The following is a 56603-nucleotide window of genomic DNA, read 5'->3' as shown; positions in this document are numbered from 1 at the left end:
GGGAGAGTTCTCCCGTAAATACTTTTTGTTGAATCTGCGTGCCACGCTCAATAATGGCAATCGGAGTCGACGCTGAACGACCATGCTTAATGAGTTGATTCTGAATATAGTGTGATTTCATCAGCCCCATGTAGATCACTAAAGTCTGATTCCCACGCGCCAACGTGGACCAATCCATCTCATCACTTTCTTCTTTCAAGTGGCCAGTCACAAAGATGGCCGATTGCGCATAATCACGATGAGTCAGTGGAATACCAGCATAAGCGGTTGCGCCAGCTGCTGCGGTAATGCCAGGGACAACTTGAAAACGAACGCCGGCATCAGCAAGCACTTCTAACTCTTCACCACCACGACCGAATACAAACGGATCCCCACCTTTAATGCGCACTACTTTGTAGCCCTGCTTGGCAAAATCCACCAAAAGCTGATTCGTCTTCTCCTGCGGCACACTGTGATGCCCAGCTCGCTTCCCAACGCACACCAAAATCGTATCGCTTGGAATCAATGCCATGATTTCTTCAGACACCAAGTAGTCGTACAAAACCACATCAGCTTGCTGCAAGCAGTTCAGTGCTTTCACCGTCAGAAGTTCAGGATCGCCTGGTCCTGCACCTACTAAGGCGACTTCACCAGGCTGTAGCGATTGCTTTGCAAAACGAGTAACACCAGCGACTGGGTTGTCAGAAACTAACCGGGGCTTTGGTTTAGGAAAAGAAGTGACTGAATCGTTCGTTGCCATGTGCTTGCTCATCGTCCATTGATATCGTTATGCAAGCATTATGGCGGGGCGTTTATATTACCTGAAATTCTAAAATTTCATTTTTTATTCAAAAATCTGCTAAGAAGTTTTTGTTTGGTCTCATTCAAAAGCGTGAAAAAGTCGGCGGTTAATATGAATAAGGTTCAGTAAACTGATTAATGTTCACAGTTTTCTGTATCTTTATCATCGAGTTGCATCTGTGTTTGATACATTACGCAGTACGATTTCCCCTTATCATTGAATTGGAGCACCAAATGAAAGTGGCAGTTCATCCTATTTCCCTCGCAGTATTAAGTGGCATGCTAACGCTTGCTGGCCCAACAATGGCCGATACCATCAAGCTTCGTATTATCGAAACCACCGACATTCACACCAACGTGATGGATTACGATTACTACAAAGACCAACCATCACAGCAAATCGGTTTAAGTCGCGCAGCGACAATAGTGAAACAAGCTAAGTCCGAGACAGAAAACACGGTACTAGTAGATAACGGTGATTTAATTCAGGGCAGCCCAATGGGCGATTACATGGCGGCAAAGGGGATTAATCCCGGCGACGTGCACCCAGTCTACAAAGCGATGAACAAGCTAGACTACGATGTGGGCAACATTGGCAATCATGAGTTCAACTATGGCTTAGATTTCCTACAAACGACGTTGAAGGGGGCAAACTTCCCTTACATCAATGCAAACGTATTTGATAAACAAACCGGTGAGCATTACTTCAAGCCTTACCTCATCAAAACTCACACATTTAAAGACACAGACGGCGAAGCGCATCAAATAAAAGTGGGTTACATCGGCTTTGTACCACCACAAATTATGGTATGGGATAAGAAGAACTTAGAAGGCAAAGTCTTTGCTAAAGACATTAAGGAAACAGCAGAGAAACTGATTCCTCAAATGAAGAAAGAAGGCGCAGACGTGATTGTGGCGATTCCACACTCGGGCATTTCTACTGATCCATACAAACTAGGCGCTGAAAACTCTGTTTACTACCTCACAGAAGTTGAAGGTATTGATGCGATTGCTTTTGGCCACTCTCACGCCGTCTTCCCAGGGAAAGACTTCGCAAACCTACCTGGTGTTGATATAGATAAAGGGACCATCAATGGTGTAACGTCCGTGATGCCGGGTCGCTGGGGAAGTCACGTAGGTGTGATGGATTTGATGCTGAAAGAGAAAGACGGCAGATGGCAAGTCATCGAAGGCCAAGCAGAAGCACGCCCTATCTTCGATAAAGTAAATAAGAAGTCATTAGCTAAAGCCGATGAAGATATTGTGAAAGCGTTAGAAGAAGATCACAAAGGCACTCGTGAATTTGTAAACCAACCAATCGGCAAAGCAAATGATGTCATGTACAGCTTCTTGGCATTAGTGCAGGACGACCCCACCATTCAAATCGTTAACCTTGCTCAGAAAGACTACGTAGAACGCTTTATTCAAGGCGACCCAGACCTTTCTGACATTCCAGTACTGAGTGCGGCAGCACCATTTAAAGTCGGCGGTCGTAAGAACGATCCGAATAACTTTACAGAAGTAGAATCCGGTCAGCTCACCTTTCGTAATGCGGCCGATCTTTACTTATACCCAAACACCTTGGTTGCGATGAAAGTGAAAGGTAAAGAAGTTCGCGAATGGCTAGAGTGCAGTGCGGGTCAATTCAACCACATCGACATCAACAATCCTAAACCGCAATCTTTGATTGATTGGGATAATTTCCGTACTTACAACTTCGATGTTATTGATGGGGTTAACTACCAAATCGACGTTACCCAACCGCCGAAGTACGATGCGGATTGTAAAGTGATTAATCCAGATTCTCAGCGTATTGTGAACCTGACGTTCAACGGTAAGCCTTTCAATCCGAAGCAAGATTTCATCATCGCAACCAATAACTACCGTGCTTATAGCAATACTTTCCCTGGTACAGGCCCAGATTTCATTGCGTTTGACGCACCAGATGAAAACCGCTCTGTCGTCGCCACTTATATTTCTCGCGTGAGTGAAGAAAAAGGAGAAGTGACACCAAGCGCTGACAACAACTGGTCTTTCGCACCGATTAAGTCCGATAACAAGCTAGATATTCGTTTCGAAACCTCCCCTAGCGATAAAGCGGCGCAGTTCATCAAAGAGAAAGGACAATACCCAATGAAACGCGTGTCAACAGACGACATTGGTTTCGCAATTTATCAAATCGATCTGAATAAATAAGGTTGATTTGACAACAACACTAAGCGGCTCTCATGAGCCGCTTTTTTGTTATCAATAAAACCCGTTAAAATAAAGAAAACCGTTTCTGAGTTATCACATGCACAGCGATCTTTTTTCAGACTTAGTCAAACATGGCTTTTTAGAGACAGAAGCAAACCAACTTATTGAAAATGGTGAGTTGCTCGAACTGCCTACACGCCACATTCTTAATCACCAAGGGGAGTTTAGCTCACACCTTTACTTCATCATTGAGGGGTTATGCCACGCAAGCTATCTTACTGAGCACGGCAAAGAATTCAGTAAAGAATTTTATTGGGAGAAGGACTGGGTTATCGGGTTTGAGAGCATAATAAAGGACCAACCTTCGCCTTACTTATTGGAAACGCTGAGCGCTTGTCAGCTATTTTGCTTGCCAATTGAAACGTTGCATCACTGGCGAGCAGAAAAGCACGCCATTTACTTAAAGCTACTCGAAAACCAACTGATTAATAAAGAGAACAAAGAACGCTTTATGTTGCTCTACTCTCCAGAAGAACGATATCAATTATTTTGCGCTCATTACCCAGATTTAAAGCAACGTATTACCGATAGTCAAATTGCGGCCTACCTCGGCATTACGCCAATCAGTTTGAGCCGAATCAAAGCGCGCTTAACCAAAGATCACACTCTCAAATAAACTCAAAAAAGAAAAAAGCTCTTCAAACGAAGAGCTTTTTCTCTGCTATTTGAGCTATTTAAGAATTCGCGCCCGGAATTGGCGCCCTTTCATCTTGCCGTTACTAATGGTCTGTAGAGCCTTTTTAGCCACAGACTTTTCGACGGCAACATAAGCGCGTACAGGGAACAGGTGAATCTTTCCGACTTGAGAGCCTGGAATACCATTTTTTCCTGTCAAACAACCTAAAATATCACCCGGTCGTACTTTCTGTTTCTTACCGCCATCAATGTTAATCGTAACCATCTTCGCTTGGTATGGCTGCTGATTTGATTTGGCAGGCAATGTTGCTGGTACCACGTCCATCTCTAGGTATTCTTCAATACGAGCTACACGTAAACCGTCTTTCTCACCAAAAAAGCTGAACGCTAAACCTTTACTACCCGCACGACCTGTACGACCAATACGGTGCACATGAACCTCAGGATCGCGCGATAGCTCAAAGTTAAAGACAGCATCAAGATTATCAACGTCCAAACCACGCGCTGCAACGTCTGTTGCAACAAGGATAGACACACTCTTGTTAGCAAACTGCACCAATGCTTGGTCGCGTTCACGCTGCTCTAAGTCCCCATGGATATCGATAACGCTGAATCCTTTGTGATGCAACTCATCTGCGACACTTTGCACTTCTTTTTTGGTATTACAAAAAACCACCGCGGACTCTGGCTGGTGAGTCAGCAGCAAATTCGCCAATGCTTCATCACGTGCTTCCGAGCCTTCAACTTTATAGAAGTACTGCGCAATGCTTGAGGTATCATGCGTCGATTCCACCTTAATCACTTCCGGTGTCTGCATTATACGCTGCGCAATTTGCTCAATTTTTTCTGGAAAAGTAGCACTGAAAAGTAGAGTTTGACGCTGCTTTGGCGCTGCATCGATGATTGCATCTAATGCGTCTTGGAACCCCATGTCCAACATGCGATCAGCTTCATCTAGCACCAAGGTATTCAGTTCGCTAAGATCAATTCGGCCTTTTTCAAGGTGATCCAAAATACGACCAGGAGTACCAACTAGGATATGCGCACCATGCTCCAGCGAACCAATTTGTGGCCCCATAGGCATCCCACCGCAGAGAGTAAGCACTTTAATATTATGAATGCCGCGACCTAAAGTACGAATTTCCTTCGCTACTTGGTCTGCAAGCTCACGCGTTGGACACAATACTAATGACTGGACACGAAAGCGTTTGACGTTGAGGTTCGATAAAACCCCTAAACCAAATGCAGCGGTTTTACCTGAGCCCGTTTTACCCTGCCCGATGACATCACGATGTTTTAGGATTGCAGGCAAGCTCAAAGCTTGAATTGGCGTCATGTGGGTATAGTTCAGGGAATCAAGTGTGGCAAGTAACGCTGGGTTAAGCCCTACTTGATCGAATGTTTGTTTGCTCACGGGGATATCCTCAGGTGAGATGGAAAGAGGGCACATTATCACCAGATTTGGTGGGAAAACCAGTGCTAATTAACCTTTGTTAATGAGTATGAGCTCAAAACAAAGTAAAGTCAGTCACTCTATTCTCATTACGGATGACAACATGCTCACTTGGATTACTTTGCCCTTTGCTCAGCTAACAACCACACAGCTGTATGAAATGATGAAATTGCGTGTGGATGTATTCGTTGTTGAACAAACCTGCCCTTATCCTGAACTTGATGGTAAGGACACACTCGAAGGCGTTTATCATCTAATAGGCTATCACGGTGATGAACTGGTTGCTTGCGCACGATTACTGCCCGCAGGCACTACGTATGACAATGTGAGTATTGGTCGAGTGGTGACAAAGCAGACCGCGCGAGGCGGTGGCTTAGGTCATAAGTTATTGGACAAGGCATTGGCACAATGCGAAACATTATGGCCAGGGCAGACAATAGATATAGGTGCTCAAGAACACCTCATCCAGTTTTATGCAAGTCATGGATTCAAGGTTATCTCAGAGTGCTACCTTGAAGATGGTATCCCTCATGTGGATATGCGGAAAGAATCCGTAGCGCTATAAGTTTCAATTCGATTGGTTACTATGAAAACTAATCGAATTAAAAAACTAACTAAAAAGACGCGATATATTCGCGTCTTTTCATTTGAAGCGTTTACTTGTTACGCCCAAAGGTCCCATCCGACAAACGGAAAAACATAACGGACCGCCCACTTTTTTCCAGCTGTAGCATATCTAACTCGCCTTCGTCACTAAGCTTAAAGCGAATCAACTGTCCCTGCTTTATTTGGCTTAGCGGCTTATCACTGCCTTCTATTTTGACCAGAGCGCTAAGATCCGCCATAGAGAGCTGATTACTTCTGAAAACCTGCGCTAATGTATCACCATTTTTAACCGTGTACTCTTTCCAGTCTTCAGATTTCGGTCCAGAGTTCTGAGAGGTTCTCTGCTGGCTTAAACTCTGCGCGTTCAGCTCAATCGCTACGCGTTGATGATCGACCTCAGTCTGCTCAACTGGTTGATCTGTTTTATTTGGCAAAGGAATAACAAGGAGTACCAGAATCAATGGCACTAAGACCATCAAAGCACGCTGATGAAATTTAGGCAGACGCAACCAAAACTGCTTAACAGGCTGTATACGCTCCAACCATTGCTCTTTGTTGAACGGCTGCTTCCAGTCGATAGCAGCGAATTTTTGTTTAACCAATTCGACATAGTCGACTTGCTGCTTTTTCTTTCTGCGACGATTCATTGTAATGAGTCCCTTAATACTTCTACGGTCAGTATAAAAATACCGACGCGGAGAGTATATGTTTTTCACCAAACTAAAATGGAATTGGGATTAAATTAGCAGAAATTTCACTTGGAGTAAGAGATAAGTCACAACCTGGCCGCCTCAATTAAGCATTCAGTCGCAATCATTTAAACCTAAGCTCGAAACTGATATCCTGTTACCTTTATCACTCCTAATAAGAGCGACATTCATGTCTGAAATTAAATTTGAAACTGCAGAACAAAAAGCAAGCTACGGCATTGGTCTGCAAATGGGTCAGCAACTTGCAGGCTCTGGTCTTGAAGGTCTTAGCGTTGATGCTATCGCAGCGGGTATTGCAACAGCACTAACTGGTGACATGCCATCAATCGAAATTGATGAAATCAACAAAGCACTACAAGAACTTCACACTCGTGCAGAAACAGCTCGCCAAGAAGCAGCAAAAATTGCGGCAGCAGAAGGCGAAGCGTTCCTAAAAGACAACGCTCTACGACCTGAAGTTAACGTTCTAGACTCTGGTCTTCAGTACGAAATCATTTCTGAAGGTACTGGTGCAGTTCCTACAGCAGAAAGCTCAGTTCGCGTTCACTACCACGGTGAGCTAACTGACGGTACTGTATTCGATAGCTCTGTATCTCGCGGTCAACCTGCTGAATTCCCTGTTACAGGTGTAATCAAAGGTTGGGTAGAGGCACTACAACTAATGCCTGTTGGCTCTAAGTGGAAGCTATACGTACCACAAGATCTTGCGTACGGTGAGCGTGGCGCTGGTGCGGCTATCCCTCCATTTGCAGCTTTAGTTTTCGAAGTAGAACTATTAGATATTATCTAATTGAAACCATTTTCAATTATGATTAAATAAAACGGCGCACTAGCGCCGTTTTTTTGTCTAAACTGAATAAACTTTCTCACCTCTGAACCTTTCACTCTGATAGCCTTTAAAAATAAAATCACTTTTAAAAAACGCTCAACCTTTGGAGGTACTATGCGTAAAACACTCCTAACTCTAGCACTCCTATCAATCAACATTGGTAGTGCGCACGCATTCTTAGATTCAGTCACTCAAAAAAGTAAAGAAAGTGGCCTGATGGACATGGTCGGCAGCAGCTTGAACACCGAGTCGTCTCCATTAACAGACATGCTAACTAGCCAATTACCAGTATCCACTGAGCAAGCAGCCGGAGGCAGTGGTGCACTACTCGCTTTGGCTCAAAGCCAGCTTTCGCAAGAAAATAGTAGTGAATTACAGTCTTTGATTCCTGGACTTTCAAACTTGCAAGGAGCACAAAGCTTACTAGGAAATATTGAGAATATCAGTGCAGTAAAAAGTGCATTCGATACGTTAGGTTTAGACCCATCTATGATCAGTCAGTTTGCTCCAGTAATCTTGGATTACTTGAACAAGCAAGGCGCTAGCGAAGGGCTTCTAAGTTCGTTGGGCGGGTTGTGGAATACTAGTAAATAAGCGTAAGTGATAATCACTTTTTAAATTGCCAGTCTGCATCGGTTGAAATAAATGCAGGCTGGATATAAAGGTTTACTGAATTACAGATACAAAAAAGCCGAGCTAATGCTCGGCTTTCTCGTTCTTACGAACTGATTACTCAGCAGCTTCTTCAGCAGCTGGGCGATCTACAAGCTCAATGTAAGCCATTGGAGCTTTATCACCAGCACGGAAGCCAGCTTTTAGGATACGAGTGTAACCGCCCTGACGAGCAGCAAAACGTGGACCTAGTTCGTTAAATAGTTTTGCAACTACTTCGTTGTCACGAGTACGTGCAAATGCTAGACGACGGTTAGCAACACTGTCAGTCTTAGCTAGTGTAATCAAAGGCTCAACTACGCGACGTAGCTCTTTTGCTTTTGGCAAAGTAGTCTTGATAACTTCATGACGTACTAGAGAGCTAGCCATGTTGCTGAACATCGCTTTGCGATGTGAGCTGTTGCGGTTGAGTTGACGACCACTCTTACGATGGCGCATGACCTAATCCTTCTAACTAGTATCGATTAATCTTCAGCGATTGATGCAGGTGGCCAGTTTTCTAGGCGCATGCCCAGAGACAGACCACGTGACGCAAGTACGTCTTTAATCTCAGTAAGAGATTTTTTACCAAGGTTAGGCGTTTTAAGTAGCTCAACCTCAGTACGTTGTACTAGATCACCGATGTAGTGAATCGCTTCTGCTTTCAGACAGTTAGCAGAGCGAACTGTTAGTTCAAGATCGTCTACAGGACGCAGTAGGATCGGATCGAATTCTGGCTTCTCTTCCTTCTCCTCAGGAACTCGTACATCACGAAGATCTACGAATGCATCCAATTGTTCAGCTAGGATTGTAGCTGCACGACGGATTGCTTCCTCAGGTTCTAGAGTACCGTTTGTTTCCATATCGATAACAAGCTTGTCTAGATCAGTACGCTGTTCTACACGAGCTGCTTCTACAGCGTAGGCAATTTTGTCTACTGGGCTGTAAGTAGCATCTACTAGTAGGCGACCGATAGGACGCTCGTCTTCTTCGTTATGGATACGCGCAGAAGCTGGAACATAACCACGACCACGTTCAACTTTGATACGCATTGCGATCTCAGCGTTGTCATCCGTTAGGTGACAAATTACGTGTTCAGGGTTAGCGATCTCTACATCACCATCATGGGTGATGTCACCTGCAACCACAGGGCCCGAGCCTGATTTGTTCAAAGTAATGAACACTTCATCTTTGCCTTCGGCAACGCGCACAGCCAAACCTTTAAGGTTTAGAAGAATTTCAAGAATATCTTCTTGAACGCCTTCTTTCGTGCTGTACTCATGAAGTACGCCTTCAATTTCTACTTCTGTTACAGCACAACCTGGCATAGAAGATAGAAGGATGCGGCGAAGTGCATTACCCAGAGTATGACCAAAGCCACGCTCTAATGGCTCAAGAGTTACTTTTGCGTGAGTCGAGCTGATTTGTTCGATGTCAACTAGACGTGGCTTAAGAAATTCTGTTACAGAACCCTGCATTGTGTCCTCTCTTTAGTTTAAACCTTACTTAGAGTAAAGCTCGACGATCAATTGTTCGTTGATGTCAGCTGATAGATCAGAACGCTCAGGCATACGCTTGAATGTACCTTCCATCTTGCCACCATCTACTTCAATCCAAGTTGGTTTTTCACGTTGTTCAGCAACTTCTAGAGCTGCTTTGATACGAGCTTGCTGTTTAGCTTTCTCGCGAATAGAAACAACGTCATTAGCCGCTACTTTGAAAGAAGGAACGTTTACAACTTTACCGTTTACTAGGATAGCTTTGTGGCTAACTAGCTGACGTGCTTCTGCGCGAGTTGCGCCAAAGCCCATGCGGTAAACTACGTTATCAAGACGACCTTCAAGAAGCTGAAGTAGGTTTTCACCAGTGTTGCCTTTTAGGCGAGCAGCTTCTTTGTAGTAGTTACGGAATTGTTTTTCTAGAACGCCGTACATACGACGTACTTTTTGCTTCTCACGAAGCTGAACGCCATACTCAGATAGACGACCGCGACGAGCGCCGTGTACACCTGGTGCGTTATCAATTTTACACTTGGTATCGATCGCGCGAACACCAGACTTAAGGAATAAGTCAGTGCCTTCACGACGGCTAAGCTTCAGCTTAGGACCCAAATATCTTGCCATGATTCTTCTCCAATTGTCCTAGAAACGCTATACGCGACGTTTCTTAGGTGGACGACAACCGTTATGAGGGATTGGTGTAGCATCAACGATGTTTGTGATGCGGAAACCAGCGGCGTTTAGTGCACGAACAGTAGATTCGCGACCTGGACCAGGACCCTTAACCATAACTTCCAAGTTCTTTAGGCCGTATTCTTTAGCCATTTCAGCACAACGCTCAGCAGCAACCTGTGCAGCGAACGGAGTAGACTTACGAGAACCACGGAAACCAGAACCACCTGCAGTAGCCCATGCAAGAGCGTTACCTTGACGGTCAGTAATGGTTACGATTGTGTTATTGAAAGAAGCATGGATGTGCGCAACGCCATCTGCAACTTGCTTGCGTACGCGCTTACGAGCGCGAGTTGGTTGTTTAGCCATTGTACTCTACCTTCCCGATTATTTCTTGATCGGCTTACGCGGACCCTTACGGGTGCGAGCGTTGGTTTTAGTACGCTGTCCACGTAGTGGTAGACTGCGACGATGACGAAGACCACGGTAACAGCCAAGGTCCATAAGACGCTTGATGTTCATAGATACTTCACGACGTAGATCACCTTCTACAGTGTACTTAGCTACACCATCACGCAGTTGATCGATCTGCTCTTCAGTTAGTTCACTGATCTTAACATTTTCAGCAATACCCACTTCAGCTAGGATAGCTTGAGAGCGAGTTTTACCGATGCCGTAGATCGCTGTTAGAGCGATTACTGCATGTTTCTGATCAGGAATGTTAATGCCTGCTATACGGGCCATTATTCACTCCTAAGTGTTTCTATAAAAGAATTAGCCGCAGCAAAGCCCGTTATGGATACGCTGCGGAATACTACTTCTTTTGCACGCAAAAGGTAGGCCGAGGAATATACTCGACCCAACCTTCATTTTCAAGTAAAAATTTCTGCTAATTAGCCTTGGCGCTGTTTGTGCTTTGGCTCACTGCAAATCACGCGAACGACACCGTTACGCTTGATTACTTTACAGTTACGGCAGATTTTTTTAACGGAAGCACGAACTTTCATTGCTAAACTCCGTAAATGAAACTGAGTCTACCGCCGGATTAACGGCCGTAGCCTTTCAGATTCGCTTTCTTCAACACAGAATCATACTGTTGAGACATCAGATGAGTCTGTACCTGTGCCATAAAGTCCATAATTACAACAACTACGATTAGTAGCGATGTACCGCCGAAGTAGAAACGTACGTTCCACGCGACCATCATGAACTCGGGAATCAGACAGATAAAGGTAATGTACAGTGCACCAGCAAGGGTTAAACGTGTCATTACTTTATCAATGTATTTCGCTGTCTGCTCACCTGGGCGGATACCGGGTACGAATGCACCAGACTTCTTCAAGTTATCTGCTGTTTCACGCGGGTTGAAAACCAACGCCGTGTAGAAGAAACAGAAGAAGATAATTGCTGCTGCATAAAGCATTACATACAACGGTTGACCTGGGCTAAGAGCCAAAGACACGTCAGTTAACCAACCGAACGCGCTGCTCTCACCGTTTTGACCAAACCACTGAGCCAATGTTCCTGGGAACAAGATAATACTTGATGCAAAAATCGCTGGAATTACACCTGCCATGTTAATTTTAAGAGGCAAGTGCGAGCTTTGCGCAGCAAATACTTTACGACCTTGTTGACGTTTCGCATAGTTAACGACGATTCGGCGTTGACCACGTTCCATGAAAACAACGAAGTAAATTACTGCAAAAGCTAATACCGCGATTAGCAACAGAAGAAGTACATGCAATTCACCTTGACGCGCTTGCTCGATTGTTTGACCGATTGCAGAAGGCAATCCAGCAACAATACCTGCAAAAATCAGTATCGAAATACCGTTACCAATTCCGCGCTCTGTAATTTGTTCACCTAACCACATCAAGAACATGGTACCGGTTACTAAACTTACGGTAGCAATTAGCGTAAACATGGTTTGGTTGATAACAACCAGATTGTCGACCATGTTTGGTAGGCCAGTTGCAATACCTATAGCTTGGAAGGTTGCAAGTACAAGCGTGCCGTAGCGTGTGTATTGGCTTATCTTACGACGGCCTGCTTCACCCTCTTTTTTGAGTTCAGCTAACGCTGGATGAACTACAGTTAGCAATTGGACAACAATAGATGCCGAAATATACGGCATGATGCCCAATGCTAATATAGATGCACGCTCAAGAGCACCACCGGAGAACATGTTAAACATTTCAACGATGGTACCTTTTTGCTGTTCGAACAAATCGGCAAGTACAGCAGCGTCAATACCAGGAATCGGCACAAAAGAGCCGGCTCGGAATACTAAAAGTGCACCAATTACGAATAACAAGCGCGACTTTAGTTCACTTAAGCCGCTCTGAGCACTACGAAAATCTTGTCCTGGTTTCTTAGCCATCTGTACCTCGTTCCTCGAGATTATTCCTCGATTTTACCGCCTGCAGCTTCGATTGCAGCTTTAGCGCCTTTAGTCACACGTAGACCTTTAACAGTCACTGCTTTGTTGATTTCACCAGAAAGAACAACTTTTACAAATTCGATGTTCTTAGTGATGATGTTAGCAGCTTTAAGACTGTTTAGATCAACTACGTCACCAGAAACTTTCGCTAGCTCAGCTAGACGAACTTCAGCAGACACTAGGCTCTTACGAGAAGTGAAACCGAATTTTGGTAGACGTTGTTTCAGAGGCATCTGACCGCCTTCGAAACCTGGACGAACACTGCCGCCAGAACGTGATTTTTGACCTTTGTGACCACGGCCACCAGTTTTACCTAGGCCTGAACCGATACCACGACCTACTCGCTTCGCAGAAGTTTTCGCGCCAGCAGCCGGTGCTAGAGTATTCAAACGCATTCTGATTACTCCTCAACTTTAACCATGTAGTAAACCTTGTTGATCATACCGCGAATACACGGAGTATCTTCAAGTTCTACTGTGTGGTTGATTTTACGAAGACCTAGACCGCGCAAAGTAGCTTTGTGCTTTGGCAGACGACCAATTGAGCTTTTAGTTTGAGTTACTTTAATAGTTGCCATGGTGTTCTTACTCCGAAATAGATTCAACAGTTAGACCACGTTTAGCAGCAACCATTTCTGGTGACTTCATGCTACCTAGTGCATCGATCGTTGCACGAACGATGTTGATAGGGTTCGTAGAACCGTACGCTTTAGATAGTACGTTGTGTACACCAGCAACTTCTAGTACTGCACGCATCGCACCACCTGCGATAACACCAGTACCTTCTGCAGCAGGCTGCATGTAAACTTTAGAGCCCGAATGGCGACCTTTCACTGGGTGGTGAAGAGTGCCTTCGTTTAGAGCGATCGTAGTCATGTTACGACGCGCTTTTTCCATTGCTTTTTGAATCGCTGCAGGTACTTCACGAGCTTTGCCGTAACCGAAACCTACACGACCGTTACCGTCACCAACTACTGTTAGTGCAGTGAAGCTCATGATTCGACCACCTTTAACCGTTTTAGAAACACGGTTAACTGCGATTAGCTTTTCTTGCAAATCATTCGCTTGAACTTGTTGTTCTTTAGCCATCTTCCAACCCTACCTTAGAATTTCAGACCAGCTTCGCGAGCAGATTCTGCTAGCGCCGCTACTCGACCGTGGTATTGGAAACCAGAACGATCAAATGCAACTGCAGTTACGCCCTTCTCTAGAGCGCGCTCAGCAATAGCTTTACCCACTGCTTTAGCTGCATCAACGTTACCAGTGTATTTCACTTGCTCACGGATCGCTTTTTCTACAGTAGAAGCTGCTGCGATAACCTCAGAGCCGTTAGCCGCGATAACCTGTGCGTACACGTGACGAGGAGTACGGTGTACAACTAGGCGAGTCGCACCCAGTTCTGCAATCTTACGACGTGCACGTGTAGCACGACGGATGCGAGATGCTTTCTTATCCATAGTGTTACCTTACTTCTTCTTAGCTTCTTTAGTACGCACATTTTCATCTGCGTAACGAACACCTTTGCCTTTGTATGGCTCAGGCTCACGGTAAGAACGAATGTCAGCCGCAACTTGACCAACTAGTTGCTTGTCAGCACCAGTGATCACGATTTCAGTTTGGCTTGGACATTCAGCTTTAATACCCGCTGGCAACTCGTGCTCAACTGGGTGTGAGAAGCCTAGTGTTAGACCTACAGCGTTGCCTTTGATAGCAGCACGGTAACCTACACCTTTAAGAGTTAGCTTCTTAGTAAAGCCTTCAGTAACACCAACAACCATGTTGTTAACTAGAGCGCGAGCAGTACCTGCTTGAGCCCATGCGTTAGCAACACCTTCTTTAGGACCGAAAGTCAGGTTATTTTCTTCCTGAGCGATTACAACTGCGTTGTTAAGAACGCGAGTTAGTTCGCCTTTCGCACCTTTTACAGTGATTTCTTGGCCGTTTAGTTTCACCTCTACGCCAGCTGGAATAGCGACAGGTGCTTTTGCAACACGAGACATAGTCTACTCCTTATTAAGCTACGTAAGCGATGATTTCACCACCAAGACCTGCTTTACGTGCAGCGCGGTCTGACATAAGACCCTTGGAAGTAGAAACGATAGCAATACCAAGACCACCCATTACAGAAGGAAGTTCATCTTTCTTCTTGTAAACACGTAGACCTGGACGAGAAACACGTTTAAGTTGCTCGATTACTGGTTTAGCTTGGAAGTACTTAAGTGTAACTTCTAGCTCAGGTTTTGCTTCGCCTTCAACAGCGAAGTCAACGATGTAACCTTCAGCTTTTAGTAGTGCAGCAATTGCAACTTTAAGCTTTGAAGAAGGCATTTTTACAGCAACTTTGTTTGCTGCCTGACCGTTACGAACGCGGGTCAGCATATCCGAAATCGGATCTTGCATGCTCATATGATTTACTCCAAATGATTAAGTGGCAATTACCAGCTAGCCTTACGAAGACCCGGAATCTCGCCTTTCATGCAAGCTTCACGAACCTTAATACGGCTTAGACCGAACTTACGTAGGTAACCGTGTGGACGACCAGTTTGGTTGCAACGGTTGCGCTGACGTGATGCACTTGAATCACGTGGAAGAGATTGCAGTGTAAGAACCGCGTTCCAACGATCTTCTTCAGATGCGTTTACATCGCTGATGATAGCTTTTAGCGCTGCACGCTTTTCAGCGAACTTAGCTACTAGCTTCGCACGTTTTGCTTCACGTGCTTTCATTGAATTTTTAGCCATAACAGTAACCCTTCACCTTACTTACGGAATGGGAAGTTAAAGGCAGCCAGCAGAGCACGGCCTTCCTCATCAGTACCAGCAGACGTCGTAATAGTGATGTCTAGACCGCGTACTCGATCAACTTTATCAAAGTCGATTTCCGGGAAGATGATTTGCTCGCGAACGCCCATGCTGTAGTTACCGCGACCGTCAAAAGACTTAGCGCTAACACCACGGAAGTCACGTACACGTGGAAGAGCGATGTTAATTAAACGCTCAAGAAAATCCCACATACGTTCGCCACGCAAGGTTACTTTACAACCGATAGGGTAGCCTTCACGGATTTTGAAACCTGCAACAGATTTGCGCGCTTTTGTGATAAGTGGCTTTTGACCAGAGATCGTTGCCATATCAGACGCTGCATTTTCTAGCAGTTTCTTATCGTTGATTGCTTCACCAACACCCATGTTTAGGGTGATTTTCTCGATTCTAGGGACTTGCATGACGCTTGTGTAACCGAACTGTTTGGTCAGTTCAGCGACTACAGACGACTTGTAGTAATCATGCAGTTTCGCCATAGTAGAACTCCAAATTACTTCTATTAGTTAGAAACGGTTTCGCCGTTAGACTTGAAGAAACGAACTTTTTTGCCGTCTTCAAAACGGAAACCGATACGGTCAGCTTTACCAGTAGCTGCGTTAAAGATAGCCACGTTAGAAACGTCGATAGCTGCTTCTTGCTCTACGATACCGCCTTGGATACCCATAGCTGGAACAGGTTTCTGATGTTTCTTAACTAGGTTGATACCTTCAACGATAACTTTACCAGTTGCTAGAACCTTAGTTACTTTACCTTTCTTGCCTTTGTCTTTACCAGCAAGAACGATTACTTCGTCATTACGACGGATTTTAGCTGCCATTTCTACGTGCTCCTTACAGAACTTCTGGAGCCAGTGAAACGATCTTCATGAACTTATCGCCACGAAGTTCGCGTGTCACAGGACCAAAGATACGTGTACCGATTGGTTGCTCAGTATTGTCGTTTAGCAATACGCAAGCATTTCGGTCGAAGCGAATGACAGAACCGTCAGGACGACGTACGCCTTTACGGGTGCGCACTACCACCGCCTTCAGAACATCACCTTTTTTAACTTTACCGCGAGGGATTGCTTCCTTCACAGTAACTTTGATGACGTCACCGATATGTGCATAACGGCGGTGAGAGCCACCCAGAACCTTAATACACATTACGCTGCGTGCGCCTGAGTTATCAGCTGCGTCCAGCATACTTTGCATTTGGATCATGTTAGTGCTCCGCTAAATATTAATAACTAGACCCATCACGGGTCGGGCTGCCTCTTTAAAAGGGACGCGAATTGTACCACCCTTTTTTGTGATTGGGTAGTCAAAAAATAAACGGCTCCAAAAATATTTTGGAGCCGCTTTAGTTTCATAGAATTAACGAGATTAAATCTTCGCCTTTTCTAGAACTTTTACCAAAGTCCAAGACTTAGTCTTAGACAGTGGACGACACTCTGCGATTTCAACTGTGTCGCCTAGGCCACACTCGTTGTTCTCGTCATGTGCGTGTACTTTAGTCGTACGTTTTACGTATTTACCGTAGATTGGGTGTTTTACGAAACGTTCGATAGCAACAGTGATAGACTTGTCCATCTTGTCGCTAACAACACGACCTTGTTGAGTACGTTTTACTTCGCTCATTATGCGCCTGCCTTCTCAGTCAAAACAGTTTTCACACGTGCGATATCACGGCGTACAGCTTTCAGAGTATGAGTTTGCTGTAGTTGACCAGTCGCAGCTTGCATGCGCAAGTTGAACTGTTCGCGTAGCAAATTCATTAGCTCAGCGTTAAGCTCTTCAACGCTTTTCTCGCGTAGATCTTGTGCTTTCATCACATCACCTGCTTAGTTACAAATGTAGTTTTGAAAGGCAGTTTACGTGCCGCAAGACGGAACGCTTCACGTGCCAATTCTTCAGGTACACCACCCATTTCGTACATAACCTTACCAGGTTGGATTTGGGCTACCCAGTACTCAACGTTACCTTTACCCTTACCTTGACGAACTTCAAGTGGTTTTTCTGTGATTGGTTTGTCTGGGAACACACGGATCCAGATTTTACCTTGACGCTTAACGTGACGTGTCATTGCACGACGTGCCGCTTCGATTTGACGAGCAGTTAGACGACCACGGCCAACAGCTTTAAGACCGAATTCGCCGAAGCTTACATCAGTACCTTTAGCTAGACCACGGTTACGACCAGTCTGAACCTTACGGAACTTAGTACGTTTAGGTTGTAGCATCTGTCGACTCCTTACTTACGGCCTTTACGCTGCTTCTTAGGCTTGTCGCCTTTAGGCTCTACAGCGTTAGCTGCTGGCATACCACCTAGGATTTCACCTTTGAAGATCCAAGTTTTAATGCCGATCACACCGTATTGAGTGTGAGCCGAAGAAGTTGCGTAATCAATGTCAGCACGTAGAGTGTGTAGAGGCACACGGCCTTCACGGTACCACTCTGAACGTGCGATTTCAGCGCCGCCTAGACGACCGCTTACTTCCACTTTGATACCTTTAGCGCCTAGGCGCATTGCGTTTTGTACTGCGCGCTTCATAGCACGACGGAACATAACACGACGCTCTAGCTGAGACGCGATGCTGTCACCAACAAGTTGCGCATCTAGTTCAGGCTTACGTACTTCAGCGATGTTAATTTGCGCTGGTACACCTGCAATTTTAGCTACAGCTGCGCGTAGCTTCTCAACGTCTTCACCTTTCTTACCGATAACAACGCCTGGACGAGCAGTGTGAATAGTCACACGGATGCTCTTAGCAGGACGCTCGATAACGATACGTGATAGAGACGCTTTTTTCAGTTCACTTGTAAGGAACTGACGTACCTTGAAGTCGCCGTCTAGGTTGTCAGCGAAATCTTTGGTGTTAGCAAACCATGTAGCATTCCAAGGCTTAACGATGCCTAGACGAATACCATTTGGATGTACTTTTTGACCCATTGCTTACTCTCCTAGTCTCTAGCGATCTGCTACAACAACAGTGATGTGGCTTGAACGCTTCAAGATACGATCCGCACGACCTTTAGCACGAGGCATAATACGCTTCATGGTTGGGCCTTCATCTACAAAGATTTTTGCGACATTCAGATCGTCAATATCTGCACCTTCGTTGTGCTCCGCGTTAGCGATAGCAGACTCTAGAACTTTCTTAACTAGTGCAGCAGCTTTTTTGTTGCTGAACGTTAGGATTTCTAGAGCTTGGTCAACAGATTTACCACGGATTAGATCCGCAACTAAGCGAGCTTTCTGAGGCGAAATGCGAGCAAAGTTATGTTTAGCAATTGCTTCCATTATCTACTCCTTAGCGCTTCTTAGCTTTCTTATCCGCAGCGTGACCGCGGTAAGTACGTGTTGGTGCGAATTCACCCAGTTTGTGACCGATCATTTCATCAGTTACAAATACTGGTACGTGCTGACGACCATTATGGACAGCGATGGTCAAACCGATCATCGTAGGGATGATCATTGAACGACGGGACCAAGTCTTAATAGGCTTTTTGTCTCCGCTTTCCACCGCTTTCTCTACCTTCTTCAGCAAGTGTAGGTCAATAAAAGGACCTTTCTTGAGAGAACGTGGCATGGCGATTCCTCTTTATATAGATTACTTGTTACGACGACGTACGATGTACTTGTCAGTGCGTTTGTTCTTACGAGTCTTGAAGCCTTTAGTAGGCATACCCCAAGGAGATACTGGGTGACGACCACCAGAAGTACGGCCTTCACCACCACCATGTGGGTGGTCAATCGGGTTCATTACAACACCACGAACCGTTGGACGGATACCGCGATGACGTGATGCACCTGCTTTACCAAGTTCACGTAGCATGTGCTCAGAGTTACCAACTTCACCGATTGTTGCACGGCCTTCAGAAAGAACTTTGCGCATCTCGCCAGAACGTAGACGGATAGTTACGTACGCACCGTCGCGAGCAACGATTTGAGCGTAAGCACCAGCCGAACGAGCTAGCTGACCACCTTTACCAGGCTTAAGTTCAACGTTATGTACTGTTGAACCTACTGGGATATTACGCATTGGTAGAGTGTTACCAGCTTTGATTGGTGCATCAACACCAGACTGAATAACATCACCAGCTACAACACCTTTAGGTGCTAGGATGTAGCGACGCTCACCGTCTTTGTAAAGAACTAGAGCAATGTTTGCGCTACGGTTTGGATCGTATTCAAGACGCTCAACTGTCGCTGGAATACCATCTTTAGTACGTTTGAAGTCAACTACACGGTAGTGGTGCTTGTGACCACCGCCGATGTGACGTACTGTGATACGACCCTTGTTGTTACGACCACCGTTCTTAGAGTTTTTCTCTAGAAGAGGTGCGTATGGCTTGCCCTTGTGTAGGTCAGCGTTAACAACTTTAACAACGTGACGACGACCAGGGGAAGTCGGCTTACATTTAACAATAGCCATTTTTAACTACTCCTGTTATTCCGCGCCGCCAACGAAGTCAAGATCTTGACCTTCTTTCAAAGTAACGTACGCTTTCTTAACGTCGCTGCGGCGACCTTGGCGTAGACCTTGACGTTTGGTCTTACCCTTAGTGATAAGAGTATTTACAGACTTAACTTCAACTTCAAATAGCTTTTCTACAGCTGCTTTGATCTCTTTTTTAGTCGCATCTTTAGCTACTTTGAAAACGATAGTGTTCGCTTTCTCAGCTGCCATAGTTGCTTTTTCAGAGATGTGCGGTGCACGTAGAACTTTTAGGATACGCTCTTCAGTGATCATGCTAGCATTTCCTCTACTTGCTTAACTGCTTCTGCAGTCATTACAACTTTGTCAAACGCGATTAGAGATACTGGATCGATACCAGCAACATCACGTGCGTCAACTTTGTATAGGTTACGAGCAGCTAGGAATAGATTCTCATCTACTTCGCTAGTCACGATTAGAGCGTCAGTTAGCTCAAGCTCTTTAAGCTTAGCAACTAGCTCTTTAGTCTTTGGTGCTTCAACTGAGAAGTTATCAACAACGATTAGACGCTCTTGACGAACAAGCTCAGAAAGAATGCTCTTCATAGCACCACGGTACATTTTTTTGTTTACTTTTTGGCTGTGATCTTGTGGTTTCGCAGCAAAAGTAACACCACCTGTACGCCAGATTGGGCTACGGATTGTACCAGCACGCGCACGGCCAGTACCTTTTTGACGCCATGGCTTAGCGCCACCGCCAGAAACTTCTGAACGTGTTTTTTGAGCACGAGTACCTTGACGAGCACCTGCTGCGTACGCAACAACTACTTGGTGTACAAGAGCTTCGTTAAACTCACGTCCGAAAGTAGTTTCGGAAACAGTTAGTGCATCGGCACCTTTAACCATTAGTTCCATTACTTACTCCTGAGACGTTATGCTTTAACAGCTGGTTTAACGATCACGTTGCCGCCAGTTGCGCCTGGGACTGCACCTTTAATAAGAAGCAGGTTGCGCTCAGCGTCAACACGTACGATCTCTAGGTTTTGAGTCGTTACACGCTCAGCACCCATGTGACCTGCCATTTTCTTGCCTTTAAATACGCGACCTGGAGTCTGACATTGACCGATAGAACCAGGAGCACGGTGAGACAATGAGTTACCGTGAGTCATATCTTGAGTACGGAAGTTCCAACGCTTAACAGCGCCTTGGAAACCTTTACCCTTAGATGTACCAGTAACGTCTACTTTCTTAGTTTCGTTGAATAGTTCAACAGTTAGTTCTGAACCAACTTCGAACTCTTCGCCGTTTTCTAAACGGAATTCCCAAAGACCGCGACCAGCTTCAACGCCAGCCTTAGCAAAGTGACCTGCTTCAGCTTTGTTTACACGGTTAGCTTTCTTAGAACCAGCTGTAACCTGGATTGCTGCGTAGCCGTCAGTTTCAAGAGTTTTCACTTGAGAAACACGGTTAGCTTCAACCTCAACAACTGTTACTGGGATAGAAACGCCTTCTTCAGTAAATACGCGGGTCATGCCCACTTTACGACCGATTAGACCAATCATACTTCTAATCTCCCTTAACCTAGGCTAATTTGAACGTCAACGCCCGCAGCAAGGTCTAGACGCATTAGAGCATCAACAGTCTTGTCTGTTGGCTCAACGATGTCGATTAGACGCTTGTGAGTACGGATTTCGTACTGGTCACGTGCTTTCTTGTTAACGTGTGGAGAGATAAGAACTGTGAAACGCTCTTTACGAGTTGGCAGTGGGATTGGACCACGAACCTGTGCGCCAGTGCGCTTAGCTGTTTCAACGATTTCCGCTGTAGAAGCATCGATTAGTTTGTAATCGAAAGCTTTTAGGCGGATACGGATACGTTGGTTCTGCATGAGACAGAGCTCCAAATTTAATAAATTACACAAACAATATCGCCACTCAAACTCGTCAAGACGAGAGAATGCCGATTGATTTATGTGAAACCGTAGCATCCAAGATTAGGACGCATTGTCAGTTAATTTTCGATTAACTATCCCTATATGCCAAAGTCACCTTTGAGGATAGTTTTTCCGAAGAAAAGATAGCTAATTGTATTAACCGCGAACATAAGCTGAGTATACATTACCTCACAAATCCTTAGATTTGCTCGCTCCTCACTGCTCATTGGTTCACAACTGGCTTAACCAGTGCGCTGCATTATACAGATCACACTTTAGGTTGCAAGCGCTGAGTGAAAAATAATCGGGAATATTCCAAACCCTATACATCCCTCTTCGCTTGGTAGCCATTAAACAAAAAGGACGCCGAAGCGTCCTTTTCTAAACTGTAATCGTAATAGCGGCTGCTATTATTTCTTACCGCTTGATAGTGCACCGAAACGCTTGTTGAAGCGATCAACACGGCCGCCTGTATCAACGATACGTTGCTTACCAGTGTAGAATGGGTGACACTTGTCACATACGTCTAGGTGGATAGACTCTTTACCTAGAGTAGAGTTGAACTCAAAAGAGTTGCCGCAAGAACAAGTCGCTTTTACTGCTTTGTATTCTGGGTGGATACCAGCTTTCATGGGATAACCTCAATAGTAGGCCGTGTCGCTATACGAATCTAAGCCGCACACCACACGCAATTAATAATAAAATGGGATACCGCATCAACTAATTGCCGAAGCCATATCTCAAGGCGCGATATAGTAAAGAATCACATTGCTCGGATCAACACATTTGGCAACTTTTTCGCCACTTTTTTAGCCAGACTAATCATAGAGGCACGATTCACGCTGAATCACATAGCTTTACTCGAATTTCCATACCGATTTTAATAGACTCTCATTTCCTTTCCCTCTTTTTAATAGCTAAGAATTTATGCGTCCAACCATTGCTAGAGTGGCATTACCCGTTCCGCTCGACAAACAATTTGATTACGCCATTCCGGGGCACCTGTTTCCGATCATTGGTGGACGCGTTTCCGTGCCTTTTGGACGCCAAACCTTAGTCGGCATCGTCACCGCAATGGTTAATCACTCGGACTTTCCCAAAGATCAACTCAAGCCAATCAAAGCAGTTCTTGATTCTCAGCCGATATGGTCTGAAAAGCTTTATTCGTTGCTGACTTGGTGCAGCCAGTTCTACCAATACCCACTTGGAGATACGCTACACAATGCGATGCCAGCAGCTCTACGTAAAGGAAAGCCTGCAGATTTTGCGACGTTACAAGAGTGGCAAATTACCGAATCCGGTAAAGACAAGCTGATGCAAGGGCTTGATCGTCGAGCGGTCAAACAACAGAAGGTCTTGCAAATGTTGGTTAACGGCGCTTTGCCTCACCAGGAATTTGTCGACCAAGAGATAGCCTCAACAGTACTAAAGTCTTTAGAAGAGAAAGGCTGGATTGAACGTATCGAGAAGAAGCCTGTAATCACCCAGTGGGGACAGCACGTTGAATGCGACGTCGAGAAGCCAAAGCTCAACCACGAACAAGCGCTGGCTATTGCAAGTGTAAATAGCCAAACAGGTTTTGCTTGCTATTTATTAGAAGGCGTCACGGGCTCAGGTAAGACAGAAGTGTACCTCAACCTTATCAAGCCAGTTTTAGAGCAAGGGAAACAAGCCTTGGTTTTAGTACCAGAGATTGGCTTAACGCCCCAAACCATCAACCGCTTTAAACGCCGTTTTAATGTGCCAGTTGACGTCATCCACTCCGGGTTAAACGAGACGGAGCGTCTGAATGCGTGGCTTTCTGCACGCGACAAAGCGGCCGGAATCATTATCGGCACACGCTCTGCCCTACTCGCGCCTTTTGCTGATCTCGGGATTATCATTGTGGACGAGGAACATGACACCTCTTACAAACAGCAAGATAGCTTGCGTTATCATGCACGCGATGTTGCTGTAATGCGCGCTCATAAAGAACAAGTTCCGATTGTTCTGGGCTCAGCCACACCTGCACTGGAGACATTGCACAATGCCTTGTCAGGCAAATATCACCATTTAACACTAACCCAACGAGCTGGCTCTGCCGTGCCAACCACTAATAAAGTGTTAGATGTAAAAGGTCAGTATTTAGAAAGTGGCTTATCTGCCCAACTGATTGCCGAGATGCGCAAGCATTTAAAAGCGGGCAATCAAGTAATGTTGTTTCTTAACCGCCGAGGCTTTTCGCCCGCTTTGATGTGCCATGAATGCGGTTGGATTGCAGAATGTAAACGTTGTGATGCGTACTATACGTTCCACCATTACAGCAACGAAATACGCTGCCATCACTGCGGCTCACAACAACCGGTAATTCATCAATGTCAGGGGTGTGGTTCAACTCAACTGGTTACCGTCGGCGTAGGAACGGAACAACTCGAACAACAATTGGCTCAGTTATTTCCAGAATACAACGCCATTCGCATCGACAGAGACAGCACACGTCGCAAAGGTAGTTTGGAAGATGCCCTTGAATCGATTCGTAAAGGTGAACATCAAATTCTGATTGGCACCCAAATGCTGGCTAAGGGGCACCATTTTCCAAATGTAACACTCGTTGCTCTTTTGGATGTTGATGGCTCTCTCTATAGTAGTGACTTCCGCGCTTCCGAGCGACTAGCGCAGTTGTTTATTCAGGTCGCAGGTCGTGCCGGCCGCGCAAGTAAACCTGGCGAGGTTATCCTACAAACCCACCATCCTGAGCACAGCTTGCTGCAGGCCCTGCTTCAAAAAGACTATCGCCACTTTGCTATGACTGCTCTGGAAGAACGCAAACTGGCTCAGCTTCCGCCTTATAGTTTCTTGACTCTGTATAAAGCAGAGGCGAACCAAAGTGAGGTAGTTGAAGACTTCCTGCGTCAGGTTCGCTTTACGTTAGAGTCACACCCTCTGTTCGATGATTCCTGCATGGTGTTAGGCCCTACTCCTTCACCTTTGGCTAAGCGGGCTGGTAAATACCGCTGGCAACTATTACTGCAAACTCAGCATCGTTCATTGATGCAAAAGTTATTAACCAGTGCCAAACCTGCTATTGAGTTGTTGCCAAATGCTAAGAAAGTACGCTGGAATTTAGACATAGAACCACAAGATCTCAGCTAGCAAACGTTTAACTATGTAATGAATTACCATTTAATGTGACCAGAATCACACCAAGATTACAATTTTTGTTAAACAGACCGTAACTTTCACTTTAGAAATGAATAGACTATCCAAATTAGAAAAGTCTAAAGTGACTTGTTTGCACAGGCTTAGATTAAAACAATGACTATTCCCACAAATTGATATCGCGGTGAAGAATCCATTTTCCCACTCGTTAACACGAACTGAGCGAAGAGCAAATACAGCTCTCACTCGGTTTGATTACTCTGATTTCAAACCGGAATAACGTCATCTTGGCAAAAAATAAATGAGAGGTTAAAAACTATGGCGACAATGAAGGATGTTGCCCAGCTTGCGGGAGTGTCTACGGCTACGGTATCTCGAGCCTTAATGAATCCAGAGAAAGTCTCTTCTTCTACAAGAAAGAGAGTAGAAGATGCCGTACTTGAAGCGGGTTATTCTCCAAACTCATTAGCGCGTAACTTACGTAGAAACGAATCAAAAACCATTGTTACTATCGTTCCCGACATCTGTGATCCTTATTTTTCTGAAATTATTCGCGGTATTGAAGATGCAGCCATGGAACATGGCTATCTAGTCCTGCTGGGCGATAGCGGACAACAGAAGAAACGCGAAAGCTCTTTCGTAAACCTCGTATTTACTAAGCAGGCAGATGGAATGCTACTGCTTGGTACAGATCTACCATTCGATGTCAGTAAGCCAGAGCAAAAGAACTTACCTCCGATGGTAATGGCGTGTGAATTTGCGCCAGAGCTCGAGCTTCCGACAGTACATATTGATAACCTGACCTCAGCATTTGAAGCGGTGAATTACCTGACCCAATTAGGTCATAAACGCATTGCTCAAATCTCTGGACCAGATACAGCAATATTGTGTCAGTTCCGCCAGCAAGGCTACCAACAAGCCCTGCGCCGTGCCGGCATCAATAAAGATCCACAATATAGTGTCATTACTGAGTTCTCTTTTGATGGCGGAGCAAAAGCCGTTCGTAAACTGCTCGAATTGCCAGAACCACCAACGGCTATTTTCTGTCACTGTGACACAATGGCCATCGGCGCAATTCAAGAAGCGAAAAAGCTTGGCTTACGAGTACCGCAAGATCTCTCTGTTGTGGGCTTTGATGACATTAACTTCGCTCAGTACTGCGATCCACCGTTGACCACCATATCTCAACCTCGCTATGAGATTGGTCGACAAGCGATGCTAATGATGCTCGAGATGTTAAAAGGCCACGACGTGCATTCAGGCTCGCGTCTGCTTGAAACTAATCTCGTCATTCGTGGAAGTGCAGCGCCACCACAGCGCCCTTAACCTAAAGATTAGGTATTCATCCCCAAAGCGGTGCTAAGGCGCCGCTTTTTTATTTACCCCTCCTGCTTTTTGTGTATCCCTGAATAAATGTAAGTGAGAACGGAAACACACTCCTACACTCGGGCGTTGTCGCGCTTTAGCTATCAAGATTCTATCAATAGGGTGTTTTCTCAACTCGTTCTGGATTAACATATTTGCAAGAATCCTTGATGACCAGAAATAACCGTGGCAAATAGAGATTATGTAAGACGGGGGCGAGGCGCCCCAAAAAAGTCGACAAAAAAACAGCCGCCGAGAAGAAAAAAACCTTGGCGCAGTGGCCTGCTCGCTATCTTGCTCGTGGGCGGTTTTGGCTATGGTCTTTACCTTTTGAGTAGCGACCCAGAACCTAAACAACCAGTCGTGAAGCAGCCAACAACCACTGTCAGCAAACCAAAGCCGAAAAAAGACTTGCCGCCACCACCAGAAGAAAAATGGGAATATGTTGAGTCACTACCGAAACGTGAAGTTGAAGTTGTGGCTAAAGAAATTGAAGTTTCTAAAATTCCTTACATCATGCAGTGTGGCGCGTACAAAACTCAGGCACAAGCGGAAGAGCGCAAGCTTGCAATCGCGTTCCAAGGGATGTCGAGCAAGATTCGTAAGAAAGAAGGCAGTTCATGGTATCGTGTGGTGCTAGGTCCGTATAAGTTCAAACGTGATGCAGAACGTGACCGTCATAAACTGCAACGCGCGAAAATCGAGCCGTGCGCGATTTGGAAAGAAAATCTTTAAACTCAGGCCCTAGGAGCTAAGATCCTAGGGCCTTTCTTTTTGCCCCCTTGAATCCCCATTTCTCCTCCCCCATATACTGAATTAAATCCAAAGAGAAATAATCAAGAGGTCGACTGTGACTACCATTGTATCTGTACGTCGAAATAATAAAGTCGTCATCGCGGGTGATGGCCAAGTATCTCTAGGCAATACCGTAATGAAAGGTAATGCGCGCAAAGTTCGCCGCCTATACAACAACCAAGTACTAGCGGGCTTTGCCGGCGGTACTGCGGATGCCTTCACCCTTTTTGAGCGCTTCGAAAGCAAACTGCAAATGCACCAAGGTCACCTAACCAAAGCGGCAGTTGAGCTAGCTAAAGACTGGCGTAGCGATCGTGCTTTGCGCAAGCTCGAAGCATTACTTGCCGTTGCCGACGAAACCGCATCGTTAATCATTACCGGTAATGGTGATGTCGTACAGCCAGAACACGACCTGATTGCGATTGGCTCTGGTGGTGCTTACGCACAAGCTGCCGCAACCGCCCTACTAGAAAACACAGATCTAGATGCTCGTGAGATCGCGGAAAAAGCTCTCAATATCGCGGGTGACATTTGTGTCTTCACTAACCATCACCACACGGTAGAAGAGCTAGACTCAACAATAGAGCCTGAAAAACCAACCGCGTAATCGTAACGAAGTAAGGAAAGAATATGTCTGAAATGACGCCTCGCGAAATCGTTCATGAATTGAACCGCCACATTATCGGTCAAGAAAAAGCCAAACGTTCGGTTGCGATTGCACTTCGTAACCGCTGGCGCCGCATGCAGCTTGAAGAAAGCTTGCGTGCCGAAGTGACGCCAAAAAACATCTTGATGATTGGCCCTACTGGTGTTGGTAAGACTGAAATCGCACGACGCCTCGCAAAACTGGCAAATGCCCCTTTCATCAAAGTTGAAGCGACAAAATTCACCGAAGTGGGTTACGTTGGTAAAGAAGTTGAAACCATCATCCGTGACCTAACCGATGTCGCTGTGAAAATGACGCATCAACAAGCGATGGAAAAAGTGAAATTCCGCGCAGAAGAACAAGCGGAAGAACGCATTCTTGATGCGCTACTGCCACCAGCACGTGATAGTTGGGGTCAAGCAGAGCAAACGGAAGAGTCTTCTCACACTCGCCAGATCTTCCGTAAGAAACTGCGTGAAGGCCAACTAGACGATAAAGAAATTGAAATCGACGTAGCCGCACCGCAGATGGGCGTAGAGATCATGGCGCCTCCTGGTATGGAAGAGATGACTAACCAGCTGCAAGGCATGTTCCAAAACCTCGCTGGCGACACTAAGAAAAAACGTAAGCTGAAAATCAAAGACGCAATGAAAGCGTTAGCGGAAGAAGAAGCGGCGAAACTGGTTAACCAAGAAGAGCTGAAAGAAGCAGCGATTTTCAACGTTGAAAACAACGGCATCGTATTTATCGATGAGATCGACAAGATCTGTAAACGCGGCGAGAGCTCAGGCCCAGACGTTTCACGCGAAGGTGTTCAGCGCGACCTACTTCCATTGATTGAAGGCAGCACGGTATCAACCAAGCACGGCATGGTAAAAACAGACCACATTCTGTTTGTTGCATCTGGTGCATTCCAAGTGGCAAAACCATCTGACTTGATCCCAGAATTGCAAGGCCGTCTACCAATTCGTGTTGAGCTAGAAGCACTAAGCAGCAACGACTTCAAACGCATTCTGACAGAACCAAAAGCCTCTCTAACAGAGCAGTACGTTGCGTTGATGAAAACGGAAGATGTGGACATCGAGTTCACAGAAGATGGTATCACGCAAATCGCGGAAGCGGCATGGACGGTCAACGAGAGCACAGAAAACATCGGTGCTCGTCGCTTACACACCGTAATGGAACGCTTGATGGATGAAATCTCTTACGACGCAGCGGAGCAATCTGGCGCTAAATTCATTATTGATTCCGCTTACGTGAAAGCGCGCCTAGGCGACACAATTGAAGATGAAGATCTAAGCCGCTTTATTCTTTAAACGCAATCTATTTTACCAAAGCCCAGAACCTTGTTTCTGGGCTTTTTGTTTAGAATGACGGTGACTTTGACAACATCTAAATCAAAAGATCTCGTCATTCTAGCGAGCTCAAGCGAGACTAAGAATCTGCTAACAGCAGACGCCTTTCTTTCCAACTCACCTTCACCACTGCACAATCGGATGATCGATTCTGAATCACACTCGTTCCTCGCTGTTCAGCATGACGGTGACTTAGACAACATCTAGATCAAAAGCTCTCGTCATTCTAGCGAGCTTAAGCGAGACTAAGAATCTGCTAACAGCAAACGCCTTTCTTTCCAACTCACCTTCACCACTTCACAATCGGACGATAGATTCTGAATCACACTCGTTCCTCGTTGTTCAGAATGACGGTGACTTTGACAACATCTAAATCAAAAGATCTCGTCATTCTAGCGAGCTCAAGCGAGACTAAAAATCTGCTAACAGCAGACGCCTATTCTTTCACACTCACCTTCACCACTGCACAATCGGATGATGGATTCTGAATCACACTCGTTCCTCGCTGTTCAGAATGACGGTGACTTAGACAACATCTAGACCAAAAGCTCTCGTCATTCTAGCGAGCTCAAGCGAGACTAAGAATCTGGTAACAGCAGACGCCTATTCTTTCCCACTCACCTTCACCACCGCACAATCGGATGATCGATTCTGAATCACACTCGTTGTTCAGAATGACGGTGACTTTGACAACACCTAAATCAAAAAGGTCTCGTCATTCTAGCGAGCTCAAGCGAGACTAAGAATCTGGTAACAACAGACGCCTATTCTTTCCCACTCACCTTCACCACCGCATAATCGGATGATCGATTTTGAATCACACTCGTTGTTAAGAATGACGGTGACTTTGACAACACCTAAATCAAAAGACCTGGTCATTCTAGCGAGCTCAAGCGAGACTAAGAATCTGCTAACAGCAAACGCCTTTCTTTCCAACTTACCTTCACCACTGCACAATCGGACGATAGATTCTGAATAACCCTTTGACTTCTAGCTGAGTTGTTTTAGGTCAATAGCGTATCTGCCTCTTTGTGCTTATACTGGGCACATTGGTTACTAGCACGAAATTTCCATGAAACAATCTCTACAGATCTGGCTTGAAGCCGCTCGTCCAAAAACATTACCTCTGGCATTGGTCTCTATCTTAACAGGTAGCGTGCTCGCCTACTCGGTGGGTCATTTCTCACTGACGATTGCCATCATGGCTTTCGTAACCGCGACATTGCTGCAAATTCTGTCCAACCTGGCAAACGACTATGGCGATGCCGTTCAAGGTACAGATAACGACAAACGCCTCGGTCCATTACGAGCGATGCAGTCTGGCGCGGTAAGTGCTAAACAGATGAAACAAGCGATTATCTTTAACATCGTTCTGACCGCAATCTCAGGCTTGGTGTTAGTTTTCTATTCACTAAGTTCACTGGAAAGCATTGTTACTTTTATCGGGCTGGGAATTTTGGCCATTCTCGCAGCCATTGCTTATACCATGGGTAGCAAACCATACGGTTACGTGGGGCTTGGCGATATATCAGTGTTCTTGTTTTTTGGTCTACTAGGCGTATCCGGTACCTACTTCTTGCATACTGGTCACGTAGACACCACGCTATTCTTACCTGCTTTAGGCTGCGGTTTACTCGCCGTTGCAGTCCTCAATATCAACAATATGCGTGATATAGAGAACGACCGAGAGTGTGGTAAACGCACGGTGGCGGTACGCTTAGGTCAACGTAAAGCCAAACATTACCACTTTATTTTACTTGGCGGAGCTATCCTTGCCTTTGCAGCTTACTTGTTAATTCAAGACAAACCCGTTTGGATTAGCTTGCCATTTTTACTTAGTATTTATTTCGTGGCCGATCATGGTAAAGCAGTTTGGTATACACAAAAGCCCGCTCAAATAGCACCAATGATGCCAGTCATCGTGAAATGCTCTCTAGTCACCAACGTTTTGTTTGCAACAATTGTGGTAGCTCAAACTCTAGTAAGTTAAAAAAGGATTGTCATTGCATTGACTTAATGCCTAGATATACTCAAAGACAACCAATTTCTGTTTAGAAAGGTACGCTATGGAATACAATACCTCAGCACTCTGTGATATCTACCTCGATCAGGTAGATGTGGTTGAACCAATGTTCAGTAACTTTGGCGGTCGCGCTTCATTTGCCGGGCAAATCACCACCATCAAGTGTTTTGAAGATAATTCGTTGATCCGCGAGACATTAGAGCAAGATGGACTTGGTCGCGTTTTGTTAATTGACGGTGGCGGTTCCCTACGTAAAGCCCTTATCGATGCAGAAATCGCAACCATTGCGGAAGAAAACGAGTGGGAAGGCATTGTCGTTTACGGCTGTGTTCGTGAAGTAGATGAACTTGAAGATATGAACTTAGGCATTCAAGCCCTCGCTTCTATTCCTGTTGGAGCGACCAGTCAGGGTATTGGCGAATTGGATGTACCAGTCAACTTTGGCGGCGTTAGCTTCCTTCCAGAAGATTACATTTATGCTGATAGCACCGGAATTATCCTGTCGCCTGAACCATTGAATATTGATTTAGAGTTGGATGAAGAAGCATAGCGAGTCTTAGGTGTCTAAGTTATAGGGTCTTCTCTTAGCTATCAGCGCCTAGCCTTGTCTTAACATTTTCTACTTCCCTAAAACACAAACACCCGCTTAACGCGGGTGTTTTTAATTTGGAATGAAGAAGCCGAATTATTCCACTTCGTCCATTTTGCCAAGTAGTGCACGAATGCGCTCTTGCCATTGTGCGTGCTCTTGCTGTGCTTGTTGTGCTTTTTGCTCTAGCTCTTCACGTTGAGAGCGAAGCTCGTTAGCTTCTTCCGCAAGTTTAGCTTTATCTTCTTTCAGCTCTTCGACTTCCATCTGAAGAAGAGTGATTGTGTCAACTGCAGTTTGAATTTTAGATTCTAGTTGTTCTAGTACTTCAAAAGACATCTTGGCCTACCTATGTTATTCCGTTGGGACGATGTGCGAGATTGATGCACACCTAACCTATATAAGGTTCATTCTACTCAGCGTCGCGATGAGAAACACTCACTATATTCGATATTTTGCATCATTCGGTCAAAAAATCAGCGCAATCTCACTAAACGCTGACTTTTCTTGTCGCCGAAGCATTTTTGAGCAAGGATTTTGCGTCCCGCTACTCTGAAAATCGCCCTAAGTATTGATCAAATTCAAGTTAGATAAAGTAAAAGCCTCGCAAAAAGGCAAACGTTTACTCGACCTTGTGATAGAATCGCCGCGCAAATTCTTCTTCCCTCTTGCTTACTTGGAGACATCATGAAACGCGATTTAGCAATGGCATTTTCCCGTGTGACTGAAGGTGCAGCTCTGGCTGGTTACAAATGGCTTGGCCGTGGCGATAAAAACGCAGCCGATGGCGCAGCTGTTGAAGTTATGCGCACGCTACTGAACAAAACAGATATCAGTGGTGAAATTGTCATTGGTGAGGGTGAAATCGATGATGCGCCAATGCTGTACATTGGAGAGCAAGTTGGTATTGGTGGTGATGAAGTGGATATCGCTGTCGACCCGATTGAAGGAACGCGTATGACGGCAATGGGACAATCGAACGCACTAGCCGTACTTGCCGCAGGTGAGAAAGGCAGCTTTCTTAAAGCGCCAGATATGTACATGGAAAAACTGGTTGTTGGTCCTGGTGCAAAAGGCGTAATTGACTTAGAGAAGCCGTTAAAAGAAAACCTAGAGAACGTAGCAAAAGCCCTGAACAAGTCACTTGATACCCTAGTCGTTATTACCCTTGCGAAACCTCGCCACGATGACGTTATTGTAGAAATGCAAGCAATGGGCGTACGTGTCTTTGCGGTGCCTGATGGTGACGTCGCTGCCTCTATTCTAACTTGTATGCCAGACAGTGAAGTGGACATGATGTACTGTATTGGCGGTGCGCCAGAAGGGGTTGTATCAGCAGCGGTAATTCGAGCGCTAGATGGTGACATGCACGGTCGCCTGCTTCCTCGTCATGAGGTAAAAGGCGATACTGAAGAAAACCACATTTACGGCGCAGATGAACTAAAACGCTGCGATGAAATGGGCGTAAAAGCGAATGTTGTCCTCAAAATGGAAGACATGGCTCGTAGCGACAATGTGGTATTTTCAGCTACAGGCATTACTAAAGGTGACTTGCTAGAAGGCATCTCTCGCCAAGGGAATATCGCAACCACAGAAACGCTGCTCGTGCGTGGTCGATGCCGTACTATTCGTCGCATTAAGTCGACTCACTACCTAGATCGTAAAGATCCAGAAGTGCGTGATATTATTCTTTAAGCATTTCTCGAGGCTCTCGCTCAATCTGAGTTTGAGCCTTTCTTTCCGCACAACGGGCAATAGATTCTGAATCACACTCGTTCCTCGTTGTTCAGAATGACGGTGACTTTAATTAGCTCTAAATCAAAAGAACTCGTCATTCTAGCGAGCACCAGCGAGACTAAGAATCTGGTAACAGCAAACTCCTATTCTTCCTGCTCGTCTTAGCCACTACACAGCCGGACAGTAGATTCTGAATCACATTCGTTCCTCGTTGTTCAGAATGACGGTGACTTTAATAAGCTCTAAATCAAAAGAACTCGTCATTCTAGCGAGCGCCAGCGAGACTAAGAATCTGGTAACAGCAGGCTCCTATTCTTTGCTGGTCATCTTAACCACTGCTCAACCGGACGATAGATTCTGAATCACCTCGTTCCTCGCTGTTCAGAATGACGGCTACCATAGCAAGCTCTAAATCGAAAAAACTCGTCATTCTAGCGAGCTCCAGCGAGACTAAGAATCTGGTAACAGCAACCCCCTATTCTTCCTGCTCGCCTTAACCACTACACAGCCGGGCAATAGATTCTGAATCACACTCGTTCCTCGTTGTTCAGAATGACGGAGACTTTAATAAGCTCTAAATCAAAAGAACTCGTCATTCTAGCGAACTCCAGCGAGACTAAGAATCTGGTAACAGCAGACTCCTATTCTTTCTGCTCACCTTAACCGCTGCACAATCGGACGATAGGTTCTGAATCACCTTATTCCTCGCCGTTCAGAATGACGACATATATTGGCTCATATGAACATAGCCCCCTATAAATCCACACTCAAATTAAGTCAACACTTTTCTTTACTAACCCTATCGCGCATAATATGTACTGACGTATAAATGGTGGGTATATGAAGACCGTAGATAGGATATTGCAAATCGTTAAGCGTGATGGCTCCGTCACTGCAAAACAACTCTCTTCTGAGCTAGGGATGACAACCATGGGGGCTCGTCAGCACCTGCAAAGTTTAGAAGATGATGGCATTCTTTCTATCCATGACGTAAAAGTAAAAGTTGGTCGCCCTGCTCGTCATTGGTCTCTCACTCAAAAAGGTCATGAGCAATTTACTGACCGTCACGGTGAGTTGACCATTCAGTTTATAGAAGCTGTCGAACATATCTTTGGCAAAGATGGACTGGAAAAAGTCACATCAGAAAGGGAAAAACTCACGTTACAAAGTTATCGTCAGCATCTTGAGCAATGCGACTCTCTGCAAAGCAAACTAGAAACACTTGTCACATTAAGAGAGCAAGAAGGCTATATGGCAGAGCTCGAGAAAGATGAGAACGGATTCATCTTGATCGAAAATCACTGTCCGATTTGTAAAGCCGCAACTCGCTGCCCAAGCTTGTGCCAATCAGAATTAAGTGTCTTTCAGTCTTTACTTGGACGTGACACCAAAGTAGAGCGTACCGAACACATCATTAGTGGCCAAAGACGCTGCGTTTACCACATCCAACAACTGCAGTAACCACCACAACCAAACATCGACATGCCGCACTTATTCAATCTCAAGCTTGAAAGCTTCTCTTATAAGTGAGACGGCTGAAGAATTCATCCTCTCTCCTCTTTCTAGTGGTATAGGCTTTTAGTAACTAAAGGCAATTTCCATAAGGATTTGGAGAGCATCGATGTCTAATCTACGTCATATCCCGTCCCAAACGCTTCCTCCATTCGATGAAATGGTTCGAATGGCAGAGCGAGACCCAGAAGCTTTTGAGCAGTTTCGTCATGAGATGGCGAAAGAGATGATCGAAAGCGCATCAGAAAATATGAAAGAAAGATTGTGGGCTCAACAAAGCCACATTGATAGAGTCATCAGCACGTGTAAAAACCCTCATCACACCAATGTGGTATTGATGAACGAGTTGCAAAAACAGGTCGTGAAGTTCAAAGCTGCGCTAGAAGGGGAAGCGGCACCGACACAAAAAGCGGATGTGGTTAGCTTAAATGCGTTTAAAGATAGGAATGACTTTTACTGATACTCAGTAGATAGATCGAGAAAGTTAGGGTTCGTTTCTCTTACCAAGGCTAACTTCCACTCACGCTTCCACTGCTTGAGCTGCTTTTCTCGGTTTATAGCCGTAGCCATATCGTCGAATAACTCAAAGTAAACGAGCTTATGAACGTTGTATTTCTTAGTAAATCCTTCCACTACTCCATTTTTATGTTGCCATATTCTTTGGGGCAGCTGACTGGTAACACCTATGTAGAGAACGGCGTTGTTATTTGACGTTAGGATATAAACGCAAGGTGTCTTATCGATGATTCATTCTCCTTCATTATTCGCTGTTACTTTTCCATTGTAATTCGCAAGCTCAGTCAGTTTATTTCAAACTCGGAGCGCTCTGTGCGTAGATTCTGAGTCACCTCGTTCCTCGCTGTTCAGAATGACGATGGCTTTCACAGTCTCTAAAGCAAAAGAATTCGTCATTCTAGCGAGCCTTAGCGAGACTAAGAATCTAGTAACAGCAAGCTCCTATTCTTTCCCGCTCAGCTTAACCACTGCTCAACCGGACGATAGATTCTGAATCACACTCGTTCCTCGTTGTTCAGAATGACGATGACTTTAAGAGCCTCTAAATCAAAAGAGCTCGTCATTCTAGCGAGCTACAGCGAGACTAAGAATCTCGTAACAACAAGCACCTATTCTTTCGCACTCACCTAAACCACCGCACAACCGGACGATAGATTCTGAATCACGCTCGTCCCTCGCAGTTCAGAATGACAGTGGCTTTCACAGACTCTAAATCAAAGGAGCTCGTCACTCAATCGAGCCTTAGCGAGACTAAGAATCTACTTTCAGCACGCACGATACTTGAAGCAATTACTCCGGCTCAGGGCCATATTGATTTGGTCCTGATGTTCCCTTTAAGAAACCACATTCAATTAGAATCCATAAACCACAAATCAGAGAAATGGAAGCGACGAACATCTGTGGGGTCGACGGCTCTTGCGCGGCAGGGCTGGTCATTGGCGTGGCAATTCGTCCGATAATCAGCGGAATATTCAGTGCTAGCCAATAGATCGATTTGTTGCGGTCGTGCCAACGCTTGGTGGTGATCGCCAAATCAGGGATCAACAGAACCACCAAGAAAATAGGAAGAAGCACATAGGAGAGAGTAGGAAGCAGCTGGCTGATACAGGCACCAAAGCCTAGAATGGACACATAGTAAATGACGTTCCAAATCCAGTAGGTTTTACGGTTTATACGTCCTTGAAAAGAAAACAGTAACTCTTTAGTCGACATCAAATTTTACCCCAAAGTAGAAAGGTTATAGATTAGCCGAGTCGATATAGTTTGGAAAGGACACCGATAGCTTGGGTGCCCACAACGCCCATATAACAAGCAGAGCCAGGCTGAGAATTAGTAACAATAACCCCTCGCTATTCTCGGGCAATTCAGCGCAACCTAGTTCAATACCTTTTGGAAGCTATCTATATCCATGTCTCGGATATTGACCGTTAAACTGTGCACGTGACTGGCTTGCTCTTGAAGTGTCGCCATCAAGGCTCGTGACAATTCTCGCTTTTGTTCTTGGGAGCGACCAGATAACAAATCAAAGTTGATATGGATAAAATCGAGGCTATCTCCCTCCTCTCCTATTAACCAATTGTGGCACCGGAGCGTTCTAGATTTCACTGACGCGAGTTCAAAAAGGCCACTTTCTAACGCCGTTTTATGTAAATCCTCCAGCAACCCCTGAACATTGACGCGTTCTTCCACCGAGTTTGAATACTCTAAAACGAGATTTGGCATTTTGATTCCTTTCTACAACAATTAATTCCAGCGCGTAGTAATACCAATCTCAGCAGCAATTTCCGAGGAATGAACTATCATTCTGTCTACGCGATCACCAATCGGTTGCTTTTGACAAAAATAACAGGATCGATGCTTGGTCGAATCAACAAAGAAAGCCGGACAAGACATGACGCCAATCATGATCTGTTCACATTATTCTGTTATATTCCTACGTAGATTTTTTACATTAATTGACTATTTACATTAAAGATAAGGGAGATATTCCTATGCGTCGTCCTGTAGTGATGGGTAACTGGAAACTAAACGGCAGCAAAGCAATGGTAACTGAGCTGCTAACTGGTCTTAACGCTGAGCTTGAAGGCGTTGAAGGTGTTGACGTAGCAGTCGCTCCACCAGCACTTTACATCGACCTAGCAGAGCGCGTAATCGCTGAAGGCGGTAACAAGATCATCCTAGGTGCTCAAAACACTGACCTAAACAACAGCGGTGCGTTCACTGGCGATATGTCTCCAGAAATGCTGAAAGATTTCGGTGCTACTCACATCATCATCGGTCACTCAGAGCGTCGTGAATACCACAACGAATCTGACGAGTTCATCGCTAAGAAATTCAACTTCTTAAAAGAAAACGGTCTAACACCTGTTTTCTGTATCGGTGAATCTGAAGCGCAAAACGAAGCTGGCGAAACTGAAGCAGTATGTGCACGTCAAATCAACGCAGTTATCGACACTTACGGTGTTGAAGCTCTAAACGGCGCAATCATCGCTTACGAACCAATCTGGGCTATCGGTACTGGTAAAGCAGCAACAGCTGAAGATGCACAACGCATCCACGCTTCTATCCGCGCACTAATCGCAGCGAAAGACGAAGCAGTTGCAGCACAAGTAATCATCCAATACGGTGGTTCTGTTAAGCCAGAAAACGCTGAAGCTTACTTCTCACAACCAGACATCGACGGCGCTCTAGTTGGCGGTGCTTCTCTAGACGCGAAAAGCTTCGCAGCAATCGCTAAAGCAGCGGCTAAAGCAAAAGCTTAATCTCGTTTTTACTGAGAGTAGAAATAACAAAGGGATGCATCATGCATCCCTTTTTGTTTGTGTTGTACCGTCGGAGTACCTAATAGGAAGTTCCAACTTACGCTGGCTCAGCAATTTTCACAGTTGGCTTTTTCGCGAGCTCCGCACTGGAATCTTTCTTATAAAGGTTCTCGTAGCAGTAATTTGTGGCTTCAATGTAGCCTTCTACGCTACCGCAATCAAAGCGCTGACCTTTAAATTTGTATGCCAAAACACAACCAGATTGAGCTTGTTGCATCAGCGCATCGGTGATTTGAATCTCACCACCTTTACCCGGCTCTGTATTTTCAATCAGTTCAAAGATATCAGGTGTCAGAATGTAGCGACCAATAATCGCTAGATTGCTAGGTGCAGTACCTGGCTCTGGCTTTTCAACCATGTTATCAATGCGGAAGATATCATCTTTGATCATCTCACCAGCAATCACACCGTATTTATGCGTTTCTGATTCCGGCACTTCTTGTACCGCAACGATTGAACAGCGGAACTGTTTGTACAGCTCAACCATTTGCGCTAGAACGCCTTTGTCCTCATTCACACATAGGTCATCCGCGAGCACAACAGCAAACGGTTCATCACCGACCAGTTCACGTCCCGTAAGAATAGCGTGACCTAAGCCTTTCATTTCACGCTGACGAATGTAAGTGTAACTCGCAGAATCAATCAAAGAACGAATATCATCAAGCAGCGCTTCTTTACTTGTACCGCTAATTTGATGCTCTAACTCATAGTTTTTATCAAAGTGATCCATTAACGAGTGCTTACCACGACCGGTGACGATGCACATACCGTCCATACCGGCTTCAATCGCTTCTTCAACACCGTATTCAATCAATGGCTTGTTCACCACTGGCATCATTTCTTTCGGCATCGACTTAGTTGCAGGAAGGAAACGTGTGCCGTAGCCCGCTGCAGGGAATAAACATTTTTTAATCATAACCATTACCAACTAAAAAAAGGCTCCTCTGAGGGAGCCTGTTATATTATTTTGAATATAAAGACTAATTAATCGCTACCAAACAGGTCACGGGTGTAAACTTTATCAGCCACATCAGCTAGTTCCTCAACCATGCGGTTAGAAACAATAACATCAGACATTTGTTTGAACTCTTCAATATCGCGGATAACGGCAGAATGGAAGAACTCATCTTCCTGCAGTACCGGCTCGTAAACCACAACTTCAATACCTTTCGCTTTAATACGCTTCATAATGCCTTGAATAGACGAAGCGCGGAAGTTATCTGAACCAGCTTTCATAATTAAGCGGTAAATGCCCACTACTTTTGGCTGACGTTTGATAATGGAGTCTGCAATAAAATCTTTACGAGTGCGGTTTGCATCAACAATTGCACCAATGATGTTATTAGGAACTTCTTGGTAGTTTGCTAACAATTGCTTTGTATCTTTTGGTAAGCAGTAACCACCATAACCGAATGACGGGTTGTTGTAGTGATTGCCAATACGAGGGTCTAAGCCAACACCTTCTATAATTTGGCGAGCATCAAGGTTGTGTGCTTCAGCATACGAATCTAACTCATTGAAATAAGCTACGCGCATCGCTAGGTATGTGTTTGAGAACAACTTAACCGCTTCGGCTTCTGTAGAGTCAGTAAACAAAACCGAGATGTCTTCTTTTACCGCACCTTCAACTAAAAGATTAGCGAACTTCTCTGCACGTTCGCTACGCTCACCAACGATAATGCGAGACGGGTGTAGGTTATCGTAAAGAGCTTTACCTTCACGAAGAAACTCTGGAGAGAACATAACATTCTGACAACCGAGCTCCTCTTTAATGCGCGCAGTATAACCCACAGGTACAGTCGACTTAATCACCATAACTGCATCTGGATTAATTGCCATCACATCTTTAATCACTGCTTCAACTGAAGAAGTATTAAAGTAGTTCGTTTGAGGGTCATAATCCGTTGGTGTAGCAATAACAACAAACTCCGCGTCTTTGTAAGCCAGCTCTTTATCTAGCGTCGCGATAAAGTTGAGTTCTTTGTTTGCAAGGAAATGTTCGATTTCCGCATCAACAATTGGAGATTTCTTGTCATTCAACAAGTCCACTTTTTCTTGGATAATATCAACCGCCACAACCTCATGGTTTTGTGACAATAACATGGCATTGGACAAACCGACGTAGCCCGTGCCTGCTACAGCAATTTTCATTTTTATTTCCTATTATTTAACTGACGCTAGCATATCAAAACACCGACACTCTCGGTAGAGTGCGGCGATTAACTAAAAGCCTAACTAGCAACACAACTTAATTCAATTGAGTACCCAAGTAACGCAAATAAGCATTGCGAATGCGAAGCTTGTTCTGCTCAAAGTACTCTTGACCATAACGGCCTCGGTTAAAGTAGCGGCGAAGCATACTATTATCCATCACGAGTTCATCACCCTGGCCTGCTGCCAAATAGTTTGTATCGTTGCCAACTCGAGTCGTAACGTTGAAATCATAAGCCTCGTTACCACGAACTTGTATCACTCCCGGCGACATATCGCGCCATGGCGTTAATGGCAGTTTTACTGACACAGTGACAAACTGCTCTTCGTCTGTATCATTAAACTTTGTCATCTGATAACTTGCTGATACTTCTATGTCTTCAAACCAATGTGATGTCGTGAATTTTGCGCCAACATCCCCTTTCCAAAACTCGCCAGCAGTTGCGTTAAACTGCCAATCCCACTCTGGCATAGAGAATGTGTAACGAGTTAAAAAGGTTTGGCGGTCTGGATTCGCATAACCATTTTTGTCTTTTTCGTCTTGATGTTGGAAGTAGCTCATCTCTAGTCCCAACTCATGGTTGCCCGACTGAGAGAACCAAGCTGATTCGCTGCGCGCACCGATATAATCCGACTTAACCAAGCCTAGAGAGACCTGGTTAGCAATATCGACATATGGTAAACGGAAGAACTGATGCACCATTGCACGATCAATCTCGTTCTCGTACGCGCTGTCTTCGAAATACCCACCTTGTTCAAAATCGTCACTTTCTGCTAAAGGTAAAATATGACGAACATCAATTGCCGCGCCAGACCATAGGTAGGTGTATAAGTTGCTAGACATAGCAAAAGAGTAATCATACACACCGTACTCGGTTGCAAAACCATGCCTTACCATAGGAGAAAGCACGATCTGCGAATCTAAAGTACCTGAATTAACTCGCTCCGTTTTCCAATCAACCATGTCTAATCTTTCCGGTAAATCGCGCGTGATAAACTGAATGTCATCACAAGCTGCGCTACCATTGACAAAACTTTGGTAACAGTTAGCGTCAGACAAAACGCTGACCACTGGTTTTTGGTTGGCAAGCATCACAAGTTCAAATTGATCCGATGCAGCGCCTATATCTTGCGCCGCATTTTGACCTAAATGACTAGACACAATACCCAGAGCGACACCTAGTCCGTCAACTTGGTTATGGTTGTAGCGGCGGTTTTCTACAGCCACCACAACTTTGCCATTTGATACGCCCACTTGAACATTAACGAAGCCTTCATTTTTTAACGCACTAACCAAAGAGGAAATTGACGCTTGTTGCGCTTTGTTTTGCTCAACGACTAAACGATCCATTAACGTCATATTATTCTTCGCGTAATCGCGAGAGCGAGAGTATTCCGTTATCAATGGCATCGAGAGTGCAGCACTCCAAACGCTTGAACCATCCGATTCATGACCAGAATAAATCTGGTAGCTTAATGAGGCGGTTATATCATTAGGCAGTAAATTATCGGGAGTAAACACTTTTATAGAAGAGTTGAATTCTACTGAATCGTACTCTCCTACTAGTTGAACAAAGTCAAAAGGTTGGTATTCAAAGCCACCAAAAGGGCCATCTAGAACACCCATCAAACGCTCTTCTGACTGACCGAAACCAGCAGAAATCCTTAAGGGAAGTGCTTTAAACGTATAATCAGCGACGGCAAAATTAGTCATGAGCTTAGTTGCAGCCCCACCGACATCTTGCATACCTAAAGCAAAATCTAAGTTCTCATTCCCCCAAAAATTGGGAACCTGATACTTCAGTGATAGTGATAAATCTCGAATACCGCCACAGCCTGTTTTAAAACAGTTCGAGTTATAATCATAAGTAACGATACTACCATGAGCCTCTAACCCTTCAATGAGGCCGAAAGATACTTTTATAGAATCTAAACCTTGCACCTCGTCAAGCCAAGGGCGCCCTTGGGCAAAAGATACACCAAAGTCGCCATACTCTTTCACTTGAGCATTAGGGTTAAAAACCAGTCCACTAAAGCTTTGGTTAGAATTTAGCGTCTGCAATTCGTTTGCCGCGACGCCACAACTAAAAGCCAACGATAGGGTAATTATCGTTACTTCATCCACTGAAATCTTTTTGATCATAACTCTTTATTTTATTTAGTTTTGCTAGCTGGCACTTAGGCCTTCCGCTTGAGTTTTTTCTTTTTGAAAGCAATCTTCCACTGCGTCCAAGTATTTTTGTATGACTAACTGCTCATCAAACTCTCGTTCAACTTTTTGACGACTGAATTGTCCCATTGTTAACCTTTCTTGATGAGTGAGGTTAATCACCAAATCCAGTTTTTCAATTAAACTCTCTGTCGAACGAGGAGCACATAAATAACCATTGACTCCATCGTCAACCGTTTCACGACAACCAACATTGTCAGTTGTTACTATGGGTTTCCCCATTGCCGCCGCTTCAAGTAACGATTTAGGTACTCCCTCTCGGTAGAATGAAGGAAGCACCATGCAATCTACCTTCGCAATCTCCTCTTCGACACAGTCAGAAGTGCCAAGATAATTTACGATGCCTTCATCAACCCATGCTTGCATTTCAGATTCGGTGACAGCTGATGGATTATTGACTCCAACAAAACCAAGCAGTTGAAACTCAACACCGTCGCCATAACTAGCTTTAAGTTTTCTCGCAGCATCGATGTAATGACCAATGCCTTTGTCATAGAGCATACGAGCAATTAATAGAAACCGAACAACTCCATCGTCAGCAGCAGACTTGAGAGTAAAACGAGTTAAATCTACACCTGAGCCTGGTAACCTATCAGTAATAGAAACATCTGCAAGTTTGTTATTTAAGAATAACTCCCTATCATCTTCATTTTGGAAGAATATCTTATAGGCTTTGCGTTGACTAACTTTGTAAAGAAAACGAGCTAACTTTGCCGTAATGGATTCATTAATGAAAACCATACCCAAACCAGCAATATTATTCACTGACTTAGCCCCGACAAAATGCCCAGCTAAAGTACCATATATGTTGTTCTTAGGAGTAAAGTTTAGCACTATATCTACATTATTTTTTGAAAAAATCCGATAAAAGAAAAAGAGTGTTTTTAAATCTTTGATAGGATTAGTTCCACCTTGATCAATATTAATATTAATATAACGCGCACCTATACCTTCTAATTTCTTTGAATATTCGTCTTGCGGAGCAATAGCAATGACTTGATATCCTTCGTTAAGCAAAGAAATAATTGTATTTTTTCGGAAATTATAAAGATACCAACTTGTATTAGATGTTATAGCTACTATTGACATTTATTAAAACACCACAAATAAAAAGAAGAAAATTGTTTGATAAAATTAACACCACATATTCAATTCATAACACCAATGTATTTACTAATTATAATATTATTAGTAATCTCTCCTAGTAAACGTGTCTTATCCTTAGCATCTATAATAGGATCACTTGAAATACAATAATCAATTACGGATGATATAGACTCAATTGAATCACTATTCAAAAGTATTCCTAGCTTATATTTTTCCCAAAAATCAAACCTTTCAAAATCATTTGAACTATAAAGACAGCTTAATATTTCCCTTGGCCCTGTCTTACAATCTAAATGAATAGGGTAACAGTCTAAACTTATTGCTTCAATAAGAGCGTTGGGAAATCCCTCTGAATTAGAAACAGACAAGTAATATCTGCACCTCTTGTAAAAAGGATATGGATTTTCAATCTGACCAAGAAAAAAAGCTTTACTTTCAATTTGTAATTCAACACATTTTTTTTTGCATTTATCCAACTCTTCACCATCACCTAGAAACAGAAATACAACACCGTCAGGCATCTTAGGAATAGACTCGATTATTGCTATTTGATTTTTAGTCTTGTGAAATCTACCTACGACTAAAACATATATCGTGTCATTTTTAAAATCAAAAGCTTCGTATTCATTAGAAAGAATATTAACTTTGTCAATATCTAAAGGATTATATATAACACTTCCATTCGTAAGAAATAAGCCTTCTTCATATTCTCTTTTCATATCAAGGGATTTGTAAGTATGAAATGAAGCATATTTTAATAACCTTTTCACAAGGAACGAATGGAATGCTTTTAAATTTTTATTTTTTTCGAATTTTGACTCCAATGACACACAATGTGTACATATGGTTTTTTGCTTTAAAAACAATGATACAAAAACATTTAAGTAGTTAGCCCAAAACAAATGGCTATTTATAGTTGATAACTTTTCTTTTCTAATCAAAACTATCAGTCTAAAAAATGCAATTATCAGATCTAGAGGTAAAAACCTTTTTCTTTTTAATAGATTGAGCTTATTAATTGAATTTATTTTATTAAATTCATCGGGCCAAATCTTTATAAGTAAAACTTCTTCAGTGGAATTGTTAACGATATTAGCAACAACTCTCTCTGCGCCACCATTACGTAGGTCATTAATAAGTATTGCTTTTGTCATTTTAATTCTCAACCTAACTTAAATAAAATTATTAACCACACCAAGAAATAATACCGGCATGCTTTTTTAACTATATCTTGTAATACTGTTTTGAACACTGTTCTAACACATCAATTAGTTTTACTTCCTAACTTTAAAACAATATAATGAACAAGATAAGCCATGAACCAAACAATAAAGAATGACCTTAACAATGATATTATAAAGGTATAATCATTCCTATGAATGTAAAATACAAGAGTACATGAGAAAGACAATACTAGGGTCAACTTCTTTAAAGATGAAGTTGATATAAATCGCTTTTGTAACATATCAATATATAAAACAAGAGCTACAACCATAAATAAGGAGATAAATATTCCATACACTTCAAACAAGGAGTAACCAACAGCCCAAAAGTTACTTGCGAATGAATCACCCTCATTACCAAACAGGTAGCCCTTATATAAACTAGCAAACGATGTTGGCTTAAAACCAAATAGAGATGGAATAAATGGAATTAACACAAATATTAATTGAAACAAATAACCTATACTAATTTTGAATTCATTTGTAACTACTTCATTATATACAGCACTAACGTGCGTTGGTTCTGCATTCTGAATAGAATACATTAAGAACTCACCATTTAATACGGCAATTAACATATCATATTTCTGATGAACAAACGCATGGTAAAGTATTTTAAAATGAATAATTACCATTAAGAAAAACAATGAGACTAATAAAAACTTCCACTTACTTATAAATCGAACTCTTGTTCCAGATAGATAAAGGTATGATATAGCTATTATTGATATCACAATTGGTAATCTGTTCCCTACAATAAAAATAGAAAAATGGCATAAGAGCAAGAGAAAAATATAAAGCTTATTTCTATACCAGAATGACATAATAGTAGCCATAATAAGTGCAGGGACAGCCAACTTGAAAGCATGTGACTTCGGAACAACTTTCGTTGAAACTTTCAAAGCTTCAAAGTCACTAGAAATATAGTATGTTAGTATTAACATTAACGTAAAAAACAACATTATCCAAAAAAATTGGACATTTGCTTTACTTAAATCATAGGAGTAACTTACGGATCGTTCACTCTTATAATATAAATCACTGAGCAAAAGCATTAACAACAAGAAAGTTGAATTAAAACAAAGAATTAGATATGATGCTTCAGAAAATGATATCTCATAGGAAATACCACTGACCTTCCAAATAGATTCACCAAAAAGGAAAGGAGAGTGATAAAGGAAAAAAGAAAGAACAAATACAGAATAAAGTCTAATTTCAGACTTTCTAAATAGAAAATAAACTAATGTAAAAGCATTTAAAAATATATAATAGCTTTGATATTCCAATATTTCATTCATGACTAATCCACTAGCTTAAGATACTTGTCGATCATATTTTTCATGTTAAATTCACTTCTTGCAACGTTTGCTATTTCGTTACGATCTAATAGTAATGATTTTTTTAATGATGAGAGTAGGCCTTCATGACTACTTTCATAATCAACAAAATAACCAGTCTTACCAGATATAATTGAATCTAAAGTGCCATACCTTGAGTAGCCAATGCTTGGGCATCCTACCATAGCGGCTTCCATGTAAGATAATGGATGTGCCTCTGTCAATTCGGATAATAAAATAAAACAATCAGACGCAGCCATGAGGTTTTGTAGTGAGCCACTATTTAGCCTACCATGGAATGTTATCCACTCATCATTGATCGTTATATCTTTAAACTTCTTAAGAAATGGGCCATCTCCTGCTATATGCCATTGAATAGCTAAATCCTTCCTAAGTTCACTTAAGTATTTGTACATTTTTACGTAGCCCTTTCCTTCCACTATACGGCTAGCACTTAGTATTGAGATAACGTTAGAACTACGGTTAGTTTTAGAGTTAAGCTCTAGACTCGGAACTCCATTATTAATAACTATAAATTTACTTTCAGGCATTATTTCAAGCTTGTTCAAAAACCTATTTTTGACATAGTCACTAACAAAAACAACATTCTTAGAATTAGCTATCAACCTTTTATACAAGTAGACTAAAGCTTGTCTGACAAAGATAATTTTAGAACTAATTATCATCTCAGGCTCTGAGCCGTGTATTATCAATATAGCTTTACTCTGATATTTTTTAAACGGAAAAAAAGCCATAGCTAAATGTGCCCTTAAATCATTTAATATAAAAAAGTCTGCATTCTTTCTATTTAAGAAAACTTTATACAAATATTTTATAGGCTTAAATTTACTAGCTTTTACTTTTATCACATTAGTTATTATATCGTTTTCAATTTCTGCTTTGTTATTGGTCATCAAGTAAACGTTTTTTTTATCATCAGAGATTGAAAACATTTCTGAGTAAAGAGTTTTAGCTATTGTTCCAGCACCACCCCCAATCGGTGGTAATTCATGAGATATAATATATATATTCATGATAGTTTCGCTTCATTGATCGCGATTCGAATTTTAGCGGGGATAAAACTTTTAAATAACGATACAATAAATGTTAAGCGAAAATTACTTAATATGTATTTTCTAGCAAATTTGTTTTCTCCACAAAAAAGTGCACTATTAATTAGCCTCCTCTCATAAATGAACTCGTCTTTAGTGCTGACACTTTGTTGATTTAATCTATAGAATATTAAAGGCTCTCTTATCATACCAAAATCAGCTCCCTTACTAACAAGCTCTTTCCATAAAGCCTTGTCTTGAGCCCTTACATAGTCTTCATTATATTTTACATTATTATCTATCAAATAATCTTTTCTCATCATTACTGATGGATGTGCTATAAGATTAATTTTATCCAAAGAATCCAAAACCTTTCCAGAACTCTTAGGTAACCATGAATCAAATAATACGTCCCCAACTTCATTTATATAAGTAACTAATGAATAACTGACAACCAAATTAGGGTTGGATTCCATAAAATCAATCTGTTTCTCAAAACGTTCTTCTTTTGAGATATCATCAGCATCAAGTCTCGCTATGAATTTTCCTCGACAACATTTCAAACCTATGTTTAAAGACTTTGTCAACCCTAAATTGACCTCATTACAAATTAAAACAAGACGATCTGAACTTATATCTAGTTCATCAATCAATTGAGAAATTTCTTCTTTTCTCTTTGGATTGTCCAAAACTATAATATATTCAAAGTCTTGACAAGTTTGGTTCTTTAAAGAATTTAGTGATGAGATAACCCAAGATATTGGCTCTTTATATATAGCCATAATCAAACTTACTTTGTACATAATCTCTCTATTATTTTTGCCGGCACACCTGCAACAATACAATTATCTTCAATGTTTTTCGTAACTACTGCCCCCGCACCAACAATAACGTTGTTGCCAATTTTTACTCCAGGAAGTACTATAGCGTTTGCGCCAATTTGCACATTATTACCGACTTCAATTCCTGAGTGGATGTGTTTATAACTTTCTAAATTATTTTTATCTAGCGTTGTTGTAATCAACTTAGATCCTGATGAAAGTGAAACATTATCTCCAATTATGATTTTTTCACTTGCATTGATATAACAAAATGCGTTTACTGATAACCTTCCGTTTAAAATAAGGTTTTCTGGTTTTATTATTTCAAAATAACCATAAACAGACACTATTGCACTTCTGTTAAACCTTTTTATTTTCCTTTTCAATAAAATTTTCATCAATCTGGACAGCATTTGATTTTTATCCTTAAAAGAATCAGATAGATTATAAATTGTGAAAATAGGTATATTTTAATCAGAAATAGCAAATCCAAATACTCAGAAAGAAAAAGTGAAGTAGATATCAACACTATCATTCCAGTTATTGTGGCATACTTGATTCTCTCAGCCATATTTCCAAGTATAATCGTATGAGATGTAAGACTCGATAGGGTTGATAGTGGTATATTCAAGCAAAAAATTGACACTAACAGTGTGAAATTAATTGATTGCGGTATATTTAAATATTCTTGAATATAAACAGATGTAAGAATAAGCACCGAACAAGCCGAAACTGAAAGAAAGATTAAGATAATGTAAATCTTTTTCTTTAATTTAGAATATTTATCTAATGCTTCATGTTTTTTTTCTGCCATATATGGGTATGCTGATTGAATTACCGGCATTATAACCCCTGTAACAGCTGAATTCATTTTTTGTAAGATATTAAGGATCGTTACTCCCGACGCTCCTCCAACATAATTATTTAACATCAGCACTAAAAATGGATTTGCAGCACTACTTATCAATCTGTATGACAATATACTCCATCCTTCACAACGTTGTTTATTCAATTCTTTTGATACCAAATGAAATGAATCCCTGAAAACCACCTCAACATCACAAGCGTAAAGTTTTAAGATAAGTAAATTTGAGAATATAAACATTAAAAACTGAGGGCTGTATAAGGTGAACAAATATATATATTTAAAGTGCACTGAATCATTAAATAATACAACTGAAATAAGAAATACCAAACGACCAATTGCCATTATAATTGCTTGCCAGTAAAGCTTATATTCCGCTTGTAGTACCCATATTCCGTTCAGTGAAGAAAATAAAACAAATGCCAGTGTGAAAATTATAACATCATTATCAACGCCATTTTTTTTCAAAACAAAACATAGTGGATATGTAAATATAAGAAAAGCAAGCAACTTAAAAAAAGAGGACCATAGATAGAAATATTTTTTTATCTGTATGTTTTTTTCAATTGCCAAATACTTAGTTGCAGATGAAGAATATCCCCACTCAATAACCATGATCAAATATTGTGCGATCACTTGAGAAAATGCTATATATCCATAATCTTCAAAGCCAATTGATTTAATAACCAAAGGCAACGTGAGAAGTGGAACGATAAGTTCAAATACCTTCAATGCCTGGAGAGAAAATATTCCATTTATAATTTTACGTGGTAGCATTTTTATTTTGTTCTAACAACTTGGTCTTTTCGTAATAATCATCCACGCTACATATGAAGCGTGCTGGATTCCCCCCCCATACTTCACCAGGAGGTATACTGCGTGTGACAACAGATCCTGCAGCTACTACACTTCGCTTCCCAACTGTTACACCTGGCAACAATATACTTTTTGCACCAATAAATGCACGTTCCTCTACTTTTATATAGCCAAACTTAGTTAATGAACAATCTTTATCTCTAAAAACCCAAGTAGCTCCATCATGTGTAATAAATGTAACATCAAATGAAACCGTCACTTCATCTGATATTGAGATTAAAAAAGGCTCACTTCCAAAGTTAATTCCCTTCATTAATCTGCAATTTTTTCCTAGTTTCAATCCACGTTTTATGGATAATTTCAATTTTAAAAAATCTACAATCCTTAATAATTTCATTATATAACACAACTTTATTATTACTGATTTCTATAAAAATGATTAAACCATTTGACGAACTCCGCCACACCTTTTCGCACATCTATTTCAGGTTTGTATCCAGTTGCTTCATACAGCGCTTTCGTATCTGCAAAGGTTTGGTATACATCGCCAGGCTGCATCGGCATAAAGTTCTTTTTCGCTTCAATTCCTAGTGTGTCTTCTAATGCTTGAATATAATCCATCAGTTTCACCGGCTGACCGTTACCAATGTTGTACACGCGATAAGGAGCAGAACTGGTTGCAGGCGAACCGTCTTCTACAGTCCAAGCAATGTTATTTTCAGGTATAACATTTTGGATACGAATAATACCTTCTACTATGTCATCAATATAAGTAAAATCTCGACTCATATCGCCATTGTTATAGATATCAATGGTTTCGCCTTTTACGATTTTATGGGTGAACTTGAGCAAGGCCATATCCGGGCGGCCCCATGGTCCATAAACAGTAAAGAAACGTAATCCGGTAGTTGGAATGTCGTAAAGGTGAGAATAGGTGTGCGCCATTAACTCGTTAGACTTTTTGGTCGCAGCATATAGAGAGACTGGATGGTCAACTGAATCATCTGTGCTGAAAGGTACTTTTTCATTTAGACCATAAACCGAGCTTGATGAGGCGTAAACGAGGTGTTTAACTTTATTATGGCGACACCCTTCTAAAATATTTAGGTGTCCCACTAAATTACTATCGGCATAAGCAAGCGGATTATCCAAAGAGTAACGTACACCTGCCTGCGCTGCTAAATGGATAACGCGATCAAATTGCTCGTTGGCAAATAGCTCTGGGATGGCCACACGGTCGGCAATATCCAGTTTGATAAACTTAAATAAAGGGTGTTCGATTCGCTCTAACCGAGCGTGCTTCAAGTTAACGTCGTAATAGTTGTTAATGTTATCTATACCAATGACATCGTGACCCATTTCTGTCAGGCGCTCGACCACAGCACTGCCAATGAATCCAGCAGCGCCTGTTACTAAGTATTTCATATTTTTTCCTAGACAACTTAATGTCCCTAGATATAAGGGACATATAATGATTTATATTTATCAACACGAGACACGTACAATGAACGCATCAGCTTTAACAAAGTTGGTATTTGTAACCAGAATTTTTCTTATCTAATTTTGGTCTGCGCTAAATCGCATCACCGCCTGTGCTATTGAAGCGGCTTTTCCAGCGATCCATATAACTCTTAAACTTAAATCGTGAGATCTTTCCACATTCCATATCAGACTTCGGATGAGCTTGAAACAGTTTTGATTCAATTTGAGACTACAAATCCTTACTAACTACTTGCAATTATTTGATTTTATCTACTTGGGTTTCTATAACCCAATAGGCTATTAACTTCTACTTAGACGTAAACTGAAGTCCTAAAGTATGAAATAGCTTATTGAACCTAGAAGAAATGCGCCAAATATGGCTAATGACCGAAAAATAGCATGCAAACAAAATCAAGAAAGCAATAAACATTATTGATTCACCAATACCAACAAAATCAGCCCACAAACCGATAGCAGCACAAATTGATGCCATCGAACAGATGAAAATTAACGTTGCACCTGGAGAAAGCCCAATACGCTGACAAATATGGTGTAGATGTTCTCTGTCTGGTTGGAATGGTGACTGACCTTTACGAATACGACGGATCATAATGGTTGCCATGTCCATCAACGGTAAAGCTATTAACCACAGTGCTGTGACTGGCTTGAAGGCTACCGCTCCTGGTTCTTGCGTGCCGCGAATCAGCATCCAGACCACTGTAAAGCCGATAAACATACTGCCAGCATCACCCATAAAGATTTTAAAGCGACGACCAAGTGGGAAGCCTAAGTTCAGGAAGATGTAAGGAAGCATCGCAGTCACGATCATTAAACAGATCGTGGCTAAGTATTCGTTTCCGTTGTAGGCAAACACAATACCTAATGCTGTAAAGGTGACCGAGGCTAACCCGCCCAGCAAGCCGTCTATGCCATCAACCATATTAAATGCGTTAATTGCGCCTATTACCGCAATAACGGTGATCACTGCGCCAGCGACTTCATTAAGGGCAATGGTTTCGCTCCCCATTAAGTAGCCTAAATCGTGTAAGCTGTGGCCTCCGATGTAAATCATCACAAGGGATATTCCGGCTTGGATAATAAGACGAATTTTGAAACTTACATCGTAGTAGTCATCTAATGCGCCGAGCACTATAAGCACAGCCGAACAAGATAAGTAGAGTGATAGGTTGTCATTCATTGGTAGGAACAGAAGGAACCCGACCAGTATAGTAGAGAAAATGGAGATGCCTCCTACAAGGGGTACTACTCCTTGGTGGAGCTTTCTTGCATTGGGTTTATCTACTAGACCTACGCGCTTAGCAACTTTGCGCATAATAAAAAGTAGAACGAACGACAAAATAAATACAAATAAATATGCATTATTCATGGTAGCCAACTGTGTTATTAAATAAGTTTGAGGTAAATCTATAACGCATCCGACTGATTCCTTTTACGGATTCCATTGCATCACAGGTCCGATACTGCTGATTCTTTTTAGCTCATATCTGAATAAGCTAAACCTAAGAACAAGCAGGTGATTTTTTGGCGTGACAAAACCACATTAGCTAACGTGGGTTGTAACGCATTGCAAACGCTAATTTCTAATATTGAATATGTAAGTAACTGAGTTCCACCGACACTAGCTCGTGACGGTCATCGGTTCTCAGCCTTTTATAGGCAGGCCAAATACAAAGCTGAGCATACTAACTAACGGTTTGGGCTGGTAGTTATGTACTTCTATACACGTTGTATTTGGTTTTGATAGGTATGAGAAATGGAGATTTAAATTGTAACCTATGCCTAACCAACATTTGCTCGCCACTTTGTTAGCTTTGAGCGTCCCTCTGACAAAAGGGAATTACATAAATTTGTAATAGTTCTCGTTTTTTATAAATCAATCTTGCCAGAAATGCACTTAGGTGCTTATTATTATTAAAAATTATCTTGCTTGGTCTCTCTTCTGTTAGGAAAGAGACTAACAGATGATTTGGGCACGCTACCGCCCCTAGGTCTGGCTCCTAGAAGCAAGTTTTAGACGTAGTGTTTAATGGTTGCGTTTCCAAACAGGAGACGAATTGTATAGTAAACACGTTGCAACTAAAAGTAGAACGTGTAAAAAGCTTGCAAAAAAATGTCTTTTTTCTGACACTTAACTCGCCATAAACGTGACGCTTTTTTGTTGGCTTACTAATTATTAAACTCCTTCCGGCATAGCTGATGTTTGTATAGCTAGCGCGTTAATCTCAGAAGTCTAAGTGAAAATAGTTGCAATAATATGAATTGCATCACAACAGGTTGCAATGCTACACAGTCAAATTTATGACGAATATCTAAGTCTCTCTAAACTTTCGGTTTTGCTGTTTTCTTACTCTCATTATCCTTGCCTACAATACGCTCACTTATTCACCACTTTCTGCTTACCTTGTTCATTGCGCGATTGACTGAGCCGTCTTTACGTCGCGAGGTGTCGCTATATATAAAAGCAAATACTCGTAAGCGTGGGTTAACAAAGGAAAAGGCGTCGTTTCGTTATGAAAGTACTGCACCACGGTGGGAAAAATACGGTTACTGGCTCTTGTCACGAGCTCGTATTACAAAATGGAAGTGTGCTGATCGACTGTGGTTTGCTACAAGGTCAAGATAATGCTCAGCAGGAGAGTTTGAATATCGACTTTTCTATCTCTGATCTCAAAGCGGTTGTTCTAACCCATTCTCATATCGATCATGTTGGTCGGCTACCTTGGCTATTGGCTGCAGGTTATAAGGGGCCTATCTACTGTACGGAAGCCACCGCTGAGCTCGTACCGCTTATGTTAGAAGATGGATTAAAGCTCCAGTTAGGCATGAGGCGCCATCAAAGGGACAGCTTGCTCGATTTTATTCGAACGCTTATTCGCCCTTGCTCTTACTCCCAATGGATAGAGATAGAAGAACATACCTATCTTCGCTTTCAACCAGCAGGACACATTTTAGGGTCTGCATATGTTGAGTTTCATTTATCAAACAATGAAGTTGTTGTGTTCTCAGGGGATTTGGGACCTCGTAACACGCCTCTCCTACCTGACCCGGTATCGCCTGAAAAAGCTGACTATTTGTTTATCGAGTCAACATACGGCAATAAAGTTCACGAAGATGTTGAGTCTCGCAGTAGGCGATTGCTTTCTATTATTGAGCATGCACTTCAGGATGGTGGCGTAATTGTTATACCTGCTTTTAGCGTCGGGAGAACTCAAGAGTTACTGTTTGATATAGAACAGCTTATTCATGAGCACGCCTTGCAAGATTCTCTGCCTATTATTCTCGATTCTCCTTTGGCTAAAAAGGTAACTACTACCTATCGGCAATTTAAAAAGCTTTGGGGAGCTGAAGCGAAAGAGCGGCTCGAGCATCACCGACACCCTCTTGCGTTTGATCAATGTATTACCGTCGAAAGCCACACTGACCATTTAAAGCTCGTCAATCGACTCGCGAGCACGACAGAAGCTGCTATCGTGGTTGCGGCCTCTGGTATGTGTGAAGGTGGACGTGTCGTCAATTATTTAGAAGCATTGCTGCCAGATAAAAGAAATGATGTGCTATTTGCAGGCTATCAAGCAGAAGGGACGTTAGGTCGGCGAATTCAGGATGGAGAAGAGAACATACTGATTGAAGGAAGGCGCGTTAGAGTGGAGGCTCAAGTACATACCATGTCAGGTTACTCTGCACATGCGGATAGGGACGATTTAATACAGTTTGTTTCTGGTATTCCTACTCCTCCGAAAGAAGTTCACCTTATTCATGGTGAACAAGCGTCGAAAAGATCGCTTTATCAACAACTGATAACCCTCGGATATAACTGCGTTATATAGTGAAATGAACAATCATTTAATTTCGAGGCAATATAATATATCGCAAACATAGTTTTTCGAATTCATTGATATAATTTCGTTAAGATTCAAAAACAAGTCATAGACAAGGACTCAGGTTCAAGAAAATTAACAAAGTTATGAGCATGTTCTGGATTAAGGGATATAATTTCTATACGAAATAAATTATAATCGCCGACTTGTAAGCAATTGGCTAGTCGATAACAACTTATTCCATTCCTATGACAGACAGTATGAGCGACACGCTTCAAGAACGAGAAGCTTCTGAATTAACTAAGCATAATTCTATCAGCATAACATCAGCATTGGACGAGTTATCCGCAAGTGAATCAAATGCTTGCCTTTATATCTACTGTCCAAAAGAAGACGAAGCAAAAATTGCTCAAGTACTTAAGAGGCATCCTGAGATTAACGCTCAGGTTAATAACTATGCTCTTAGAGACTTCAAGTGCAAAACGCTTTGCCACTTCAAAAGCTCGCATCTAGATCCTGAACAGCAAGCGTTTCTTGTCGCAGCGACAGAGCTAGGTGCTTGGGTTGAGCCATTAGTGAGCTATTTTGACCGTTCACTCGGATATACTGAAACGGAGCTTTTGCACAGTGGCTACTTCTTACACCAAAAAGCTTTTTCTATCCTTTCTAATCGTAAGAACAGCTGGCAAAAACGCTTCATCGATCTGTTGTTTGTTTTCATGCTGTCATGGGTTGCTATTCCAGTAGGGCTTATTACGGCACTACTCATTAAACTTGAATCACCAGGTCCGGTATTCTTTAAACAGCGTCGTACCGGACAGTATAATGAAGAGTTTGAAGTGATTAAGTTTCGCTCGATGCGAAACGATGCAGAAAAGAACGGAGCGCAATGGGCAACAAAAAATGACGCGCGCGTAACGAAAGTCGGCTGTTTTATTCGTAAAACTCGCATTGATGAGCTCCCTCAGTTAATCAACGTACTAAAGGGAGAGATGTCGATGGTTGGCCCTCGCCCAGAACGTGAAGTGTTCATCTCTGAGTTGGAAAAAGCCATTCCTTACTATCGCTTTCGTCACGCCGTTAAACCTGGGGTCACTGGCCTAGCTCAAGTAAAATACCCTTACGGCGCATCGGTAGAAGACGCTATTTGGAAGCATAAATACGATGTCTATTATATCAAACACCAAAACTGGATGATGGAAGTGAAGATATTACTTCTTACCGTGAAAACGGTTCTGTTTGGTATGGGCCGCTAGAACCCAGCGATTCAAGCCCTTTAGCTAATAATACAAAGACAAAAAAGAGCCATCACTGAGTGATGGCTCTTTTTTATTTGTCTGTGTGTGCCGTCCTAAATAAGGTTGACACTTTCCACCCCCAAAATTGGAGAGTGTTATGAAATCAACAACTAAAAGAAC

At 42.8% G+C, this 56603-nt stretch carries 67 protein-coding genes (1 of these 67 running past the window's edge); 18 read left to right on the top strand and 49 right to left on the bottom strand.

From position 1 onward, the window contains the following. Positions 1–739 carry the 5' portion of a uroporphyrinogen-III C-methyltransferase gene (cobA, locus tag R7P74_RS07840; protein ID WP_031780800.1) on the bottom strand. It extends 137 nt beyond the left edge of the window, so only the first 739 of its 876 coding nucleotides appear in the window; its start codon is at positions 737–739; its stop codon lies beyond the left edge, outside the window. A gap of 275 nt (positions 740–1014) precedes the next feature. Between cobA and cpdB the strand changes: the two genes are divergently transcribed. Together cpdB and R7P74_RS07830 are read left to right on the top strand one after the other, a co-directional pair. Continuing rightward, positions 1015–2976 carry a 2',3'-cyclic-nucleotide 2'-phosphodiesterase gene (gene cpdB / locus R7P74_RS07835; RefSeq protein WP_225473401.1) on the top strand — a complete coding sequence of 654 codons (1962 nt, stop codon included), beginning with the start codon at positions 1015–1017 and terminating at the stop codon, positions 2974–2976. Between the two features lie 97 nt (positions 2977–3073). Next, complete coding sequence (locus R7P74_RS07830; RefSeq protein WP_213871821.1) at positions 3074–3652, top strand: Crp/Fnr family transcriptional regulator; 579 nt, start codon at positions 3074–3076, stop codon at positions 3650–3652. A gap of 54 nt (positions 3653–3706) precedes the next feature. Here the strand turns inward: R7P74_RS07830 and dbpA are convergent, their stop codons facing one another. Then, complete coding sequence (dbpA, locus tag R7P74_RS07825; protein WP_005379583.1) at positions 3707–5086, bottom strand: ATP-dependent RNA helicase DbpA; 1380 nt, start codon at positions 5084–5086, stop codon at positions 3707–3709. A gap of 142 nt (positions 5087–5228) precedes the next feature. On the opposite strand from dbpA, the gene R7P74_RS07820 reads away from it, so the two are divergent. Further along, entirely contained in the window at positions 5229–5690 is a 462-nt protein-coding gene (locus R7P74_RS07820) for a GNAT family N-acetyltransferase (RefSeq protein WP_017820295.1), read from the top strand. Between the two features lie 91 nt (positions 5691–5781). Here R7P74_RS07820 and R7P74_RS07815 read toward each other — a convergent pair whose 3' ends face one another. Then, positions 5782–6378, bottom strand: coding sequence for a LysM-like peptidoglycan-binding domain-containing protein (locus tag R7P74_RS07815; protein WP_017820296.1), 597 nt, complete (start codon positions 6376–6378; stop codon positions 5782–5784). A 232-nt stretch (positions 6379–6610) separates the two neighbouring features. On the opposite strand from R7P74_RS07815, the gene R7P74_RS07810 reads away from it, so the two are divergent. Together R7P74_RS07810 and R7P74_RS07805 are read left to right on the top strand one after the other, a co-directional pair. Continuing rightward, positions 6611–7231 (top strand): FKBP-type peptidyl-prolyl cis-trans isomerase, encoded by a 621-nt coding sequence (locus R7P74_RS07810; protein WP_005383137.1) that lies wholly within the window; start codon positions 6611–6613, stop codon positions 7229–7231. Between the two features lie 153 nt (positions 7232–7384). Then, positions 7385–7864: a DUF2780 domain-containing protein gene (locus R7P74_RS07805; protein ID WP_017820297.1), complete on the top strand. Its 480-nt coding sequence runs from the start codon at positions 7385–7387 to the stop codon at positions 7862–7864. A 135-nt stretch (positions 7865–7999) separates the two neighbouring features. Here the strand turns inward: R7P74_RS07805 and rplQ are convergent, their stop codons facing one another. The 29 genes from rplQ to rpmE all read right to left on the bottom strand — a co-directional run bounded on the left by rplQ (position 8000) and on the right by rpmE (position 22336). After that, a complete protein-coding gene (rplQ, locus tag R7P74_RS07800; RefSeq protein WP_005383141.1) occupies positions 8000–8380 on the bottom strand; it encodes a 50S ribosomal protein L17 in 381 nt (126 codons plus the stop codon). A 26-nt stretch (positions 8381–8406) separates the two neighbouring features. Beyond that, on the bottom strand, positions 8407–9399 hold the full coding sequence (locus R7P74_RS07795) for a DNA-directed RNA polymerase subunit alpha (RefSeq protein WP_005383143.1): 993 nt from the start codon (positions 9397–9399) through the stop codon (positions 8407–8409). Positions 9400–9423: 24 nt separating this feature from the next. After that, positions 9424–10044, bottom strand: coding sequence for a 30S ribosomal protein S4 (gene rpsD / locus R7P74_RS07790; RefSeq protein WP_005383146.1), 621 nt, complete (start codon positions 10042–10044; stop codon positions 9424–9426). Positions 10045–10071: 27 nt separating this feature from the next. Continuing rightward, positions 10072–10461 (bottom strand): 30S ribosomal protein S11, encoded by a 390-nt coding sequence (gene rpsK, locus R7P74_RS07785; RefSeq protein ID WP_001118870.1) that lies wholly within the window; start codon positions 10459–10461, stop codon positions 10072–10074. An 18-nt stretch (positions 10462–10479) separates the two neighbouring features. After that, positions 10480–10836: a 30S ribosomal protein S13 gene (gene rpsM, locus R7P74_RS07780; RefSeq protein ID WP_005383154.1), complete on the bottom strand. Its 357-nt coding sequence runs from the start codon at positions 10834–10836 to the stop codon at positions 10480–10482. A 149-nt stretch (positions 10837–10985) separates the two neighbouring features. Next, on the bottom strand, positions 10986–11099 hold the full coding sequence (gene rpmJ / locus R7P74_RS07775; RefSeq protein WP_000868186.1) for a 50S ribosomal protein L36: 114 nt from the start codon (positions 11097–11099) through the stop codon (positions 10986–10988). Between the two features lie 38 nt (positions 11100–11137). Continuing rightward, positions 11138–12472: a preprotein translocase subunit SecY gene (gene secY / locus R7P74_RS07770; RefSeq protein ID WP_005379562.1), complete on the bottom strand. Its 1335-nt coding sequence runs from the start codon at positions 12470–12472 to the stop codon at positions 11138–11140. Between the two features lie 20 nt (positions 12473–12492). After that, a complete protein-coding gene (gene rplO, locus R7P74_RS07765; RefSeq protein WP_005383155.1) occupies positions 12493–12927 on the bottom strand; it encodes a 50S ribosomal protein L15 in 435 nt (144 codons plus the stop codon). A 5-nt stretch (positions 12928–12932) separates the two neighbouring features. Beyond that, the gene (gene rpmD / locus R7P74_RS07760) at positions 12933–13109 is read right to left on the bottom strand and encodes a 50S ribosomal protein L30 (RefSeq protein WP_005379565.1); all 177 of its coding nucleotides are present in this window, start codon (positions 13107–13109) and stop codon (positions 12933–12935) included. 7 nt (positions 13110–13116) lie between these two features. Next, positions 13117–13620, bottom strand: coding sequence for a 30S ribosomal protein S5 (gene rpsE / locus R7P74_RS07755; protein ID WP_004745894.1), 504 nt, complete (start codon positions 13618–13620; stop codon positions 13117–13119). 14 nt (positions 13621–13634) lie between these two features. Continuing rightward, positions 13635–13988 carry a 50S ribosomal protein L18 gene (rplR, locus tag R7P74_RS07750; protein WP_005379568.1) on the bottom strand — a complete coding sequence of 118 codons (354 nt, stop codon included), beginning with the start codon at positions 13986–13988 and terminating at the stop codon, positions 13635–13637. 9 nt (positions 13989–13997) lie between these two features. Next, the gene (gene rplF / locus R7P74_RS07745; protein ID WP_005379570.1) at positions 13998–14531 is read right to left on the bottom strand and encodes a 50S ribosomal protein L6; all 534 of its coding nucleotides are present in this window, start codon (positions 14529–14531) and stop codon (positions 13998–14000) included. A gap of 13 nt (positions 14532–14544) precedes the next feature. Next, positions 14545–14937, bottom strand: coding sequence for a 30S ribosomal protein S8 (gene rpsH / locus R7P74_RS07740; protein ID WP_005379572.1), 393 nt, complete (start codon positions 14935–14937; stop codon positions 14545–14547). A gap of 29 nt (positions 14938–14966) precedes the next feature. After that, complete coding sequence (rpsN, locus tag R7P74_RS07735) at positions 14967–15272, bottom strand: 30S ribosomal protein S14 (protein WP_004410442.1); 306 nt, start codon at positions 15270–15272, stop codon at positions 14967–14969. A gap of 17 nt (positions 15273–15289) precedes the next feature. After that, a complete protein-coding gene (rplE, locus tag R7P74_RS07730) occupies positions 15290–15829 on the bottom strand; it encodes a 50S ribosomal protein L5 (protein WP_005379573.1) in 540 nt (179 codons plus the stop codon). A gap of 23 nt (positions 15830–15852) precedes the next feature. Further along, positions 15853–16170: a 50S ribosomal protein L24 gene (gene rplX, locus R7P74_RS07725; RefSeq protein WP_005379574.1), complete on the bottom strand. Its 318-nt coding sequence runs from the start codon at positions 16168–16170 to the stop codon at positions 15853–15855. Between the two features lie 13 nt (positions 16171–16183). Further along, positions 16184–16555 (bottom strand): 50S ribosomal protein L14, encoded by a 372-nt coding sequence (rplN, locus tag R7P74_RS07720; protein ID WP_004410450.1) that lies wholly within the window; start codon positions 16553–16555, stop codon positions 16184–16186. Between the two features lie 162 nt (positions 16556–16717). Then, entirely contained in the window at positions 16718–16972 is a 255-nt protein-coding gene (gene rpsQ, locus R7P74_RS07715) for a 30S ribosomal protein S17 (protein ID WP_005379575.1), read from the bottom strand. After that, positions 16972–17163 (bottom strand): 50S ribosomal protein L29, encoded by a 192-nt coding sequence (rpmC, locus tag R7P74_RS07710; protein WP_005379576.1) that lies wholly within the window; start codon positions 17161–17163, stop codon positions 16972–16974. The genes rpsQ and rpmC overlap by 1 nt, the downstream gene beginning before the upstream one ends. Beyond that, complete coding sequence (gene rplP / locus R7P74_RS07705) at positions 17163–17573, bottom strand: 50S ribosomal protein L16 (RefSeq protein ID WP_005379577.1); 411 nt, start codon at positions 17571–17573, stop codon at positions 17163–17165. The genes rpmC and rplP overlap by 1 nt, the downstream gene beginning before the upstream one ends. Before the next feature lie 11 nt (positions 17574–17584). Next, a complete protein-coding gene (gene rpsC / locus R7P74_RS07700) occupies positions 17585–18283 on the bottom strand; it encodes a 30S ribosomal protein S3 (RefSeq protein WP_005383161.1) in 699 nt (232 codons plus the stop codon). Positions 18284–18301: 18 nt separating this feature from the next. Continuing rightward, positions 18302–18634 (bottom strand): 50S ribosomal protein L22, encoded by a 333-nt coding sequence (gene rplV / locus R7P74_RS07695; RefSeq protein ID WP_005383164.1) that lies wholly within the window; start codon positions 18632–18634, stop codon positions 18302–18304. A 10-nt stretch (positions 18635–18644) separates the two neighbouring features. Continuing rightward, on the bottom strand, positions 18645–18923 hold the full coding sequence (gene rpsS, locus R7P74_RS07690; RefSeq protein ID WP_004394525.1) for a 30S ribosomal protein S19: 279 nt from the start codon (positions 18921–18923) through the stop codon (positions 18645–18647). Positions 18924–18944: 21 nt separating this feature from the next. Further along, complete coding sequence (rplB, locus tag R7P74_RS07685) at positions 18945–19769, bottom strand: 50S ribosomal protein L2 (RefSeq protein ID WP_005383168.1); 825 nt, start codon at positions 19767–19769, stop codon at positions 18945–18947. 15 nt (positions 19770–19784) lie between these two features. Beyond that, complete coding sequence (gene rplW / locus R7P74_RS07680; protein ID WP_004398471.1) at positions 19785–20087, bottom strand: 50S ribosomal protein L23; 303 nt, start codon at positions 20085–20087, stop codon at positions 19785–19787. After that, positions 20084–20686: a 50S ribosomal protein L4 gene (rplD, locus tag R7P74_RS07675; protein ID WP_005379556.1), complete on the bottom strand. Its 603-nt coding sequence runs from the start codon at positions 20684–20686 to the stop codon at positions 20084–20086. The genes rplW and rplD overlap by 4 nt, the downstream gene beginning before the upstream one ends. Before the next feature lie 17 nt (positions 20687–20703). Next, positions 20704–21333: a 50S ribosomal protein L3 gene (rplC, locus tag R7P74_RS07670; RefSeq protein WP_005379555.1), complete on the bottom strand. Its 630-nt coding sequence runs from the start codon at positions 21331–21333 to the stop codon at positions 20704–20706. 14 nt (positions 21334–21347) lie between these two features. Continuing rightward, complete coding sequence (gene rpsJ, locus R7P74_RS07665) at positions 21348–21659, bottom strand: 30S ribosomal protein S10 (protein ID WP_004410492.1); 312 nt, start codon at positions 21657–21659, stop codon at positions 21348–21350. 455 nt (positions 21660–22114) lie between these two features. After that, complete coding sequence (gene rpmE / locus R7P74_RS07660; RefSeq protein ID WP_005379546.1) at positions 22115–22336, bottom strand: 50S ribosomal protein L31; 222 nt, start codon at positions 22334–22336, stop codon at positions 22115–22117. Between the two features lie 295 nt (positions 22337–22631). Here rpmE and priA point away from each other — a divergent pair, with 295 nt between their 5' ends. The 7 genes from priA (at position 22632) to rraA (ending at position 31576) form a co-directional block, all read left to right on the top strand. Continuing rightward, a complete protein-coding gene (gene priA, locus R7P74_RS07655) occupies positions 22632–24836 on the top strand; it encodes a primosomal protein N' (RefSeq protein ID WP_225473400.1) in 2205 nt (734 codons plus the stop codon). A gap of 303 nt (positions 24837–25139) precedes the next feature. Further along, positions 25140–26168 (top strand): DNA-binding transcriptional regulator CytR, encoded by a 1029-nt coding sequence (gene cytR / locus R7P74_RS07650; RefSeq protein ID WP_254901949.1) that lies wholly within the window; start codon positions 25140–25142, stop codon positions 26166–26168. A gap of 225 nt (positions 26169–26393) precedes the next feature. Continuing rightward, positions 26394–26942: a cell division protein FtsN gene (gene ftsN / locus R7P74_RS07645; RefSeq protein ID WP_017820300.1), complete on the top strand. Its 549-nt coding sequence runs from the start codon at positions 26394–26396 to the stop codon at positions 26940–26942. 115 nt (positions 26943–27057) lie between these two features. Then, positions 27058–27609: an ATP-dependent protease subunit HslV gene (hslV, locus tag R7P74_RS07640; RefSeq protein WP_033905999.1), complete on the top strand. Its 552-nt coding sequence runs from the start codon at positions 27058–27060 to the stop codon at positions 27607–27609. A 23-nt stretch (positions 27610–27632) separates the two neighbouring features. Continuing rightward, on the top strand, positions 27633–28964 hold the full coding sequence (gene hslU / locus R7P74_RS07635; RefSeq protein WP_132936723.1) for an HslU--HslV peptidase ATPase subunit: 1332 nt from the start codon (positions 27633–27635) through the stop codon (positions 28962–28964). Between the two features lie 1111 nt (positions 28965–30075). Beyond that, entirely contained in the window at positions 30076–30993 is a 918-nt protein-coding gene (locus tag R7P74_RS07630) for a 1,4-dihydroxy-2-naphthoate polyprenyltransferase (protein WP_262634206.1), read from the top strand. 76 nt (positions 30994–31069) lie between these two features. Beyond that, positions 31070–31576: a ribonuclease E activity regulator RraA gene (gene rraA / locus R7P74_RS07625; protein ID WP_005379537.1), complete on the top strand. Its 507-nt coding sequence runs from the start codon at positions 31070–31072 to the stop codon at positions 31574–31576. 135 nt (positions 31577–31711) lie between these two features. Here rraA and zapB read toward each other — a convergent pair whose 3' ends face one another. Then, the gene (gene zapB, locus R7P74_RS07620) at positions 31712–31954 is read right to left on the bottom strand and encodes a cell division protein ZapB (RefSeq protein WP_005379536.1); all 243 of its coding nucleotides are present in this window, start codon (positions 31952–31954) and stop codon (positions 31712–31714) included. Positions 31955–32302: 348 nt separating this feature from the next. Between zapB and glpX the strand changes: the two genes are divergently transcribed. The 3 genes from glpX to R7P74_RS07605 all read left to right on the top strand — a co-directional run bounded on the left by glpX (position 32303) and on the right by R7P74_RS07605 (position 35324). After that, a complete protein-coding gene (gene glpX, locus R7P74_RS07615) occupies positions 32303–33310 on the top strand; it encodes a class II fructose-bisphosphatase (RefSeq protein ID WP_262635645.1) in 1008 nt (335 codons plus the stop codon). An 882-nt stretch (positions 33311–34192) separates the two neighbouring features. Beyond that, the gene (locus tag R7P74_RS07610; RefSeq protein WP_318122791.1) at positions 34193–34813 is read left to right on the top strand and encodes a helix-turn-helix transcriptional regulator; all 621 of its coding nucleotides are present in this window, start codon (positions 34193–34195) and stop codon (positions 34811–34813) included. A 160-nt stretch (positions 34814–34973) separates the two neighbouring features. After that, positions 34974–35324, top strand: a complete 351-nt coding sequence (locus R7P74_RS07605; protein WP_054866032.1) for a DUF3135 domain-containing protein — start codon at positions 34974–34976, stop codon at positions 35322–35324. Here the strand turns inward: R7P74_RS07605 and R7P74_RS07600 are convergent. The 3 genes from R7P74_RS07600 to R7P74_RS07590 all read right to left on the bottom strand — a co-directional run bounded on the left by R7P74_RS07600 (position 35318) and on the right by R7P74_RS07590 (position 37102). After that, entirely contained in the window at positions 35318–35584 is a 267-nt protein-coding gene (locus tag R7P74_RS07600) for a GIY-YIG nuclease family protein (RefSeq protein WP_372051706.1), read from the bottom strand. The two genes, R7P74_RS07605 and R7P74_RS07600, sit on opposite strands and share 7 nt — an antisense overlap. Before the next feature lie 585 nt (positions 35585–36169). After that, positions 36170–36592 carry a DUF805 domain-containing protein gene (locus R7P74_RS07595; protein WP_318122790.1) on the bottom strand — a complete coding sequence of 141 codons (423 nt, stop codon included), beginning with the start codon at positions 36590–36592 and terminating at the stop codon, positions 36170–36172. A gap of 162 nt (positions 36593–36754) precedes the next feature. Further along, a complete protein-coding gene (locus R7P74_RS07590) occupies positions 36755–37102 on the bottom strand; it encodes a 5-carboxymethyl-2-hydroxymuconate Delta-isomerase (protein ID WP_054866030.1) in 348 nt (115 codons plus the stop codon). 269 nt (positions 37103–37371) lie between these two features. Between R7P74_RS07590 and tpiA the strand changes: the two genes are divergently transcribed. Beyond that, on the top strand, positions 37372–38142 hold the full coding sequence (gene tpiA, locus R7P74_RS07585) for a triose-phosphate isomerase (RefSeq protein ID WP_005384863.1): 771 nt from the start codon (positions 37372–37374) through the stop codon (positions 38140–38142). 97 nt (positions 38143–38239) lie between these two features. Here tpiA and galU read toward each other — a convergent pair whose 3' ends face one another. From galU to wecA, 13 genes are all read right to left on the bottom strand, one after another. After that, a complete protein-coding gene (gene galU / locus R7P74_RS07580; RefSeq protein ID WP_005397961.1) occupies positions 38240–39118 on the bottom strand; it encodes a UTP--glucose-1-phosphate uridylyltransferase GalU in 879 nt (292 codons plus the stop codon). Positions 39119–39186: 68 nt separating this feature from the next. Continuing rightward, on the bottom strand, positions 39187–40353 hold the full coding sequence (locus R7P74_RS07575) for a nucleotide sugar dehydrogenase (protein ID WP_025604212.1): 1167 nt from the start codon (positions 40351–40353) through the stop codon (positions 39187–39189). 97 nt (positions 40354–40450) lie between these two features. Then, complete coding sequence (locus R7P74_RS07570; RefSeq protein WP_318122789.1) at positions 40451–42556, bottom strand: YjbH domain-containing protein; 2106 nt, start codon at positions 42554–42556, stop codon at positions 40451–40453. A 24-nt stretch (positions 42557–42580) separates the two neighbouring features. Then, complete coding sequence (locus R7P74_RS07565; protein ID WP_258458312.1) at positions 42581–43732, bottom strand: glycosyltransferase family 4 protein; 1152 nt, start codon at positions 43730–43732, stop codon at positions 42581–42583. Positions 43733–43791: 59 nt separating this feature from the next. Continuing rightward, positions 43792–44904 carry a glycosyltransferase gene (locus R7P74_RS07560; RefSeq protein ID WP_318122788.1) on the bottom strand — a complete coding sequence of 371 codons (1113 nt, stop codon included), beginning with the start codon at positions 44902–44904 and terminating at the stop codon, positions 43792–43794. Between the two features lie 110 nt (positions 44905–45014). After that, complete coding sequence (locus R7P74_RS07555) at positions 45015–46271, bottom strand: hypothetical protein (RefSeq protein ID WP_318122787.1); 1257 nt, start codon at positions 46269–46271, stop codon at positions 45015–45017. Between the two features lie 2 nt (positions 46272–46273). Next, entirely contained in the window at positions 46274–47344 is a 1071-nt protein-coding gene (locus R7P74_RS07550) for a glycosyltransferase family 4 protein (RefSeq protein WP_258458315.1), read from the bottom strand. Next, positions 47341–48165: a glycosyltransferase gene (locus R7P74_RS07545; protein WP_170902430.1), complete on the bottom strand. Its 825-nt coding sequence runs from the start codon at positions 48163–48165 to the stop codon at positions 47341–47343. Before R7P74_RS07545 ends, R7P74_RS07550 begins: the two co-directional genes overlap by 4 nt. Beyond that, positions 48153–48581: an acyltransferase gene (locus R7P74_RS07540; protein WP_258458316.1), complete on the bottom strand. Its 429-nt coding sequence runs from the start codon at positions 48579–48581 to the stop codon at positions 48153–48155. Before R7P74_RS07540 ends, R7P74_RS07545 begins: the two co-directional genes overlap by 13 nt. Then, positions 48581–49825 carry an oligosaccharide flippase family protein gene (locus R7P74_RS07535; protein ID WP_318122786.1) on the bottom strand — a complete coding sequence of 415 codons (1245 nt, stop codon included), beginning with the start codon at positions 49823–49825 and terminating at the stop codon, positions 48581–48583. Before R7P74_RS07535 ends, R7P74_RS07540 begins: the two co-directional genes overlap by 1 nt. Continuing rightward, a complete protein-coding gene (locus R7P74_RS07530; protein ID WP_170902433.1) occupies positions 49812–50261 on the bottom strand; it encodes an acyltransferase in 450 nt (149 codons plus the stop codon). The genes R7P74_RS07535 and R7P74_RS07530 overlap by 14 nt, the downstream gene beginning before the upstream one ends. Before the next feature lie 20 nt (positions 50262–50281). Then, positions 50282–51289 (bottom strand): NAD-dependent epimerase, encoded by a 1008-nt coding sequence (locus R7P74_RS07525; RefSeq protein WP_170902434.1) that lies wholly within the window; start codon positions 51287–51289, stop codon positions 50282–50284. A gap of 364 nt (positions 51290–51653) precedes the next feature. Next, positions 51654–52733 carry a UDP-N-acetylglucosamine--undecaprenyl-phosphate N-acetylglucosaminephosphotransferase gene (gene wecA, locus R7P74_RS07520; protein ID WP_318122785.1) on the bottom strand — a complete coding sequence of 360 codons (1080 nt, stop codon included), beginning with the start codon at positions 52731–52733 and terminating at the stop codon, positions 51654–51656. A 1144-nt stretch (positions 52734–53877) separates the two neighbouring features. Here wecA and R7P74_RS07515 point away from each other — a divergent pair. Together R7P74_RS07515 and R7P74_RS07510 are read left to right on the top strand one after the other, a co-directional pair. Next, entirely contained in the window at positions 53878–55194 is a 1317-nt protein-coding gene (locus R7P74_RS07515) for an MBL fold metallo-hydrolase (RefSeq protein WP_318122784.1), read from the top strand. A 239-nt stretch (positions 55195–55433) separates the two neighbouring features. Further along, complete coding sequence (locus tag R7P74_RS07510; RefSeq protein ID WP_318122783.1) at positions 55434–56441, top strand: sugar transferase; 1008 nt, start codon at positions 55434–55436, stop codon at positions 56439–56441. Positions 56442–56603: the final 162 nt, after the last annotated feature.

The sequence above is a fragment of the Vibrio sp. 2033 genome (assembly GCF_033339735.1).
Note: the sequence above shows the minus strand (reverse complement) of the source record. Positions and strands in the feature narration are given on the sequence as shown.

Coding starts and splice junctions, on each gene's coding strand:
- R7P74_RS07830 (WP_213871821.1), top strand. CDS start 3,074: ATGCACAGCGATCTTTTTTCAGACTTAGTCAAACATGGCTTTTTAGAG.
- rplC (WP_005379555.1), bottom strand. CDS start 21,333: ATGATTGGTCTAATCGGTCGTAAAGTGGGCATGACCCGCGTATTTACT.
- rpsC (WP_005383161.1), bottom strand. CDS start 18,283: ATGGGTCAAAAAGTACATCCAAATGGTATTCGTCTAGGCATCGTTAAG.
- R7P74_RS07805 (WP_017820297.1), top strand. CDS start 7,385: ATGCGTAAAACACTCCTAACTCTAGCACTCCTATCAATCAACATTGGT.
- rpmC (WP_005379576.1), bottom strand. CDS start 17,163: ATGAAAGCACAAGATCTACGCGAGAAAAGCGTTGAAGAGCTTAACGCT.
- rpsK (WP_001118870.1), bottom strand. CDS start 10,461: ATGGCTAAACAACCAACTCGCGCTCGTAAGCGCGTACGCAAGCAAGTT.
- rplO (WP_005383155.1), bottom strand. CDS start 12,927: ATGCGTTTGAATACTCTAGCACCGGCTGCTGGCGCGAAAACTTCTGCG.
- R7P74_RS07820 (WP_017820295.1), top strand. CDS start 5,229: ATGCTCACTTGGATTACTTTGCCCTTTGCTCAGCTAACAACCACACAG.
- rpsH (WP_005379572.1), bottom strand. CDS start 14,937: ATGAGCATGCAAGATCCGATTTCGGATATGCTGACCCGCGTTCGTAAC.
- R7P74_RS07560 (WP_318122788.1), bottom strand. CDS start 44,904: ATGACAAAAGCAATACTTATTAATGACCTACGTAATGGTGGCGCAGAG.
- rpsD (WP_005383146.1), bottom strand. CDS start 10,044: ATGGCAAGATATTTGGGTCCTAAGCTGAAGCTTAGCCGTCGTGAAGGC.
- glpX (WP_262635645.1), top strand. CDS start 32,303: ATGAAACGCGATTTAGCAATGGCATTTTCCCGTGTGACTGAAGGTGCA.
- rplN (WP_004410450.1), bottom strand. CDS start 16,555: ATGATCCAAATGCAAAGTATGCTGGACGCAGCTGATAACTCAGGCGCA.
- rpsQ (WP_005379575.1), bottom strand. CDS start 16,972: ATGAGCGAAGTAAAACGTACTCAACAAGGTCGTGTTGTTAGCGACAAG.
- hslU (WP_132936723.1), top strand. CDS start 27,633: ATGTCTGAAATGACGCCTCGCGAAATCGTTCATGAATTGAACCGCCAC.
- R7P74_RS07815 (WP_017820296.1), bottom strand. CDS start 6,378: ATGAATCGTCGCAGAAAGAAAAAGCAGCAAGTCGACTATGTCGAATTG.
- R7P74_RS07525 (WP_170902434.1), bottom strand. CDS start 51,289: ATGAAATACTTAGTAACAGGCGCTGCTGGATTCATTGGCAGTGCTGTG.
- R7P74_RS07515 (WP_318122784.1), top strand. CDS start 53,878: ATGAAAGTACTGCACCACGGTGGGAAAAATACGGTTACTGGCTCTTGT.
- rpsJ (WP_004410492.1), bottom strand. CDS start 21,659: ATGCAGAACCAACGTATCCGTATCCGCCTAAAAGCTTTCGATTACAAA.
- R7P74_RS07565 (WP_258458312.1), bottom strand. CDS start 43,732: ATGTCAATAGTAGCTATAACATCTAATACAAGTTGGTATCTTTATAAT.
- rpmE (WP_005379546.1), bottom strand. CDS start 22,336: ATGAAAGCTGGTATCCACCCAGAATACAAAGCAGTAAAAGCGACTTGT.
- rpsE (WP_004745894.1), bottom strand. CDS start 13,620: ATGGCTAAAGAACAACAAGTTCAAGCGAATGATTTGCAAGAAAAGCTA.
- wecA (WP_318122785.1), bottom strand. CDS start 52,733: ATGAATAATGCATATTTATTTGTATTTATTTTGTCGTTCGTTCTACTT.
- galU (WP_005397961.1), bottom strand. CDS start 39,118: ATGATTAAAAAATGTTTATTCCCTGCAGCGGGCTACGGCACACGTTTC.
- R7P74_RS07555 (WP_318122787.1), bottom strand. CDS start 46,271: ATGAATGAAATATTGGAATATCAAAGCTATTATATATTTTTAAATGCT.
- zapB (WP_005379536.1), bottom strand. CDS start 31,954: ATGTCTTTTGAAGTACTAGAACAACTAGAATCTAAAATTCAAACTGCA.
- rraA (WP_005379537.1), top strand. CDS start 31,070: ATGGAATACAATACCTCAGCACTCTGTGATATCTACCTCGATCAGGTA.
- rplP (WP_005379577.1), bottom strand. CDS start 17,573: ATGCTACAACCTAAACGTACTAAGTTCCGTAAGGTTCAGACTGGTCGT.
- rpsM (WP_005383154.1), bottom strand. CDS start 10,836: ATGGCCCGTATAGCAGGCATTAACATTCCTGATCAGAAACATGCAGTA.
- rplB (WP_005383168.1), bottom strand. CDS start 19,769: ATGGCTATTGTTAAATGTAAGCCGACTTCCCCTGGTCGTCGTCACGTT.
- rpmJ (WP_000868186.1), bottom strand. CDS start 11,099: ATGAAAGTTCGTGCTTCCGTTAAAAAAATCTGCCGTAACTGTAAAGTA.
- R7P74_RS07575 (WP_025604212.1), bottom strand. CDS start 40,353: ATGAAAATTGCTGTAGCAGGCACGGGCTACGTCGGTTTGTCCAATGCC.
- rplR (WP_005379568.1), bottom strand. CDS start 13,988: ATGGATAAGAAAGCATCTCGCATCCGTCGTGCTACACGTGCACGTCGT.
- rplQ (WP_005383141.1), bottom strand. CDS start 8,380: ATGCGCCATCGTAAGAGTGGTCGTCAACTCAACCGCAACAGCTCACAT.
- rplF (WP_005379570.1), bottom strand. CDS start 14,531: ATGTCTCGTGTTGCAAAAGCACCTGTCGCTATTCCAGCTGGCGTAGAG.
- rpsS (WP_004394525.1), bottom strand. CDS start 18,923: ATGCCACGTTCTCTCAAGAAAGGTCCTTTTATTGACCTACACTTGCTG.
- rplV (WP_005383164.1), bottom strand. CDS start 18,634: ATGGAAGCAATTGCTAAACATAACTTTGCTCGCATTTCGCCTCAGAAA.
- R7P74_RS07545 (WP_170902430.1), bottom strand. CDS start 48,165: ATGTACAAAGTAAGTTTGATTATGGCTATATATAAAGAGCCAATATCT.
- rplX (WP_005379574.1), bottom strand. CDS start 16,170: ATGGCAGCTAAAATCCGTCGTAATGACGAAGTAATCGTTCTTGCTGGT.
- R7P74_RS07540 (WP_258458316.1), bottom strand. CDS start 48,581: ATGAAAATTTTATTGAAAAGGAAAATAAAAAGGTTTAACAGAAGTGCA.
- R7P74_RS07590 (WP_054866030.1), bottom strand. CDS start 37,102: ATGCCAAATCTCGTTTTAGAGTATTCAAACTCGGTGGAAGAACGCGTC.
- R7P74_RS07630 (WP_262634206.1), top strand. CDS start 30,076: ATGAAACAATCTCTACAGATCTGGCTTGAAGCCGCTCGTCCAAAAACA.
- rplD (WP_005379556.1), bottom strand. CDS start 20,686: ATGGAACTAATGGTTAAAGGTGCCGATGCACTAACTGTTTCCGAAACT.
- rpmD (WP_005379565.1), bottom strand. CDS start 13,109: ATGGCAACTATTAAAGTAACTCAAACTAAAAGCTCAATTGGTCGTCTG.
- secY (WP_005379562.1), bottom strand. CDS start 12,472: ATGGCTAAGAAACCAGGACAAGATTTTCGTAGTGCTCAGAGCGGCTTA.
- rpsN (WP_004410442.1), bottom strand. CDS start 15,272: ATGGCTAAAAATTCAATGAAAGCACGTGAAGCAAAACGTGCGAAGCTA.
- R7P74_RS07795 (WP_005383143.1), bottom strand. CDS start 9,399: ATGCAGGGTTCTGTAACAGAATTTCTTAAGCCACGTCTAGTTGACATC.
- R7P74_RS07510 (WP_318122783.1), top strand. CDS start 55,434: ATGACAGACAGTATGAGCGACACGCTTCAAGAACGAGAAGCTTCTGAA.
- priA (WP_225473400.1), top strand. CDS start 22,632: ATGCGTCCAACCATTGCTAGAGTGGCATTACCCGTTCCGCTCGACAAA.
- rplE (WP_005379573.1), bottom strand. CDS start 15,829: ATGGCGAAACTGCATGATTACTACAAGTCGTCTGTAGTCGCTGAACTG.
- R7P74_RS07595 (WP_318122790.1), bottom strand. CDS start 36,592: ATGTCGACTAAAGAGTTACTGTTTTCTTTTCAAGGACGTATAAACCGT.
- R7P74_RS07810 (WP_005383137.1), top strand. CDS start 6,611: ATGTCTGAAATTAAATTTGAAACTGCAGAACAAAAAGCAAGCTACGGC.
- R7P74_RS07570 (WP_318122789.1), bottom strand. CDS start 42,556: ATGATCAAAAAGATTTCAGTGGATGAAGTAACGATAATTACCCTATCG.
- tpiA (WP_005384863.1), top strand. CDS start 37,372: ATGCGTCGTCCTGTAGTGATGGGTAACTGGAAACTAAACGGCAGCAAA.
- R7P74_RS07530 (WP_170902433.1), bottom strand. CDS start 50,261: ATGAAATTATTAAGGATTGTAGATTTTTTAAAATTGAAATTATCCATA.
- cpdB (WP_225473401.1), top strand. CDS start 1,015: ATGAAAGTGGCAGTTCATCCTATTTCCCTCGCAGTATTAAGTGGCATG.
- rplW (WP_004398471.1), bottom strand. CDS start 20,087: ATGATCACTGAAGAGCGTATCCTAAAAGTTCTACGTGCACCGCACATC.
- R7P74_RS07610 (WP_318122791.1), top strand. CDS start 34,193: ATGAAGACCGTAGATAGGATATTGCAAATCGTTAAGCGTGATGGCTCC.
- R7P74_RS07535 (WP_318122786.1), bottom strand. CDS start 49,825: ATGCTACCACGTAAAATTATAAATGGAATATTTTCTCTCCAGGCATTG.
- R7P74_RS07550 (WP_258458315.1), bottom strand. CDS start 47,344: ATGAATATATATATTATATCTCATGAATTACCACCGATTGGGGGTGGT.
- R7P74_RS07605 (WP_054866032.1), top strand. CDS start 34,974: ATGTCTAATCTACGTCATATCCCGTCCCAAACGCTTCCTCCATTCGAT.